The 55,874-nt window shown below is 71.6% G+C and carries 54 protein-coding genes and 2 pseudogenes (1 of these 56 cut by a window edge); 31 read left to right on the top strand and 25 right to left on the bottom strand.

Annotated elements, in window-relative coordinates; all coding sequences use genetic code 11:
* The 5 genes in view from AB0M54_RS18190 to AB0M54_RS18170 are tightly spaced (at most 44 nt apart) and all read left to right on the top strand, a layout consistent with a single transcriptional unit that may run on beyond the window.
* Window positions 1–1,136: the 3' portion of a sugar ABC transporter ATP-binding protein gene (locus AB0M54_RS18190; protein ID WP_364472541.1), read on the top strand. It extends 388 nt beyond the left edge of the window; only the last 1,136 of its 1,524 coding nucleotides appear in the window; its start codon lies off the left edge, out of view; it ends in the stop codon at window positions 1,134–1,136.
* Window positions 1,133–2,125 carry an ABC transporter permease gene (locus AB0M54_RS18185; protein ID WP_364324517.1) on the top strand — a complete coding sequence of 331 codons (993 nt, stop codon included), beginning with the start codon at window positions 1,133–1,135 and terminating at the stop codon, window positions 2,123–2,125. The genes AB0M54_RS18190 and AB0M54_RS18185 overlap by 4 nt, the downstream gene beginning before the upstream one ends.
* The gene (locus AB0M54_RS18180; RefSeq protein WP_364324514.1) at window positions 2,122–3,141 is read left to right on the top strand and encodes an ABC transporter permease; all 1,020 of its coding nucleotides are present in this window, start codon (window positions 2,122–2,124) and stop codon (window positions 3,139–3,141) included. Before AB0M54_RS18185 ends, AB0M54_RS18180 begins: the two co-directional genes overlap by 4 nt.
* Entirely contained in the window at window positions 3,141–4,763 is a 1,623-nt protein-coding gene (locus AB0M54_RS18175) for a long-chain fatty acid--CoA ligase (protein ID WP_364472539.1), read from the top strand. The genes AB0M54_RS18180 and AB0M54_RS18175 overlap by 1 nt, the downstream gene beginning before the upstream one ends.
* Window positions 4,764–4,807: 44 nt before the next feature.
* The gene (locus AB0M54_RS18170) at window positions 4,808–5,347 is read left to right on the top strand and encodes a cupin domain-containing protein (protein ID WP_364472537.1); all 540 of its coding nucleotides are present in this window, start codon (window positions 4,808–4,810) and stop codon (window positions 5,345–5,347) included.
* Between the two features lie 29 nt (window positions 5,348–5,376).
* Here the strand turns inward: AB0M54_RS18170 and AB0M54_RS18165 are convergent, their stop codons facing one another.
* Complete coding sequence (locus AB0M54_RS18165) at window positions 5,377–5,529, bottom strand: hypothetical protein (protein ID WP_364472535.1); 153 nt, start codon at window positions 5,527–5,529, stop codon at window positions 5,377–5,379.
* Between the two features lie 20 nt (window positions 5,530–5,549).
* Between AB0M54_RS18165 and AB0M54_RS18160 the strand changes: the two genes are divergently transcribed.
* On the top strand, window positions 5,550–5,720 hold the full coding sequence (locus AB0M54_RS18160; RefSeq protein WP_364472533.1) for a hypothetical protein: 171 nt from the start codon (window positions 5,550–5,552) through the stop codon (window positions 5,718–5,720).
* A 30-nt stretch (window positions 5,721–5,750) separates the two neighbouring features.
* On the opposite strand, the gene AB0M54_RS18155 is transcribed toward AB0M54_RS18160, so the two are convergent.
* Window positions 5,751–6,611 carry an EAL domain-containing protein gene (locus AB0M54_RS18155; RefSeq protein WP_364472531.1) on the bottom strand — a complete coding sequence of 287 codons (861 nt, stop codon included), beginning with the start codon at window positions 6,609–6,611 and terminating at the stop codon, window positions 5,751–5,753.
* Between the two features lie 441 nt (window positions 6,612–7,052).
* Between AB0M54_RS18155 and AB0M54_RS18150 the strand changes: the two genes are divergently transcribed.
* The 5 genes from AB0M54_RS18150 (at window position 7,053) to AB0M54_RS18130 (ending at window position 10,398) form a co-directional block, all read left to right on the top strand.
* Window positions 7,053–7,754: a hypothetical protein gene (locus AB0M54_RS18150; protein WP_364472529.1), complete on the top strand. Its 702-nt coding sequence runs from the start codon at window positions 7,053–7,055 to the stop codon at window positions 7,752–7,754.
* Window positions 7,755–7,868: 114 nt separating this feature from the next.
* On the top strand, window positions 7,869–8,063 hold the full coding sequence (locus AB0M54_RS18145; protein WP_364472527.1) for a PRC-barrel domain-containing protein: 195 nt from the start codon (window positions 7,869–7,871) through the stop codon (window positions 8,061–8,063).
* The gene (locus tag AB0M54_RS18140; protein ID WP_364472525.1) at window positions 8,032–8,664 is read left to right on the top strand and encodes a YsnF/AvaK domain-containing protein; all 633 of its coding nucleotides are present in this window, start codon (window positions 8,032–8,034) and stop codon (window positions 8,662–8,664) included. The genes AB0M54_RS18145 and AB0M54_RS18140 overlap by 32 nt, the downstream gene beginning before the upstream one ends.
* 37 nt (window positions 8,665–8,701) lie before the next feature.
* On the top strand, window positions 8,702–9,067 hold the full coding sequence (locus tag AB0M54_RS18135; protein WP_364472523.1) for a hypothetical protein: 366 nt from the start codon (window positions 8,702–8,704) through the stop codon (window positions 9,065–9,067).
* A 140-nt stretch (window positions 9,068–9,207) separates the two neighbouring features.
* Complete coding sequence (locus tag AB0M54_RS18130; protein WP_364472705.1) at window positions 9,208–10,398, top strand: MFS transporter; 1,191 nt, start codon at window positions 9,208–9,210, stop codon at window positions 10,396–10,398.
* A 231-nt stretch (window positions 10,399–10,629) separates the two neighbouring features.
* Here the strand turns inward: AB0M54_RS18130 and AB0M54_RS18125 are convergent.
* The 4 genes and pseudogenes from AB0M54_RS18125 to AB0M54_RS18110 form a co-directional block, all read right to left on the bottom strand.
* Window positions 10,630–10,956, bottom strand: a pseudogene (locus AB0M54_RS18125) (MerR family transcriptional regulator); the annotation flags it as partial.
* A 25-nt stretch (window positions 10,957–10,981) separates the two neighbouring features.
* On the bottom strand, window positions 10,982–11,317 hold the full coding sequence (locus tag AB0M54_RS18120) for a hypothetical protein (RefSeq protein WP_364472521.1): 336 nt from the start codon (window positions 11,315–11,317) through the stop codon (window positions 10,982–10,984).
* A 77-nt stretch (window positions 11,318–11,394) separates the two neighbouring features.
* Window positions 11,395–11,643, bottom strand: a complete 249-nt coding sequence (locus tag AB0M54_RS18115) for a hypothetical protein (protein ID WP_364472519.1) — start codon at window positions 11,641–11,643, stop codon at window positions 11,395–11,397.
* A gap of 52 nt (window positions 11,644–11,695) precedes the next feature.
* Complete coding sequence (locus tag AB0M54_RS18110) at window positions 11,696–12,481, bottom strand: helix-turn-helix transcriptional regulator (protein ID WP_364472517.1); 786 nt, start codon at window positions 12,479–12,481, stop codon at window positions 11,696–11,698.
* 63 nt (window positions 12,482–12,544) lie between these two features.
* On the opposite strand from AB0M54_RS18110, the gene AB0M54_RS18105 reads away from it, so the two are divergent.
* Window positions 12,545–13,354 (top strand): SDR family oxidoreductase, encoded by an 810-nt coding sequence (locus AB0M54_RS18105; protein ID WP_364472515.1) that lies wholly within the window; start codon window positions 12,545–12,547, stop codon window positions 13,352–13,354.
* Window positions 13,355–13,372: 18 nt separating this feature from the next.
* On the opposite strand, the gene AB0M54_RS18100 is transcribed toward AB0M54_RS18105, so the two are convergent.
* The 4 genes from AB0M54_RS18100 to AB0M54_RS18085 form a co-directional block, all read right to left on the bottom strand.
* Window positions 13,373–13,930 carry a hypothetical protein gene (locus tag AB0M54_RS18100; protein ID WP_364472513.1) on the bottom strand — a complete coding sequence of 186 codons (558 nt, stop codon included), beginning with the start codon at window positions 13,928–13,930 and terminating at the stop codon, window positions 13,373–13,375.
* Window positions 13,914–15,314 (bottom strand): hypothetical protein, encoded by a 1,401-nt coding sequence (locus AB0M54_RS18095; RefSeq protein ID WP_364472511.1) that lies wholly within the window; start codon window positions 15,312–15,314, stop codon window positions 13,914–13,916. Before AB0M54_RS18095 ends, AB0M54_RS18100 begins: the two co-directional genes overlap by 17 nt.
* Window positions 15,311–15,598, bottom strand: coding sequence for a hypothetical protein (locus AB0M54_RS18090; protein ID WP_364324469.1), 288 nt, complete (start codon window positions 15,596–15,598; stop codon window positions 15,311–15,313). The genes AB0M54_RS18095 and AB0M54_RS18090 overlap by 4 nt, the downstream gene beginning before the upstream one ends.
* 185 nt (window positions 15,599–15,783) lie before the next feature.
* Window positions 15,784–16,551 carry an HD domain-containing protein gene (locus AB0M54_RS18085; RefSeq protein WP_364472509.1) on the bottom strand — a complete coding sequence of 256 codons (768 nt, stop codon included), beginning with the start codon at window positions 16,549–16,551 and terminating at the stop codon, window positions 15,784–15,786.
* 273 nt (window positions 16,552–16,824) lie between these two features.
* On the opposite strand from AB0M54_RS18085, the gene AB0M54_RS18080 reads away from it, so the two are divergent.
* From AB0M54_RS18080 to AB0M54_RS18060, 5 genes are read left to right on the top strand one after another with little or no spacing between them, the layout of a single operon-like run.
* A complete protein-coding gene (locus AB0M54_RS18080) occupies window positions 16,825–17,139 on the top strand; it encodes a hypothetical protein (protein ID WP_364472507.1) in 315 nt (104 codons plus the stop codon).
* Window positions 17,140–17,167: 28 nt separating this feature from the next.
* Window positions 17,168–18,274, top strand: coding sequence for a phosphotransferase (locus AB0M54_RS18075; protein WP_364472505.1), 1,107 nt, complete (start codon window positions 17,168–17,170; stop codon window positions 18,272–18,274).
* Complete coding sequence (locus AB0M54_RS18070) at window positions 18,271–20,556, top strand: lanthionine synthetase LanC family protein (protein ID WP_364472503.1); 2,286 nt, start codon at window positions 18,271–18,273, stop codon at window positions 20,554–20,556. The genes AB0M54_RS18075 and AB0M54_RS18070 overlap by 4 nt, the downstream gene beginning before the upstream one ends.
* Complete coding sequence (locus AB0M54_RS18065) at window positions 20,553–20,870, top strand: hypothetical protein (RefSeq protein WP_364324455.1); 318 nt, start codon at window positions 20,553–20,555, stop codon at window positions 20,868–20,870. The genes AB0M54_RS18070 and AB0M54_RS18065 overlap by 4 nt, the downstream gene beginning before the upstream one ends.
* Entirely contained in the window at window positions 20,863–21,906 is a 1,044-nt protein-coding gene (locus tag AB0M54_RS18060; RefSeq protein ID WP_364472501.1) for a methyltransferase, read from the top strand. The genes AB0M54_RS18065 and AB0M54_RS18060 overlap by 8 nt, the downstream gene beginning before the upstream one ends.
* Before the next feature lie 72 nt (window positions 21,907–21,978).
* On the opposite strand, the gene AB0M54_RS18055 is transcribed toward AB0M54_RS18060, so the two are convergent.
* Both AB0M54_RS18055 and AB0M54_RS18050 read right to left on the bottom strand, forming a co-directional pair.
* Window positions 21,979–22,662 (bottom strand): response regulator transcription factor, encoded by a 684-nt coding sequence (locus tag AB0M54_RS18055; protein ID WP_364324449.1) that lies wholly within the window; start codon window positions 22,660–22,662, stop codon window positions 21,979–21,981.
* A 1-nt stretch (window position 22,663) separates the two neighbouring features.
* A complete protein-coding gene (locus AB0M54_RS18050) occupies window positions 22,664–23,848 on the bottom strand; it encodes a histidine kinase (protein ID WP_364472499.1) in 1,185 nt (394 codons plus the stop codon).
* Window positions 23,849–24,039: 191 nt separating this feature from the next.
* On the opposite strand from AB0M54_RS18050, the gene AB0M54_RS18045 reads away from it, so the two are divergent.
* A complete protein-coding gene (locus AB0M54_RS18045) occupies window positions 24,040–26,265 on the top strand; it encodes an MMPL family transporter (protein ID WP_364472497.1) in 2,226 nt (741 codons plus the stop codon).
* A gap of 72 nt (window positions 26,266–26,337) precedes the next feature.
* Here the strand turns inward: AB0M54_RS18045 and AB0M54_RS18040 are convergent, their stop codons facing one another.
* Window positions 26,338–27,321, bottom strand: coding sequence for a phosphotransferase (locus AB0M54_RS18040; protein WP_364472495.1), 984 nt, complete (start codon window positions 27,319–27,321; stop codon window positions 26,338–26,340).
* Window positions 27,322–27,434: 113 nt separating this feature from the next.
* Between AB0M54_RS18040 and AB0M54_RS18035 the strand changes: the two genes are divergently transcribed.
* From AB0M54_RS18035 to AB0M54_RS18025, 3 genes are read left to right on the top strand one after another with little or no spacing between them, the layout of a single operon-like run.
* Window positions 27,435–27,857 carry a MarR family transcriptional regulator gene (locus AB0M54_RS18035; protein WP_364472493.1) on the top strand — a complete coding sequence of 141 codons (423 nt, stop codon included), beginning with the start codon at window positions 27,435–27,437 and terminating at the stop codon, window positions 27,855–27,857.
* A gap of 54 nt (window positions 27,858–27,911) precedes the next feature.
* On the top strand, window positions 27,912–28,895 hold the full coding sequence (locus tag AB0M54_RS18030; RefSeq protein WP_364472490.1) for a zinc-binding dehydrogenase: 984 nt from the start codon (window positions 27,912–27,914) through the stop codon (window positions 28,893–28,895).
* A gap of 31 nt (window positions 28,896–28,926) precedes the next feature.
* Complete coding sequence (locus AB0M54_RS18025; protein WP_364472487.1) at window positions 28,927–29,664, top strand: alpha/beta hydrolase; 738 nt, start codon at window positions 28,927–28,929, stop codon at window positions 29,662–29,664.
* Between the two features lie 13 nt (window positions 29,665–29,677).
* Here the strand turns inward: AB0M54_RS18025 and AB0M54_RS18020 are convergent, their stop codons facing one another.
* Complete coding sequence (locus AB0M54_RS18020) at window positions 29,678–30,697, bottom strand: aldo/keto reductase (RefSeq protein ID WP_364472484.1); 1,020 nt, start codon at window positions 30,695–30,697, stop codon at window positions 29,678–29,680.
* A 163-nt stretch (window positions 30,698–30,860) separates the two neighbouring features.
* Between AB0M54_RS18020 and AB0M54_RS18015 the strand changes: the two genes are divergently transcribed.
* Window positions 30,861–31,376, top strand: a complete 516-nt coding sequence (locus AB0M54_RS18015) for a TetR/AcrR family transcriptional regulator (protein ID WP_364472703.1) — start codon at window positions 30,861–30,863, stop codon at window positions 31,374–31,376.
* Between the two features lie 227 nt (window positions 31,377–31,603).
* On the opposite strand, the pseudogene AB0M54_RS18010 reads toward AB0M54_RS18015, so the two are convergent.
* A pseudogene (locus AB0M54_RS18010) lies at window positions 31,604–31,801 on the bottom strand (malonic semialdehyde reductase); the annotation flags it as partial.
* Between the two features lie 689 nt (window positions 31,802–32,490).
* On the opposite strand from AB0M54_RS18010, the gene AB0M54_RS18005 reads away from it, so the two are divergent.
* On the top strand, window positions 32,491–34,053 hold the full coding sequence (locus AB0M54_RS18005; RefSeq protein WP_364472481.1) for a methyl-accepting chemotaxis protein: 1,563 nt from the start codon (window positions 32,491–32,493) through the stop codon (window positions 34,051–34,053).
* A 113-nt stretch (window positions 34,054–34,166) separates the two neighbouring features.
* Here AB0M54_RS18005 and AB0M54_RS18000 read toward each other — a convergent pair whose 3' ends face one another.
* A complete protein-coding gene (locus AB0M54_RS18000) occupies window positions 34,167–34,751 on the bottom strand; it encodes a transposase (RefSeq protein WP_364472702.1) in 585 nt (194 codons plus the stop codon).
* 68 nt (window positions 34,752–34,819) lie between these two features.
* Here AB0M54_RS18000 and AB0M54_RS17995 point away from each other — a divergent pair, with 68 nt between their 5' ends.
* The 3 genes from AB0M54_RS17995 to AB0M54_RS17985 all read left to right on the top strand — a co-directional run bounded on the left by AB0M54_RS17995 (window position 34,820) and on the right by AB0M54_RS17985 (window position 41,370).
* Entirely contained in the window at window positions 34,820–37,783 is a 2,964-nt protein-coding gene (locus AB0M54_RS17995) for an AAA family ATPase (RefSeq protein ID WP_364472478.1), read from the top strand.
* Window positions 37,784–37,852: 69 nt separating this feature from the next.
* The gene (locus AB0M54_RS17990) at window positions 37,853–40,372 is read left to right on the top strand and encodes a PEP/pyruvate-binding domain-containing protein (RefSeq protein ID WP_364324414.1); all 2,520 of its coding nucleotides are present in this window, start codon (window positions 37,853–37,855) and stop codon (window positions 40,370–40,372) included.
* Window positions 40,369–41,370 carry a class I SAM-dependent methyltransferase gene (locus tag AB0M54_RS17985; RefSeq protein WP_364472475.1) on the top strand — a complete coding sequence of 334 codons (1,002 nt, stop codon included), beginning with the start codon at window positions 40,369–40,371 and terminating at the stop codon, window positions 41,368–41,370. The genes AB0M54_RS17990 and AB0M54_RS17985 overlap by 4 nt, the downstream gene beginning before the upstream one ends.
* Before the next feature lie 18 nt (window positions 41,371–41,388).
* Here the strand turns inward: AB0M54_RS17985 and AB0M54_RS17980 are convergent, their stop codons facing one another.
* Together AB0M54_RS17980 and AB0M54_RS17975 are read right to left on the bottom strand one after the other, a co-directional pair.
* Window positions 41,389–42,606 (bottom strand): HAMP domain-containing sensor histidine kinase, encoded by a 1,218-nt coding sequence (locus AB0M54_RS17980; protein WP_364472472.1) that lies wholly within the window; start codon window positions 42,604–42,606, stop codon window positions 41,389–41,391.
* Window positions 42,603–43,247, bottom strand: a complete 645-nt coding sequence (locus tag AB0M54_RS17975; RefSeq protein WP_364472469.1) for a response regulator transcription factor — start codon at window positions 43,245–43,247, stop codon at window positions 42,603–42,605. The genes AB0M54_RS17980 and AB0M54_RS17975 overlap by 4 nt, the downstream gene beginning before the upstream one ends.
* A 118-nt stretch (window positions 43,248–43,365) precedes the next feature.
* Here AB0M54_RS17975 and AB0M54_RS17970 point away from each other — a divergent pair, with 118 nt between their 5' ends.
* From AB0M54_RS17970 to AB0M54_RS17950, 5 genes are all read left to right on the top strand, one after another.
* The gene (locus tag AB0M54_RS17970; RefSeq protein WP_364472466.1) at window positions 43,366–43,998 is read left to right on the top strand and encodes a hypothetical protein; all 633 of its coding nucleotides are present in this window, start codon (window positions 43,366–43,368) and stop codon (window positions 43,996–43,998) included.
* Entirely contained in the window at window positions 43,991–45,064 is a 1,074-nt protein-coding gene (locus AB0M54_RS17965) for a peptidoglycan-binding domain-containing protein (protein ID WP_364472463.1), read from the top strand. The genes AB0M54_RS17970 and AB0M54_RS17965 overlap by 8 nt, the downstream gene beginning before the upstream one ends.
* Window positions 45,061–45,750 (top strand): ABC transporter ATP-binding protein, encoded by a 690-nt coding sequence (locus tag AB0M54_RS17960; protein WP_364472460.1) that lies wholly within the window; start codon window positions 45,061–45,063, stop codon window positions 45,748–45,750. The genes AB0M54_RS17965 and AB0M54_RS17960 overlap by 4 nt, the downstream gene beginning before the upstream one ends.
* The gene (locus tag AB0M54_RS17955) at window positions 45,747–46,931 is read left to right on the top strand and encodes an FtsX-like permease family protein (protein WP_364472457.1); all 1,185 of its coding nucleotides are present in this window, start codon (window positions 45,747–45,749) and stop codon (window positions 46,929–46,931) included. The genes AB0M54_RS17960 and AB0M54_RS17955 overlap by 4 nt, the downstream gene beginning before the upstream one ends.
* 83 nt (window positions 46,932–47,014) lie before the next feature.
* Window positions 47,015–48,613, top strand: a complete 1,599-nt coding sequence (locus AB0M54_RS17950) for an MFS transporter (protein WP_364472454.1) — start codon at window positions 47,015–47,017, stop codon at window positions 48,611–48,613.
* Window positions 48,614–48,638: 25 nt separating this feature from the next.
* On the opposite strand, the gene AB0M54_RS17945 is transcribed toward AB0M54_RS17950, so the two are convergent.
* The 7 genes from AB0M54_RS17945 to katG form a co-directional block, all read right to left on the bottom strand.
* Window positions 48,639–49,037, bottom strand: coding sequence for a ChaB family protein (locus AB0M54_RS17945; protein ID WP_364472451.1), 399 nt, complete (start codon window positions 49,035–49,037; stop codon window positions 48,639–48,641).
* 72 nt (window positions 49,038–49,109) lie between these two features.
* Window positions 49,110–49,577 carry a LysR family transcriptional regulator gene (locus tag AB0M54_RS17940; RefSeq protein WP_364472700.1) on the bottom strand — a complete coding sequence of 156 codons (468 nt, stop codon included), beginning with the start codon at window positions 49,575–49,577 and terminating at the stop codon, window positions 49,110–49,112.
* 30 nt (window positions 49,578–49,607) lie between these two features.
* Window positions 49,608–50,501 carry a CPBP family intramembrane glutamic endopeptidase gene (locus AB0M54_RS17935; RefSeq protein ID WP_364472448.1) on the bottom strand — a complete coding sequence of 298 codons (894 nt, stop codon included), beginning with the start codon at window positions 50,499–50,501 and terminating at the stop codon, window positions 49,608–49,610.
* Window positions 50,502–50,627: 126 nt separating this feature from the next.
* Window positions 50,628–51,311 carry a response regulator transcription factor gene (locus AB0M54_RS17930; RefSeq protein ID WP_364324381.1) on the bottom strand — a complete coding sequence of 228 codons (684 nt, stop codon included), beginning with the start codon at window positions 51,309–51,311 and terminating at the stop codon, window positions 50,628–50,630.
* Window positions 51,308–52,480, bottom strand: coding sequence for a histidine kinase (locus AB0M54_RS17925; protein ID WP_364472445.1), 1,173 nt, complete (start codon window positions 52,478–52,480; stop codon window positions 51,308–51,310). The genes AB0M54_RS17930 and AB0M54_RS17925 overlap by 4 nt, the downstream gene beginning before the upstream one ends.
* 10 nt (window positions 52,481–52,490) lie before the next feature.
* Window positions 52,491–53,330: a CPBP family intramembrane glutamic endopeptidase gene (locus tag AB0M54_RS17920; protein ID WP_364324374.1), complete on the bottom strand. Its 840-nt coding sequence runs from the start codon at window positions 53,328–53,330 to the stop codon at window positions 52,491–52,493.
* Between the two features lie 77 nt (window positions 53,331–53,407).
* Entirely contained in the window at window positions 53,408–55,690 is a 2,283-nt protein-coding gene (gene katG, locus AB0M54_RS17915) for a catalase/peroxidase HPI (RefSeq protein WP_364472443.1), read from the bottom strand.
* Window positions 55,691–55,874: the final 184 nt, after the last annotated feature.

Here is a 55,874-nt window from a genome sequence, read left to right as displayed (position 1 = left end):
TCGGCCTCGCCCACGTCGGCCTCGATCAGCCGCTCGGTGACCTGGGCATCGGGGAGCGGCAGCTGGTCGAGATCGCGCGCGCCCTGGGCCAGGACGCGCGGCTGGTCATCCTCGACGAGCCGACGGCCACGCTCAGCGACGTCGAGAGCGCCTACGTGTACGAGGCCGTCCGCAACGTCGCGGCCGCCGGTTGCGCCGTCCTCTTCGTCTCGCACCGGCTCGGTGAGGTCCTCGGCCTCTGCGACAAGGTGACCGTGATGCGCGACGGAGCGGTGGTGGCGACCACCCCGGTGGCGGAGCTGACGCTCGACTCGCTCATCGTCCAGATGCTCGGCGAGGCGCCACAACGGCTGGGCCGGCGCACCACCGGCGACGTCGAAGGCGTCGAGGTGCTCACCGTCTCCGGCTTGTCCGTGCCCGGCCGTGTCCGCGACTTCAGCCTCACCCTCCGAGCCGGCCGGGTGTACGCCCTGGCCGGCCAGCTCGGGTCGGGCGCCTCCGACGTGCTGCGCGCGATCGCGGGTCTGATGCCCGCGGCCACCGCGGAGCTGACCGTCGACGGTACGGCGGTCGGCCTCGGCCACCCGGCCGGCGCGATCAGGGCCGGCATCGCGTTCGTCTCGAACGACCGCAAGGCCGACGGGCTGTTCCTGCGCCGGCCGGTCAGCTGGAACCTGCTCGCCACGCGGCTGTCCCAGGTGACCCGGCTCGGGGTTCTCGACCCGCGCCGCTGGTCGAAGGCGCTGGCCGTACTCCTCGACCTGTGTGGTCTCGACCCCGCGCGGGCCGGCCACGCGGTCGGCTCGCTCAGCGGCGGCAACCAGCAGAAGGTCTTCGTCGGGCGCTGCCTCGGCCGGGACGACGTCCGCGTGCTGCTGCTCGACGATCCGACGCGTGGCGTCGACGTCGGCGGGCGGGCGGCGATCCACGCGCTCCTCCGGGACGCCACCGACCGTGGCATCGCGGTGCTGTTCAGCTCGACCGAGCTCGAGGAACTGCGCGACCTGGCCGATGTCGTGGTCACCATGCACCAGGGCGAGGCGGTACGGCGCCACGACGGCGACCCGGCCGACACGGTCCTGCTGCGGGAGATGACCCACGGCGCGGGCCCGGCTCTGGTGGAGGAACGGCCATGAACAACCTGCTGTCCGCGCCGGCGCGCCCCGAGGCCCCGGCCACCGAGCGAGCGGGCCGGCGCTCGCGTACCGAGATCATCATCGTCGTGGTCGTGGTCCTCGCCGTGCTGGCGGCCATCGTCGCCGGCCTGTCGACCCCTCGCTTCGCGACGGTGGCCAACGCCAAGGCGATCATCACGTCGGCGAGCCTCGTCGGCATCGCGGCGCTCGGCCTGACGTTGATCACGATCGGCGGGTCGGCGGTCTCGCTCGCGATCTCGCCGAGCGTCGCGGCGGTCGGCATGATCTTCCTGTCGGCCCAGTCGCTCGGCCTGGCGCCGGCGCTGGTCCTCGCCATCGCTGGCGGGACCCTCATCACCGGCCTGCAGGGCGCCGTCATCGGCTATGCCGCGGCCAACCCGGTGCTCCTCACCATCGCCACCAGCTTCGCCATCGCGGGGCTGGCCACCGGGATCAGCGGAGGTGAGACGGTCTCCCCCACCGGGACCGGGTACGACCGCCTGAACGCGACACCGGGTGGCGTGGCGCTCAGCGTGTACGCGCTGGTCGGCCTGACGCTGATCCTGGAGTGGCTGCTGCGGCGGACGGCCTTCGGACGGACCCTCTACCTGATCGGCGAGAACCGTCGCGCCGCCTGGACCGCGGGCCTGCCGGTCGGCCGGACGACCACGGTGGCCTGGCTCGCGGCGGGCGCCCTGTTCGCCGTGACGGCGGCGTTCACCGCGGCCTTCAACACGTCGGCCAACGTCAACCTCGGCGGCACGCTCACCTTCGACGCCATCGCCGCCGTCCTGGCCGGCGGCACCCCGATCTCCGGCGGTCGCGGTTCCGCGCTGCGCACCCTGGCCGGCGCCGTCCTGATCGCCGCCGTGTCCGACATCCTGCTGCTGCGCGGCTACTCCACCGGGGTCCAGATCATGGTGAAGGGACTCATCGTCCTGATCGTCGTCATTCTCGTGCACCTGCACGCGAAGGGGAGGAACGCATGAGGTCCCGCTCGCTCCGCCGGCCCGAGACGCTGGTGCCGCTGGCGTCGGTCACCATCATGATCGTCGCGTTCGCGATGATCCCGGCGTACACGGATGCGGCGATCGCGCCCTTCGACGTCTACAACACCTTCCAGATCTTCGCCCGCCTCGGTCTTCTCGCGCTCGCGCTGGGCCTGACGATGATCGCGGGAGAATTCGACCTGTCGGTGGTGGGAACGTACGCGCTCGGCGGGATGCTGGCCGTTCAGGCCGGCCAGGAGCACTGGGTCTACGGCCTGCTCGCCGCGGTGGCCGCCGGCGGGGTCATCGGCCTGGTGCAGGGCGGCGTCATCGCCGGCCTCAAGCTCCCGTCGATGCCGGTCACCCTGGCGACGTACATCACGCTCCTGGGCCTCACCAGCGCGCTGTCCGGCGGTCTCACCAAGACGTACTCGAACCCGTCCGTGACCCTGTGGGTCGATCAGACGGTGCTGACGTTCTTCTCCCCGCGCAGCCTGCTCACGCTGGGGCTCTTCCTCCTCGCGGCGGTCGTGCTGGCCGTCACCCGATGGGGCCGTGAGCTGCGTGCCATCGGCGGCGACCGGCGCGCGAGCCAGGTGGCCGGCGTCCGGGTCGGCCGCCTCATCGTCGGCACGTTCATGCTCTCCGGCATGCTGTCCGCCCTGGGCGGCTCCCTCCTGAGCTTCAGTCTGGGATCGGCCAACCCCGACCCCGGGGTCCAGCCGCTGATCGTGGCCGCGGCGGCCGCGCTGCTCGGCGGGCTCTCCCTCGCCGGTGGCCGCGGCAACGCGCTCGGGCTGCTCGGCGGCATCATGGCGGTCGCGCTGCTCGCCGAGATCGTCACGGTCGCCGCCCTGCCGGGTTACGTCACGCAGCTCTTCTTCGCGGGTCTCCTCGGCGTGATCGTCGTGATCGACGCCCCCGACCTGCACCGGGCGCTCCTGCGGCAACGGACGCGCCTGCGCCCGGAGCGAAACCCCGCCTCGATGCCGATCACCACAAGGGAGCTGTCTTGATGCGCGGCTTGATGCAGGACCGCCAGCTGACCATTCCGCCCCTGCTGTCGCGAGCCGAGACCAACTTCGGTCACAAGCGCATCGTCACCGGCGGCGCCACCGAGACCGTGAGCACGTGGCGCGAGGTGGCACCCCGGGTCCGCAAACTGGCCCGGGCCCTGGAGAGCCTGGGCGTGCCCGCGGGCGCGTGCGTCGGCACGTTCGCCTGGAACAGCCAGCGCCACGTCGAGCTCTACCTCGCGATTCCCAGCTCCGGGCGGATCCTGCACACCATCAACCACCGGCTCCACCACGAGCAGATCAGCTTCATCGTCAACGACGCCGCCGACGACGTCCTGTTCATCGACCGGACGATCCTGCCCGTCATCTGGCCGTTGGTGTCGTCGTTCGGCACGGTCCGGCACGTCGTCGTGATGGAGGACGGCGGCGACATGCCGCTGCCGGACGACCCCCGCGTTCTCGACTACGAGGAGCTCCTGAGCCGGCAGGCCGACCGGCCCTTCGAGACGGTGGTCGAGGACGAGAACACGGCCGCCGCCCTCTGCTACACGTCCGGAACCACCGGCAACCCCAAGGGCGTCCTCTACAGCCACCGGTCGGTGATCCTGCACAGCCTCCTCCTGCTCGGCGCGGACGTCTTCGCGTTGAGCGAGCGGGACGTGGTGGCGCCGATCGTGCCCATGTTCCACGTCAACGCGTGGGGGCTCCCGTACGCCGTCATGCAGTGTGGTTCCGATCTGGTCCTCCCCGGATCCATTCGCGACCCGGAGCAGATCGTCTCCCTGCTGTCCCGGCACCGGGTCACCTTCAGCGCCGCCGTGGCAACGGTCTGGCGCGACCTCATCCCCGCCCTGGCGAGTCACGATCTCAGCAGCCTGCGCCACATCGCCTGCGGCGGTGGCGCGGTCGACGACGCGCTGTCCCGGGCGTACGAGCAGATCGTCGGGATCCCGCTGACCAACGCGTGGGGCATGACCGAGACCAGTCCGGTCGTCACCACCTCCCGGCTGGCGACGCACCACGACAACCTCCGCGGCGAGGCGCGACGACTCCTGATCGGCACCCCGGGGCCGGCCGTGCCGCTGACCGAGATACGGGTCGTCGGCGACGACGGCACGGTGCAGCCGCACGATGGAAAGACCCCCGGCGAACTCCAGGTCGCCGGAGCCACGATCGCCCGCGCCTACTTCGGCACGGACATCGGCCGGGACGGCTTCACCTCCGACGGCTGGCTCCGCACCGGCGATGTGGCCACGATCGACGAATGGGGTTATCTGCGCATTGTCGACCGTACGAAAGACCTGGTGAAATCCGGAGGCGAATGGATTTCGTCGGTGCTCCTCGAGAACGCGGTGATGGCCGACCCGCGGGTCCGGGAAGCGGCCGTGATCGGCATCAGCGACCCGCGCTGGGGAGAACGCCCGATGGCCTGCGTGGTCCCTGCCGCGGGAGTTAACCTCACGGCGGAAGAAGTCCGTGCGCACCTCCGCGGCCGAGTCGCCTCGTGGTGGATTCCGGAACGGATCGAAATCATGGGCGAGATCCCGAAGACCGCGACCGGGAAATGGTCGAAACAAGCATTGCGTCGACGATTCGCCGACCCGGCGACCGGGTCACCGTGAACCGACCGGGTCACAGTAAACCGCCAGCGAACGAAGGAGCCGCCATGCCCATCGAACCACGCCTGATCGTCACCGGCCACAGCCCTCAGGGCGACGCGGTCTTCGTCGAGGATCGCCGGCCCGAATCGGTGACCGTCCAGGCTCTGCCCGGCGCCGACTTCTACCTGTTGTGGGGCACCGCCGACGGCGAGCCCCGGGTCGGCGAGAAGGACGCGGAACCGGTACTGCGGCCCTACTTCCCCGGCGTCGGGGGCAGCCGGGCCCTCTTCCTGCGCTGGGCCGCCCACTCCTCGGAGCCCGAGCCGGTCGTCGACCCGGCCGACATCGCGAGCGAGGTCGCGGCGAAACTCCCCGGGCTGCTGGACCCGTTCGAGGACGACGGCGACGGCATGCACACGACGGACACCATCGACTACGCGATCTGCCTGGAAGGCGAGCTGTGTCTCACGCTCGACAACGGCGCGGAGAAGACGCTGACCCCCGGCACCTGCGTGATCCAGCTGGGCACCAGACACGCGTGGCACAACAAGAGCGACCAACCGGCGCTGATGTGTTATGTCCAGATCGGAGCGGTGCGCGTCTGAACATCCACCTCCGCTGTGGCCGCGCCGGCTCACTCCGCCGGTGTGGTCAGGGCGCGTCCGTAGTCTTCGACCGCCAGGTACGGGTTGAGCCCCGGGTGGCGGCTCGCGACCGACACGTCCAGCCAGAAGCGACGCAGCGCGTTGGCCGGCCGGAAACCGCTCGCGCCGTGTAGGTCGAGCATGCGTTGTCGGCAAGCCCCCGATGACGTACCTGATCGACTGGCGTCTCGACCACGGTGCGCGGTTGCTGCGCGAGACGAGAGCGCCGCTGGCGACGATCGCCCGCCAGGTGGGCTACTCCAGCGAGTACGCCTTCGCCAACGCGTCCCGCGCAAGTTCGGCGTCGCACCGGGCCGGTTCCGTGCTCGGATGACCTCGTAGCGACCCTCGGCCCATGGGGAGGTCAGGCGTAGCTGACCGCGTAGTTGTCGCGCAGCTTGTCGCGGCTGACCGCCGGGTCGAAGTGCCAGCCCTGCCCCAGGTCGACTCCCACGGCCCGCAGGGCGGCGGCGTCCGCGCCGGTCTCCACCCCCTCGGCGACGACCTTCGCACCGATGACCCGGGCGACATCGACCAGTGAACGCGTCAGCACCTGCAGCACAGGGTCGTCGCCGAGACCGGTGACAATGCTGCGGTCCAGCTTGATGACGTCAGGAGCGGTGACGACGATGTGGCGCAGCGACGAGAATCCCGCGCCGACGTCGTCGATGGCCAGCCTCATGCCGGCGGCCCGCAGCGGTGCGAGAACCGCGCGCAGCTGATCGTAGTCGTCCACCGGGTCGTGTTCGGAGAGCTCGAGTACGACCCGGTCGGTGGGGAGACGCGAGAGCAGATCGGTGCACTCCGGGATCAGCAGCGTCGACGGAGACACGTTCATGGCCACGTACCCGCGGACGTGAGCGAGGTGTTCGGCCGCCCGGCGCAAGGCGAGGAGCTCCAGGCGGTGTCCTTCACCGATCATGTGGGCGTCGGCGAAACACCGGTCCGGTGGGAGGCCCCACTGCCGCGGGAAACGACTGAGCGCCTCGGCGCCGATCCGATCACCGCTGTCGAGGTCGACGATCGGCTGGAGCAGCACCACCGGCCCACCCGCGGCAACGATCGGCGCGATCCGCGCGGCGATCTCCGCGTGCTGAACACGTCGGCGCATGTCGGGCTCGATGAGCAACGACGCGGCCCGCGACAACACCTCCATCAGCGCCTTGTCGCGCTTGCCGAGGTTCTTGTCGGCCGTGAATCCCGCGGCGCGGAGTAGCTCAGCCACATTCTGAGCAGTTTCCGTGCGTTCCTGGCGCACTACGTTCCCCTCCGCGGCCCGCAACCGGCGACGGAACGCCCGCCACACCATTCCACCCATCGGCTGCCGTGGCCATGACCTGAGCGAAGCCTCGGCCCGGTGGGGCCCACTGGTGAGGAAGGGGCTGGAGACAGTCCAGCCCGCCGCCTCCGTCCTCTTCTGCCGCGTACGGGGTCAACACCTCGTGCGGTCGATGAACTCATGCCGGACGACATCGACCGGTGCGGATGGTGATCGGCTCGGCCGCTGGTGTGCCGGCAAGCACCATGGGACATCGACCGAAGTCGCAGCTCACGCGTTTATGGACGGAACGCTCGGGCATGCGGTCAGTGGCGCCACGTCAACCGGGACGAGCCGAAGATCCAGTCTCGCCCACCCCTCATCGCCGATGTTCATCGGAGCAGAATCATGAGTTCGTCCACCGATTCCACCAACTCCGGGTCGCACGCCTTCACACCCGGCAACGACGACCGCGAGCACGAGACGCCGTCGCACACCAAGGATTCGTCCGGCGACCGCAGGCACGGCTCCACCCCCGCCCGCACCGACCGGGACTCGGTCATCGCGCGGGAGAAGAACCGATACGGCGGCATCAAGTGGGGCTCCGCCTTCTTCGGCTGGCTCACCGCCACCGGCACCGCGGTCATCCTCACCGCCCTGCTCGTGGCCACCGGCGCCGCGGTCGGCGTCTCGACCGGCACCGACACCTCCGAGGCGCAGGCACAGGCGTCGGACCAGGCCGGCACGATCGGTGTCGCCGGCGGTCTCCTGCTGCTGCTGGTGCTGTTGATCGCCTACTTCTGCGGGGGCTACGTCGCCGGGCGGATGGCCCGTTTCAACGGCGCCAAGCAGGGCATCGCCGTGTGGGTGTGGGCGATCGTCATCGCCGCGCTCGTCGCCGTCGCCGGCGCCGTCGCCGGCAGCAAGTTCGACATCCTCGACAAGGTCGGCGGGTTCCCCCGGCTGCCGGTCGGCGGCGACGAGGTCACCACCGGCGCGATCATCGCCCTGGTGATCGCCGTCATCGCCGCCCTCGCCGGCGCGATCCTCGGCGGGCTCGCCGGCATGCGGTTCCACCGCAAGGTCGACCGGGCCGGCCTCGGCCACTGACTCAAGGCAACACCCAAAACCGATCTCAGGCGGGCGTACGTTCTCGTGCGCCCTTACCTCACCCTGCCCTGCTCACGAACATGCCGGGCATTCCCCCGGAAGGAAGGGATCGTCGTGATCACCCGCAACGACATTCAACGACTCATCGGTACCGACGTCTACGCCGACGACGGCGACAAGATCGGCTCCGCCGGCCAGGTCTACCTCGACAACAAAACCGGCAACCCGGGAATGGGTATCGGTCAAGACCGGCCTCTTCGGCACCAAGGAGTCCTTCGTGCCGCTCGACGGGGCCAGACTGTCCGGTGACCGCCTTGAGGTGCCGTACGCCAAGTCCCAGGTCAGAAAGGCGCCTCACGTCGACGTCGACGACGACCTGAGCCCCGGCCAGGAGGAAGAGCTGTACCGCTACTACGGCCGGGCCGCCGGCAACGACCGCCCAGCCGGCGACACCGACCGGAACACCGATACGACCAGCGACACCGTGACCGACGCCGGCCGCGACGACACCCGGGACCGCTCGGGCGACAACGCGATGACCCGTTCCGAGGAGCGCCTGGTCGCCGACACCCGCACCGAGCGGGCCGGCACGGCGCGGCTGCGTAAGTATGTCGTCACCGAGGAGCAACAGGTCACCGTGCCAGTCACCCGCGAAGAGGTGACGCTGGACCGCGAGCCGATCACCGACGCCAACGCCGGCAACGCGCTGGACGGCCCGGCCATCACCGAGTCCGAGCACGAGGTGACCCTGCACGCGGAACGCCCCGTCGTGGACACCGAGGCCGTCCCGGTCGAGCGCGTGCGACTCGGCAAGCAGACCGTCACCGACGAGGAGACCGTCAGCGGCGAGGTCCGCAAGGAGCAGATCGACCTCGATGGTCCCGAGGACCGCAACCGGTCGAACCGCTGAACTCCAGATCGAGGCGGGGCGGTGTGAGCGCCCTCTCTTGGGGTACACGCCGCACGCCGGGGTAGCCGCACGATGGGGTGGCGAAGAGCTACTCACCGGCTTCGCGGAGGCCCTCGCCGCGCGGTCCACCATTCGACCTGCCCTGGGGATCATCACGGGCCACACCGGCACCCCGGCCAAGGACGCCTACATCGATCTGCGGCTGCGGCTGCGGCTGCGGCGAAGTCTTCCGCGCGGTGACGGCCGTCCAGCCGATGGATCCGGAGATGCCGGCGGCCTCGAGCTCGGCGTCGATGCGCGCGACCACGGTGGTGCGTCGTCCGTCGTGCGTCGGTTCAGCAGCAGGCCGAACTCGTCGCCGCCGATCCGCGCCACGATGCCGGTGTCGCGCAGGCCGCGCTGAACGCCGGTTTGTTTGACCCCGTGACAAGAGTCGTGTGAGGTCATGAGGTGCCAGGTAGCGATACAACGTCAGGGCCGGCCGGCCGCGTGGATTCCGGTGATCGGTTGTCGGCTGGGCCGGGGTGGTCGCCGTGGCGGGTGGTGATCGGCTTCGGTGTGGTGAGCCTGGCCGCGGACATGGTCTATGAGGGTGCCCGGTCGGTGTACGGGCCGCTGCTGGCCTCCCTCGGCGCGTCCGCGCTGGCGGTTGGTCTGATCACCGGCGCCGGCGAGGCGGCCGCGCTGGTGCTGCGGCTGGTGTCGGGGCCGCTGGCCGACCGGACCCGCCGGTACTGGACGTTGACGATCGCCGGGTATGCGCTGACGGCGGTGTGCGTGCCGCTGCTGGCGGTGACTCCGGCGTTGGGTGCGGCGGGGCTGGCGGTGGCCGTAGTGCTGATCGTGGTTGAGCGGCTGGGCAAGGCGGTGCGCTCACCGGCGAAGTCGGCGCTGCTGGCCGACGCTGCCGGCGCGGTCGGGATGGGCCGCGGAATGGGCGTGCACCAGGCCCTCGATCAGGTCGGGGCGTTCGCCGGGCCGCTGCTGCTGGCGGGGCTCATCGTCGCGGCAGGTGGGCGGCTGTGGCCGGGTCTGGCCGTCTTGGCCGTGCCGGGGTTGCTGGCGATGGTCGTGCTCGTTGTCGTCCGGCGCCGTGCCGTAGCCGTCCATCCGCGCCCCCGCGCCGGCGCCGCTGCGGTCGGCGAACCGGCCGAGGAGGCGCGTACCAGGCTGCCCCGGCTCTTCTGGTGGTTCGCGGTGGCGTGCGCGGTGTGCACCGGCGGACTGATGACGTTCGGGCTGATCGGGTTCCATCTCGCGCGAGCCGGCGTGGTGCCGACCGCCGGGGTGCCGCTGCTGTACGCCGCCGCGATGGCCGCGGCCGCGGTCGCGGCGCTCGCCACCGGCGCCCTCTACGACCGTGTCGGTCCACGCGTGCTGCTGGTTCTGCCGGTGCTGGTCGCGGTGGTCCCGGCGCTGGCCTTCTCCACCAGCCTGGCCGTGGCGGCCGGCGGGGTTCTGGTGTGGGGTACCGCGACGGGGGTGCAGGACTCCACCGTCAAGGCATTCGTCGCCGACCTGGTGTCACGGCAGCGCCGGGCCACCGCGTACGGGATCTTCGCCGCCGTGCAGGGAGCCGGCGCGCTGATCGGCGGCGCCACGGCGGGCACCCTCTACGAGGCATCCCTGACCTGGCTTCTCGTCGTGGTCGCGGCCACGCAGGCCGCCGCAATGCTCATCCTGCTGACCGTTCTGGCCCGCAGGCGAACGCCGGATCCCAGTTCGCCCGCGTAACCCGGCCGCCCACGAGAGGCACCTGGTCGGCGCACCCCGAGGTGACACCGTCAAGACAACCGCAGGCCCCGCGGGCCGGGGTGTTCCTGCTGTCGGTGGTACTGCGAGGGGGTCCTGACAAGGTCTGTCAGGCGGGCGAACCGGCGTGATGGTCAGGAACGGGATGGGGCAGTCTTCGCAGGTGCAGTTGGTGAGGCTGTCGCAGCGGGCGTCGACGACGTCGGTCAGGGCGGCTCGGATGACGGTGAGATCGGCGATCCGGGCGTCGATCTCGGCGATCTTGTCGGTGGCCCGCTGCCGCAGGTCAGGAGCGGGATGCCGGCCTCGTCCGGCGGCGATCAGGTCGGCGACCTCGTCCAGGGTGAAGCCGAGGCGCTGGGCGGCCTTGATGACGCCGAGCAGGGCGACCGTGTCGGGCGGGTAGAGGCGGTGCCCGCCGTTCGACCGGACCGGCTCGGCGAGCAGGCCACGGCGTTCGTAGTAACGCAGCGTCTGGACGTTGACGCCGGCGCGTTCGGCGACCTCGCCGGTACGCAGCCCGTTCGCGGCGCCGCTCATGACGGCCGGCCGTGCGTCGCGCCAGTCATGACGCCCGGCCGTTCGTCGCGGTGCGGGCGCGGTCCGCGAGGGACGCGAGGACGTCCGCGTACCGGGAGGGCACCTCGATGTCGAGGACCACCTCGTCCGGTACGGGAGTGACGGTGAACCTGAAGAACGAGCAGCACTGCGACTCGCGCGTGGTCAGGTCGCGGACCGTGGCGGCCAGGTCGGCCGGGCCGGTCAGGCGCATCCGGGCGTGCGTCGCGGTGAGGTGCTCGACGGTCCGGACGGCGGTGCTGAACAGGGTGTCGAACTCGGCCAGCCGCACGGGCTGCTCGGCCGTCGGCAACGTGCAGGCATCGGGTACGGCGTACGACATGCCGGTCTCCTGGTGTGAGGTCTTCGGACGCCCCTCGACGGTAAGGCTGTACCCGGGTACCGAATGCAAGCCCCCGGCTACGGCAGGAACGTCGCTTGGACGAGATAGAGGCCGGCCAGGGCGGTGGCGAGGCCGCCGAGCAGGATCCGCAGGGCTCGTTCGGGTATCTGCGGCTGAAGGTGGGCGCCGAGGTAGCCGCCGATCGCGCCGACGGCGGCCCCGAGGGCCAGGACGGCGCGCCGGGGCAGGGGCGGCCGGTCAGCGGTTCTGCCTCGTACGGCGCGGGCGAGGAGCCAGAGTCCGAGCGGGAGCAGCACGAGGGCCACGACCAGCCGGAAGATCTGCGAACCGGCCCGGCGGCAAGCTGCGGACCCCCGGCTAGAGCAGGCGGGCCAGGGCATCCTCGGAAGGGGTGCCGGGGTCGGCCTGGTAAACGATGATCGTCTGATCCGGCGCGGCCGCGATCGTCAGGGCCTGCCGCCGCAGCGTCAGAGGCCCGACGACCGGGTGGACGAACCGCTTGATCTCATCGCGTACGGGCTGCACGTCGTAGGTCTTCCACATGCCGCGGAACTCGTCATTCGTCAGCATGGACTCGATCAACTCGGTCGTGCGGGGATCGCGGACGTCGCCCTCCGCGCGCAACGCGGCAGCGGTCTGCGCGGCGACCTGCGTCCAATCCGGGAAGAGCGCGCGTACGGCGGGATCGCGGAAAATACCGCGGACCAGGTTCTGTCCGGGCGTGTAGAGGCCGGACAGCGCCATGGCCGTCTTGTTCGCCGCCAGCACGTCGAAGCGACGATCGCGTACGTAGGCCGGGACGTGCTCCCACGTGTTGAGCAACCGCTGCACCGCGTCGGAGGCGTTCTCCTCGCCGGCCGGTCGTGGTCGCGGGGCGGCCAGCGCGTACAGATGCGCGGCCTCGTCGGCATCGAGTCTCAGCGCGCTGGACAGGGCGCTCAGCACCTGCGCCGAGGGATTGTGGTCCTCCCCCTGTTCCAGCCGGGTCAGGTAGCGTGGGCTCATCCCGGCGAGGCGCGCGAGCTCTTCCCGGCGCAGACCGGGGACGCGACGGCGGCCCGACGTGGTCAGGCCCACGTCCTCCGGCCGGACCCGCCCGCGCCGCGCCTTGAGGAAGGCGCCGAGCTCGTTGTCCTCGCGCATCGCTCCGAGGGTACCCCTGGCAGGGGTCTGGTTACCGTCCGGCGGCCGACGGACGGTGGAGCGATGAAGACATGGTTCATCACCGGCGCGTCCCGCGGCTTCGGCCACGTCTGGGCGGACGCCGCTCTCGAACGCGGGGACCGGGTGGTCGCGACCGCACGCGATCCTCGCCGGCTCAACGATCTGGTCGATACGTACGGGGACCGCGTCCTCCCCTTGGCGCTGGACGTGACCGACCGGTCAGCGGTCTTCGCCGCGGTATCCCGCGCGGTTGAGGTGACCGGCCGGTTGGACGTCGTGGTCAACAACGCCGGATACGGACTGTTCGGCATGGTCGAGGAGACGACGGAGGAACAAGCCCGCGCGCAGATGGAGACGAACTTTTTCGGCGCGCTCTGGGTGACGCAGGCGGTCCTGCCGGTCCTGCGTACGCAGGGCAGCGGCCACCTCCTGCAGGTGTCCAGCATCGGCGGCGTCGGCGCGTTCCCGACGCTCGGCCTCTACAACGCCTCGAAATGGGCTCTCGAGGGGCTCAGCGAGGCGCTCGCCGCGGAGCTCGCACCGCTTGGCCCCAAGCTGACGATCGTCGAGCCCGGACCGTACGGAACCGACTGGTCGGGGGCATCGGCGGTGCACACCGAGCCCATCGACGCCTACGAGCCGGTACGGCAGGCGCGCCGCGCCGGAGCATCCGCCCGCACCCCCGCCGATCCCGCGGTGACCGCCGCGGCCATCCTGCGGCTTGTCGACGCCGAGCATCCGCCGCTGCGTCTGTTTCTCGGCCCATTCCCGTACACCGTCGTCGATAAGCTCTACAAGGAGCGGCTGGCCACGTGGAACGACTGGCGCTGGCTCGCCGAGCAAGCGACATAAGCGTCCACCGGGCCGCCGTCAGTCCGGGTCGGGCGTACAGATGGTCAGAAAGGTTTTCTGGTTCTCGCGTTGGACGTCCGACGCGGTCATCCAACCCTGCCGGCCGAACAGGTAGCTGTCGGCCGGGTGCTGGGCCGATTCGCGCAGCACCTGGGCGACGTCGGCCCGGGCGCCGTTCGCCTTCGGGCCGTCGACGGAGAAGACGATCGAACTGGCCTTGGTCCAGTCGTAGCCCGCGGGCAGCGGCGTCCTGACCTGTAGGGGCCCACCGGAGTCCGGCGGGGAGCCCTCGCCGCTACGCAGCAGGTCCATGCGCTCGACCTGCACTCCCGGCTTGGGCGCGGTCCACTCCTGCTGCGTGCTCTGCTTGGTGCCGGAGTCGAAGATCAGCCTCATGCCGATGACACCCTGGCAGGGGGTGCCCGTCCACAGTTTCAGGACGCCGTCGTCGACGCGGAACCCGGCCGCCGGCGGCAGGGACGGCGCGAACTGCGCCTCGGTGTCACACGCCGCGGCCGCCGCCACCACGAGCAGGGCAGCGCACGCGGCGCGCAGCCGCTCAGTGATATCCGCCATCGGACAGTCCCGCGTCTTCCTCGGTCTCGTTGCCGCCGGTGACCTGCTCCCACACGTACGAGGCGAGGAAGCCGGTGTAGCCTTCGCGCGCCCACTGCTGGGAGTGGCGCTCCTCGTGGTGCAGCAGCCGGTCCATGTCGAGTTGACCAGGTTCTGGGCCCGCCTCGCCTTCGTACCATGCCTGGCCCGACTTCGCCGCCTCCCGCAGCTGTTGCGCCGGATCGTCCGGGTCGTCGATGTTCATCATGAACGTGTCGCCCCACGTCGTTCCGCCGCGTTGGCTGAACTGGTCCTGGACGAGGTTCCCGCCCAGGCCCATCATCATGCCGTTCGGGGTGGTCACCAACCGCCCGCCGTTGGCGTGCACGAATCCCACATCGTCGTCGTAGCTGAAGGAGTTCTCCTTCTGCCGGTCGGTGATCCGGCGCAGTTCCTCGGAGCTGTACGGGGTCGGTGTGAAGTCGGTCGTCTCGCCTTCGGTGCCGTAGTCGGTGCCCGCGTTCAGGACGTAGGTCATCCGCACCGCGGCGGCCGCGTCGTCCCCGCTGATGTCGGTCGGCATCAGGAAGTACGACTTGTAGATCCCGTCGCCGTCCTCGTCCTCGCGGATCTCCTCCATCCCGTCGAGGACCTTGAAGGACTCCGGCGTGATGTGGTGGTCGGCGGCGATCTGCTTGATCGTGTCGATCGAAACGCCGCGGCGTACGGCGTTCTCCAGCCAGTGCCGGTACTGGCCGTCCACGGGTGGCCCGGTCAGCAGCCCGGCGTCGCGCAGCGACTGCTCCATCTCGGCCACCCGGGCGTCGAGGTCGCCGCCCTTGCCCGCGTCGGACAGGGTGGTCGCCTCGTGGTCGCTGATCCTGCGGTCCTGGACGAGTTGCATCACCCGGGCCAGCGCGGCGTCGATGGCGGTCGCCGTGGTGAGGATCGCCGCGGTCTCGCGCACCAGCTGCTGCTGGATGGTGGCGCGGTACCGCTGGGCCCCGGCGCGGTCCTCGGCCTCGAACCGCGACCGCGGCGGAGGGTCGGCCGGTCTGACGTCCACGATCGCGCCGTCGGGGTTGATGCGGAACTGGTAGGTGTCGGCGAGAGCGTCGTTGTTGGCGATCCGGCTCCTCAACGCGGTCACATCGTCCGACGCGTTCTGCAGGGCTCGTACGACGGCGGACAGCTCCGCGACCAGGATCTCGGCGTTGTTCCGGGTCTTTCCCAGCGAGCTGCGGGCGCCCTCCCCCGCGGGGCCGTGCCAGTCGGGCAGTCTCTTGGCGTCGTCGAGCTCGTCCTGCAGCCCGACGAGCGTGTTCTGCCGGCCACGCAGCTCGGTGGCCGACGTCTCGAGCCCGTCAGCGTCCCAGTTCCGGACGTCGTCGTAGCTGACCGTCATCCCCCGAAAGCTCGTTTCGCCGACTCGTCACTCGCGGCGTATTCCTTCGCGGCCGACGTGACCGACCTGCTCCACCGATCGATCTCGCCCGCCCACCCCTTCGCGCGTTCATTGAGCGCCGACGCCAGAGCGGGCGCGCCGGCCGCCGCGGCCCCACCGGGCAACGCTGTCGCGATCGCGTCCAGGCCGGTACCCGGACTCACCGCCCTGGCCTGGTCCGCGGCGGATCCGGCCGCCTTGGCCGCGCTCCGCAGCTGGCCGATCTGAAGCTCGAAACCGCTCACAGTCCGTGGTCACCACCCTCTGCATCGGCCTCCACCCGGCACCATACTAAAATTTGCGGGCGTGGATCGCCGCCCCTCGATTCCGCGGCATCTACCGCTGGGCCCGGGGAGGCGCTGGAGGCGCCGGTCGAGGGGCCGTTGAACGCCTCGACCTGAACCAAAGCCAGGGCTGCGGGCTGCTTCTCCTACTCGGCGAACGGAGCGTTCATCAAAATGTCGTCCGGGGCGGGAATCGGGAAGTTCGGGATGCGGCGCCGTCCCACCTCGGAAAAGGGATGCAGGACATAAGCCGCCGGTTTCTCGTTGAGGTGCCGCAACAGATCACCGAGCGCCATCTGTTTGAAGCCCGACCGCGGGAAATGAGAAAGCACGTCACGCATCGTGCTGGGCGGTATGAGCTCGTAATTGAAGCCGGCGAAGTCCAGTCCGGACCCGGCCGAGACGAGGGCGATCTCCGGCCGCTTCCGCCGGGCGACTCCGCCGTTCGTATGCAGGGCGATCGCGTCCCAGACGACGTCGATCCGACTCGCCGAGACGCCCTTGCCGCTCAGGAAGCGCTGGGCGGCGTCAGCACCGTCCACCTCGAAAGGTTGCGCCGGGGTGGCGTATTTCTGCAGCATGCCGAGGTCGTGCAGGGCCGAAGCGACGAACGCGAGCTCACGGTCGTACCGGACGCCTTGGCGATCGGCCAGCAGGCAGCCGAAGACGTACGTACGCATGCAATGGTTGAAGAAGACCTCGGGAAATGCCTCCCGGGCGAATGCCGCGGAATCGCGGGCGAGCTTGGTCTGGGGTATCGGGATTCCCGCTACCACCGGCGGCAGCCCCGCCGGTCGTTTCCCTGTCTCGCCGGCCACGGGTAACGCTGGGACGGCGGCGGCGGCCATGCTTCCGCGCAGCAATGTTCGCCGATCCACGGCTTGACGATCTGGTTCGATGTTGAAGCTCGGCACAGTTCCTCCAGGGGCGACGGTGAGTTTGACGGTAGGCATCGAACCTCCGGCGCGATATGCGCAAAATAGCCAATCTCCAACGCGATCCCGCCACCTGGCCGGCGTGACAGCGGCCGTGAAGCATCTTTGAAGCTCGGCCTCGATAGACCTTCGGGCGAAGCGGCACACCGCAGCGGTTGTCGCCGATCGGTCACGAGACCCAGTGGGGAGACTGGCGCCCGATCCACCACCTCGATCCGTACCCGTACTAGTTGCCTGCGAAAGGTTCGGAAAATGGCCACCGTCACCATGCCCGAGTCCGAGAAGACCTACGACAGCGCGATGGATGCGATCGCCGCCTCGTTCCGCACCCTGGAGGACGCGGATTCCTTCGACGTCGCCTCGCAGTCGTACCTGCGAGGGGACCTCGACATCGACGCCACACTCGACGAGATGGAGAGCTTCTTCCACGGGGCGATGATCGACGGGCGCGTCGAGCGCTACCGCATCGTCGAGCTCACCAAGCGGATGGAGACGATGTGCGGCACGCCGTCGATCCTGCTGACGATCACGTCCTGCACTCTCGTGCTCAGCTGCGGGACCTGCTGAGTCCCACCGCGAACTGAATCGAGCAGCTGTGCGACTTTCCCGCGATCACGACGACGAACGGGCGGCCGGACCGCCGAGAGCGCTGATCAACTTCGCACCGGAGGGCGCACAGCTGCTTGACGCGAGGGGAACGATCGACCACCTGATCGCGGCCGGGCTGATGTCGACGGAGCGCCTGGTCCGCGAGGGGGTGACCGTGACCGACAAGTCCAGCCGGTGCCGGACGTTCGTCGTCCGTTCGGGAACATCCGGATACGTGGTCAAGCAGGGCACCAACAGCGAGACAGTGCAATCGGTGCACAACGAGGCCGAGGCCTACTCCCGGCTGGACGGGCTCCGGGAATCCGTGCCCATCCCGCGCCTGTACTCGTTCCACGACGGCTGTCTGGTGACCGAGTGCGTGCCCGGCACCACGCTGGCCGACAGCATCAACCGTGACCCCGGCGTGCATGCCGGGCGCGCGGCGGACGTGGCGGGCGTGCTGGCCCGACTGCACCGCAGCGCCGGTGACCTGCCGACCATCCCACCGGCCCGCCCCTCGCCGGTCTTCCTGCTGGTCAGCCCGCCACTGACCGCCTTTCAGTTCCACAGCCACGGCACGCACCAGCTGACCCGGCTGGTCCAGGCCGACAAAGCGCTCGTGGCGGGGCTGCTGCTGCTGTACTCGCGGTGGCGGGCCGGCCACCAGATCCACAACGACCTGCGACCTGAGAACATCATCGTGACCCCCGACGGGGACCTCGTCGTCATCGACTGGGAACTGGCCGGCCGCGGTGACCCGTTGTGGGACCTCGGTGCACTCGTGGCCGAGCACGTGATCGCGTTCCTCGAGGACGCGGACACCTGGACCCGGCCACCGGACCAGCGAACCGCGGCCTCAGCGGACCGGCTCGGCAAACTGCACACCGTCGTGCGGCACGTCTTCGACGCCTACCAGGACGGCACCAAGACCCTTTTGCAGCCCGCCGAACTCGTGCAATGGGTGGCGGGACGGATGATCCTGACCACGATGGAACGCTGTTCGACGGCCCCCGCGGTCTCGGCCGCCTGCCGGCATCTGCTGCAGGTCGCGGCGAACATCTTCCGGCGTCCCGAGGCGGGCGCCCACATCTTCCTCGGGGTGAGGCAGCCGTGACACCACTTCACCGGTCGGCCACAATCGAGCCGGACGCGGTCCGGCTGGATGCGCTCCGACCGGACGCGGACGGGATTGACGACCTGGCCGCCCGCGTACGCATCCACCCCGACACCGGCATCTCCTGGTTCGGCGAGACCGCCGTGCCCCCGCTGCAGGTCGCCGACGAACTGGTGCCGGACGCGCTCCGATCGCACCTGGCCGACATCATCTATTCCGCGCACTACGTCTTCGGCGCCCCTCGGCCGATCTCCGCCGTCGAGAACCTCTCACCTGCTCTCAGCAGCAACGCCGGCATGGTCCGCGAGCTGCTGTCGGCCTACCGCGGCGGGCGGTCCTGGCAGCCCACCTTCGAGCAGGAGACGGAGACCGATATCACCCTCTGGGGAGTCCGCTTCCTGCGCCCGGAACTCACCTCCGACGACCACAGTCGACGGCTGCCCACCGCGTTGCCGATGCGCTCACCGGGCTTCGTGTACTTCGTCGGCGACCAGGGGCCGCATGACATCGCCTCGACCGGCGAGTGCACAACCCGCCTCTACTGGAACGTCTCCCGGCGGGGAGCGCCGGAGTTGGTCGCCGGCCTCTCCGCGGCCCTGAACGACCGGTCGGAGCCGTTCCAGTTCAAGATCGCGCACAGCGGCCCGACCTGGCCGGAACGTGCCGACGTCGCGGTGCTGTACCTGCCGGCCAGCCGACTGGTGGCGCGCTGGAAGACGATCCTCGCCGTGTACGACGAGGTCCGCGCCGACCTGCGTCCGTGGACCCCGGCGTACACGCGCACGATCGCACCCGGTCTCGCCCTCGCCGACGACCCGGCGGGCGGACTGAGCTTCGGCCAGACCATCTCCCGCATTCTCGCCGCCGGCATCGTCGACGACCACATCCGCCACGGTTCGCGGTCCACGCCCGCGACGAGGGCCGTCAGCATCCGCCTGGCCTTGGCCGGAAGCGGTCGCCCGGCCGGCTCCACCCATCTCAACCCGGGCAACCGAGAACTGGACCTGCAACTGCCCGCCGAGCCCGGACCGCTTGCCGCCAGGCCGAGCCGGCCCGCCACCCTCGCGGCACGCCGCAGCACCCTCGCGGCCGCGCACCAGGCTGAGCAGCTCGCCGACCTGGTCGCCGGCCTCGCCGTCACCGCCGGTCACGGCTGCACCTGGTTCACCCGGGGTGCCGACCCGGATGACGCGACGGACCTGCGGACGGTCGAAGCCGAACTCTACGATGGCCTGTCCGGGATCGCGATGTTCCTGGCCCACGCGCACGCTGTCCTCGGCAAGCCCCGCTACGCGGAGCTGGCGGAGATGGCCGCGGCCAGCGCCCTGGACCGCCTTCACGCCGTCCAGCACCATCACGGCCTCTACGGCGGCCGGGTCGGCGCAGCGGCTACGGTGGCGGAGGTCGGGCGGACGCTCACCCACCGGGGCCTGCGCGACGACGCGATCGCATACCTGCTCGCCGCCGACGCCGTTGATGATCCCGACGCGGCCGAACCGGCCGAGGACGTGCGCCATCACGACCTGATCTACGGCATCTCCGGGACCGTCCTGGCCTACTGCTGGGCGGCACAGTCGGCTGGACCGGGCCGGGCCCGGCAACAGCTGCTGGACCGGGCAAGTGCGTTCGGTCAGCAACTGGCCGCACATACCCACGCCGAACTCGGCGCGGCGCCAGACGCAGGACCGGTCCCCGGCCTGGCGCACGGGCCCTCCTCCACCGTGCTCGCCCTGACCGAGCTGAGCCGCCTGGCCGGCGGGGTGGCGGACCTGGACCGGGCAGCGGCACTGGCCGTCGAGCACGAGCGCCGCCACTTCGACCACACGACACAGAACTGGCCCGGCGGCCCTTCGGGCGCCGAGGAGTCCCGGTTCAACTGGTGCTACGGCGCGCCGGGGATCGCGCTGGCACGGCTGGTCTTGGCCGAGGGTGCGGTGGCGACCGAGGACCTGACGCTCGCGGCGCGCGCCGTGGACGCGGCCGGCGCCCGCTTCCTCGGCCGGTCCGCCGACTCCTGCGCATGCCACGGCAAACTCGCGGTCGCGGGCGCCGCCGAGCTGATCACCCACCTCACCGATCTGCCGATGAACGCCGGGCGGCAGGCCCAGCTGCTCACCGAAGCATTCGAGCACTACCACACCGGCAGCGTGACGCGAACGGCTCCGGGCCTGATGACCGGGGCCGCCGGTGCGGGTCTGACCGCTCTGCGCGCATGCGCTCCACGAGACGTCCCGTCTCCCCTGTATCCCCTGTTGCCACGCCGACGAGAGGACAAATCATGAACGCGGCGGACGGACATCGGTTCGAAGCGACAATGCTCGCCCGCTTGAAGGAGGAGACGGCGAGCATCCCCGGAATCGACCGGTTCGCCAGCTCGGCCCGCGGTTTCGTCAACGGCGAGGTCTCCCTCGACGACGCGAGCCGGCAGATGATGGAGTTCTTCGACGGTGACCTGATCGGCGGCTCGGACGAGCGTCAGCGCCTGGTGGAGCTGGCCAAACAGCTCAACCCCCGCTACGGAACGGTGTCCGTCATGATCCTCACGTTCATGACGTGCAGCCCGGTCCTGTCCTGCGCCGGATCGTGCAATGAGTGATGGCGAACCCGCCGAGCTCGACGTGGTCCGCCGACTGCACGCCTTGACCGACCTGGTCACACCGATGGCGCTGCGGACCTTCGTCTCGCTCGGGCTACCGGACCACCTGCGAGACCGGCCGGGCACGGCCGCCGAGCTGGCCCAGCTGACGTCATGCAACGCCCGCATCCTCACCGGCATCCTCGAGCACCTCGCCTCGCGAGAGGTCGTCCGCGCCGGACCGGGCGGCCGCTACACCCTGACCGCACTCGGACGGGCCGCCTGCAGCACGCCCGCCCCTTCACCACAATCGTGGCTGGTCGACTCGCTACGCCTGGGCACGCTGACCGGCGATGTCAACCACAGCGTCGTCGCGTTGCTCGACGTGGTGCGCTCCGGGCGGACCGGCCTGGAGGAACACCACGGCGAGCCGGTCTGGTCCCGGGTGGCCCGCATGGACCTCGATCAGACGCGGACCCTGTTCGGGCACCGGACCCCCGTCGTCGAGTTCGGCCCGATCGAGAAGCTGGTCCGGGCCTACGCGCCGCGCACGGTGTGCGACCTGGGCGCCGGCACCGGGAGACTCGCCCGGGAACTGCTGACCCGGCGGCTCTGCTCCCACTGCCACGTGGTCGATCTGGAGCCGATGATCTCGCTGGCCGACGAGATGCTCGACGACATCGACCACCGGAGCTACAGCCTCCATGAGGCCGACTTCATGACCGACCCGCTGCCGGCGGCCGACCTCTACGTCCTCTGTGACATCCTCGCCGACTGGCCCGACGACGATGCGATCCACCTGCTGGGCGTCGTCCGGAAGGCGGCCGGCGTACGGCCCGCCGTGCTCGTCACCCAGTTGATCCTCCCCGGCGGCGCCGGAGACCTGTTCGACCCGACGGCCGGCCGCGTCCGCCTCGACATCGAGATGGCCCGGCCCGCCCGTACCGTCGAGGAGATCTGCGCCCTCGGGGCCGCCGCCGGGCTGCGGGTGGTCTCGACCGAGGCCGCCCAGCACCGCAGCGCCGTGCTCCTCGAGTCGGAATCGGCAACTCCGTGAGACCGGGCCGTTCCCGCCACACGGGGCCGGCAACCTGGGCCACCGTGCCAATGGTGCCGAGGAAGGCGGTCGTCACGGGCCGTCGGGCAGCGGGTCGCCCGGCTTGACCAGGTGATGCTGGTAGGCGAAGACCACCAGTTGGGCCCGGTCGCGGGCGTTCAGCTTGATCATCGTACGGTTGATGTGGGTCTTGACCGTCAGTGGCGACAGGTACAGCCGCTCGGCGATGTCGTCGTTCGACAGCCCGTGTGCGACCAGCAACAGGATCTGCCTCTCCCGATCGGTGACCAGCGCCAGCTGCGGCACATCCGTGACGGGCGGCCGGATGTGGGGGATCAACCGGCTCACCAGACCACTGGTGGCCCGCGGTGACAGCAGCGCCTCGCCGTCGGCGACCACCCGGATGGCGTTGACGAGATCGCCGGGCGCCACGTTCTTGCCCAGGAAGCCGCTGGCCCCGGCCTGCAAGGCGTAGATCACGTTGTCGTCGTCGTCGAACGTGGTGAGCACCAGCACCCGCACGCCGGCGAGGCGCTCGTCGGCGCCGATGCGGCGGGTCGCCTCGATGCCGTCCACGTGCGGCATGCGGATGTCCATCAGGACGACATCGACCCGGCCGCTGTGGCACAGCTCGACGGCCTCGGCGCCATCGGCGGCCTCACCGACGACCTCCAGACCGGGGTCGGCATCGATGATCATTTTGAAGCCGGCGCGGATGAGAGCCTGGTCGTCGGCGAGGAGAACCCGGATGCTCACGTCACGCCCTCTCGGCCGGGGTGGATGCGTTGAGGCGGTTGATCGCCCGATCGTCGGTGGGTAACTCGGCCTGAACCCGGAAGAGGCCGCCCGCGACCGGCCCGGCCTCGATCGTGCCGCGCGCGGCCGCGGCTCGCTCTCGCATGCCGAGCAGCCCGAACCCGGATCCGGGCCGGCCGTGGCCGTACCCGGCCATGCGGTTGGTGATGCCGATCTTGACGGTGTCGACGGTGTACTCGATCTCGAGGGTGGCGCCGCCGTCGCCGTAACGGTGGGCGTTGGTCAGTGCCTCCTGCGCGATGCGGTACGCCGCCAGGTTCACCACCGCCGGCAACGGCCGGGGCTCGCCGCGCTGCTGATGGCGTACGGCGAAGCCCACGGCGCTCAGCACGGTCAGCAGCTCATGCAGGCGTTCCACGCCGGGCGCCGGTTCGGTGCTCCGGATCTCGTCCGGGTCACGCAGCACGCTGACCACCGACTTGATCTCGTCCAGGACGGTGTCCGCGGCGGTGCGGATGTGCCCGAGCACCGGCCACACCTTCTCCGGCTCGTCGCGCAGCGCGTATCCGGCGGCGCCGGCGTGGACGCTGATCACCGCGATGTGGTGGGCCACGACGTCGTGCAGTTCCCGGGCGATGCGCAGACGCTCGTCCATCACCCGGCGGCGGGCCTCCTCGTCCCGGCTCATCTCCGCCTGCCTGGCCCGCTCGGTCACCTCGGCGACGTACGCCCGGCGCATCCGGGTCGAGTCCCCCGCCGCGGCGCCGCCGAAGACGAGCGCGAAGGTGGTGAACTGGTCGGCGGTCCACCAGTCGGCGACGTATACGACCGAGCCGGCGACCATGAGCGAACCCCACATGAGCGCGGCGTAGAACCAGGGCCGCCGACGCGGGCTCGACGCGGCGGCGGAGTAGGTCAGCACGCCGGCGAGGATGAACATCCCGTCCGGGGGCCGGGTCAGTGCGGTGGTGAGCATGAAGACGCCGGCGCCGGCCAGCAGAACCGGCACGGGATACCGGCGGCGGATCAGGATCAGCGCGGCGGACGCCACCGCCAGCAGCGCCGTGCCACCGTGCACCGGCGTCGGGCCCAGGTACAGCAGCAGTGCCACGCCGCTCACCGCCAGCAGCACATCGCCGAGCGGGCCACGGTAACGGTCGAGGTTCGGGAGCCTCCATTGACTCATCGCCGCGTACATCATCACGACGGTAGTGCGGCGAGCCGTTCCCATCGACCTCTTCCCGCGGTACCGAGCGCCACGAAGGTACCGCGTTCGCGGTAGCCGGACGCCTGCGCCGGCCGGACGACACACCCCGGCGCCGGCCGCGATCGTGAGACGGCCCCGGAACTCGGGCCTGACGACAAGAGGAGACGATCGTGGCAACCCTTCTGTACCGACTGGGACGGTTCTCGTTCCGGCGCCGGCGGCTGACGCTCGTCGTGTGGGTGACGCTCCTGGGCCTGTTCGGCGTGGGGGCGGCCCAACTGTCCGGGCCGACCAGTGACGAGCTGGCCATTCCCGGCACCGAGTCGCTGCGGGCGCTGGAGGTGGTGACGGACAAGTTCCACGCGGGCACGGACACCGCCTCGGCGAGGGTGGTGTTCACCGTGTCCGGCGGTGCCACGCTGGCCGGCCCGGATCAGCAGGCCGCCGTACGGGCCACGATCCGTGCCCTGCGCAAGGCGCCCCAGGTGACGGCGGTCGCCGACCCTTACGAGGCCAAGACGATCGCGCCGGGCGGGAAGACGGCCTACGCCAGTGTCGACTACGCGGTGGTGGCGACCGACGTGAACGCCGCAGCGCGCGAGGCGCTGGTCGCCGCCGGCGACACCGCGCGACAGGCCGGCATCGGTGTCGAGTACTCCGGAGAGGTCACCGAGCAGGAGGAAGCCGGCAGCGGCACCGAGGCTCTCGGCCTCGTCGTGGCCGCCATCGTCCTGCTGATCACCTTCGGCTCGCTCGTCGCCGCGGGCCTGCCGGTGCTGACCGCGCTCATCGGTGTCGGGATCGGCCTGCTCGGCATCCAGATCACCACCGGCTTCCTCGACCTGACCTCGAACACCGCCGACCTGGCCGTCATGCTGGGCCTGGCCGTGGGGATCGACTACGCGCTGTTCATCCTGTCGCGCTATCGACACGAACTCGCGCTCGGCCGTAGTGGTGAGGAAGCCGCCGGCCGGGCCGCGGGTTCCGCCGGTTCGGCCGTCGTCTTCGCCGGCCTGACCGTCATCATCGCCCTGGCCGCGCTCGCCGTGGTCGGCATCCCGTTCCTGGCCGCCATGGGCGCCGCCGCGGCCGGCACCGTCGCCGTGGCCGTGGTGATCAGCCTGTCCCTGGTGCCCGCGCTGCTGGGCTTCGCCGGTCGCAAGGTCCTCCCCCGGGCCCAGCGCCGCGGCACCGACCGGCCCGCCCGGACTCCGCTGGGCGAGCGCTGGGCCCGCGGCGTGGTCAGGCATCGCGTACCCGCACTGATCCTGTCGGTGGTCGTGGTCGGCGTGGTCGCGATCCCCGGACTCGGCCTGAACCTCGCGTTGCCCGACGACAGCACCGCGGCCGCCGGGTCCACCCAGCGCAAGGCGTACGACCAGCTGGCCGGAGGCTTCGGAGCCGGTATCAACGGTCCCCTGCTCGTGGTGGTCGAGGCCGCCGCCGGCCGGTCAGCGGCCGCGGGCGAACAGGCGCAGAAGCTCATCTCCGGTCTCGGGGGCGTGGTGGTCGCCACCCCGCCGGAACCGAACCGGGCCGGAGACACCGCCACCCTCAACGTCATTCCGCGGAGCGGTCCCCTCAGCGAGGAGACCAAGAAGCTCGTGCACGACATCCGCGCCCAGCAGGTGAACTTCACCGCGGCCACCGGCGGCGCGACCCTGGCCGTCACCGGCCGGACCGCGGTCGACATCGACGTGTCGGAGAAGATCAACGACGCGCTGCTGCCCTATCTGGCCGTCGTCGTCGGCCTCGCCTTCGTCCTGCTGCTGGTGGTGTTCCGCAGCATCCTGGTGCCGATCAAGGCAACCCTGGGATTTCTGCTGTCGGTGATCGCGTCGTTCGGCGCCCTGGTCTTCATCTTCCAGCAGGGCCACCTCACCGATCTGGTCGGCATCGAGTCGACCGGCCCGATCGTCAGCTTCATCCCGATCTTCCTGATCGGCATCCTGTTCGGCCTCGCCATGGACTACGAGGTCTTCCTGATCATCCGGGCCCGGGAGGAGTTCGTGCACGGGGCCGACCCGAACGACGCCGTGGTGTCCAGCATGAGGCACGGCGCGCGAGTCGTCACCGCCGCGGCGCTGATCATGATGAGCGTCTTCGCCGGCTTCGTCCTGGCCGACGACATCATCATCAAGTCGCTCGGGTTCGCCCTCGCGTTCGGCGTCGCGGTCGACGCCTTCCTGGTCCGCATGACCATCGTCCCGGCCGTGCTGTCACTGCTCGGCCGGTCGGCGTGGTGGCTGCCGAGGTGGCTCGACCGGATCCTGCCGAACGTCGACGTCGAAGGCGAGCGGCTGTCCCAGCGGCTCGCCGGCCGAAGGTCGCCGGCGGCTGATCAGCCCGGGCTCGGCTCCGCGCCCGGGGAAACCGTCGCCGCGCAGCGCCCGTAACCGGCTCAACACGGTGGGCCGCTGTCCGGCACGCGAGCAGGCGCCGGACAGCGGCCTGCGCCAAGGGTGCGGTCACAGCACTCGATCAAGTGACCGTTGCAGGGAGACCATCACCTCGTCCAGGTCGGCCGCGAACGCCGGATTGACCTGGGCCATCCCGGCGAACCACAGGCCGAAGGCCACGTCCCGGGTGGCGATGAAGTCGTCCAGATGAGTGAGATCGGGCAGCTCGCGGCGTTCACCGTAGCCATCGAGAAGCGCCGCACGGATCGCGGCGTAGTCGGCCCGGCCATGGTATTCCCACAGTGGAACCGCGATGTCGTAGAGCCAGTAACCGAATCCGCAGTCGTCGAAGTCGATCAGCCGCACCACATCACCGTCGAACAGAGCGTTCTCCAGGTGGAGGTCGGCATGGATCAGCCCGAAGACGTCCGGCTCGGATCCCAGACCCTCCATGACCGTACGCATCCGGCGCGCGACTTCATCGAATCGCGTACGCACCGGCGCCGGCACCAGGTCCCAGCACCCGGCGGCGGAAACACCGCCGTACTCCATGGTGTTGCCGAAGAACGTCTCCCAATCCCACCGCATGCGTACGAACCCGGATGGCGGAGCCCACACCGAAGCGTGCTCGTGCAGGCGGGCGAGGACGCCACCCAACCGCCGGAAGTGCACGGATCTCGGATGGGCGGCCCGCATCCGTCCGTTCTGCCAGCCGAGGACCGAGCACACCCGTCCGTCGGCGACGGTGGTCGGCTGTCCACTGTGGGCCCGGATCGGCGTGGGCACGCTCAGGTCGGTGTCTGCCTGCAATGCGGCCAGCCAGGTCAGCTCCGATCCGACCGCGACCCGCGAGTCGACTCCACGGCCGTGCCGGTTCGGCCGGTGTACGCGCATCAGGAATCGCGCATCGCGGGAGTCGACCCGGAACGTGGTGTTCTCGCCGTGCGCGATGAACGACAGGCGTGGCTCGTCGATCGGATAGTCCGCGAGCGCCCGCACGGCCGTGCGGCGGAGGCGTGCGACCTGTGCACGCTTCGACACCAGTGGCGGCATCCGCGCAACGTACCGCCCACGCCTCGGTGGCCGCCAGCACTTTGTCGGCGCCCGAGCGGACGTGCGACAACTCATGGAGATACTCCAGGAGTATGCCGGGCTAAGCTCGGCCCATGGCGGTGAACGAGGTGGCGGCGTCGTTGCTCTATCAGGTGATGGCCGTTGCCGGTCAGGTCATCGGCCGGATGCAGGAGGGCCTGGAGCGGCTTGACCTGACCGGCCCGACGGCGAACCTGCTCTGGATCCTGAACCCCGACGCCGAACCGCCGCCGTTGCGCAAGCTGGCCGCCCTTCTGCACTGCGATCCTTCCAACGTCACCCTTCTCAGCGCCAAGCTGGAGGAACGCGGGCTCGCCGAGCGACGCCCTCACCCCAGGGACGGACGCGTCCGGACGCTGGTGCTGACCCCCGAGGGCCGGAAGACGCGCGAGCAACTGCTCGGCATCGTCGCCAAGCGTTCCCCGTTCGCCGATCTCGACGCCGAGGAGCAGCGGCACCTGCAGTCCCTGCTGGGCAAGGCGCTCGCCGGCCGGTGAGTGGAGCGGAACACACGTACCCAATTCCTTGAGAAACTCATGTATGTTTTCAACATGGCTGTTGAAGCAGGTGCGCGCCGGATCCGGCTGACCTCCACCGGAGGCCCCGAGGTGCTTCGCGTGGAACCCATGTCGATACCAGCGCCCGGACCAGGGCATGTCCTCATCGCCACGGAGGCCGCGGGGGTGGCCTTCCACGACGTCACCACGCGGCAGGGCCTCACCCCCGGCGCCCTTCCCGAGGTGCTCGGCTTCGACGTCGTGGGCCACGTCGCCGGGGTGGGCGCCGACGTCACGGAATTCGCCGTCGGCCAGCGGGTCGGCGCCCTGATCGGCGCCGGCGGGTACGCGACCCATGTGCTGGCGCCGGCCAAGCGGGTCGCCCCGTTGCCCGAGGGTCATCCCGCCGAGGAACTCGACGCCCTGGTGCTCAACTACCTCACGGCCTGGCAGATGTTCCACCGGGTGGCCAGGCCCTCGCCCGGCCAGGCGGTGCTGGTGCTCGGCGCGGCCGGCGGTGTCGGGTCGGCGTTGAGCCAGATCGCCCAGGCGGCCGGCGTCAAGGTCTACGGCACCTCCGGTCCGGCCCGGCGGGCCCGGGTCGAGGCCGGCGGGGCCATCTGGGTGCGGGACGCGGCCGCGGCGCCCGCCCCGGTCGCGGCCACCTTCGACCCGGTGGGCGGCCCGTCGCTGGCACGCTCCCGCCGTGCCACGCAACCGTCCGGGGTGGTCGTGTCCTACGGATTCAGCTTCGCCACCGGCGCCGGTTACTCCAAGGCCGGGGCGATGACCCGCACCGTCGGCGCCCTGCTGCGGGCCAAACTCACGCCGGGCGCCCGGGTGGCCGTGCACACCGTGGCGCGGGCGGTCGACCGGGACCCGGCCGGCTTCCGGGCCGACATGGCCGCGCTGGTCGATCAGCTGACCACCGGAGCGCTCAAGCCCGAGGTCAGCACCGTGCCGCTCGACCAGGCCGCCGAGGCGCACCGCCGGCTCGAGAACCGCCAGGTCGAGGGCAAAGTCGTCCTGATCCCGTGAGCGCACCCCTCCGACCGACAAGGAAGTCGTCATGACCGTGGTCTTCATTCATGGAGTGCCCGAGACACCCGCCATGTGGGACGTCATCCGCCAGCGCCTCGATGCCGGGAGCGAGGTCGTGCGCCTGCCCGGATTCGGCATCCCCCGCCCCGCCGAACTGGGCGACAACGAGGCCTACGCCTCCTGGCTGGCCGAGCGGCTGCGCGAGATTCCGGGACCGCTGGATCTCGTCGCCCACGACTGGGGAGCCCACCTCTTGATCCGCGCGTTGTCGGCCTACGACGTCGACTGCCGGTCCTGGGTGGCCGACGCGGCCGAAGCCTGGCACCCCGACTTCGTCTGGGCCGAGGGCGCCCAGGTGATCCAATCGCCACAGGGCCCGGAGTTCCTGGCCGGCCTGACCGGACCCGGCGGCACGTTCGCCGAGTTCCTGCGCCCACGCGGCATGAACGAGGCGTCGCTGGCGGACGTCGACCGGACCTCGGACCAGGTGCTGGCCGACACGATGCTCATGTTCTACCGCGATGCCGTCCCGAACTTCTACCACTACCGCTCGTGGGGCCCGCGGATGGAGGCGGTACGTGCACCGGGCTTGATCGTGCACGGGAACGAGGACCCGTACGGCGACGTCGAGCTGAGCCGGCAGACGGCCGAGCGGCTCCGCACCGAGTTCATCGACCTGCCCGGCAAGTCGCACTACTGGATGCACCAGGACCCGGACGGCGCCGTCGAGCTGCTCCGCGACTTCTGGGGACGGGCCGCCGGGTAAGGCGCCTCGCCCCTCAGGCGGCGGAGCGCTCGCCGAGCGGACGCCGGCGCAGCTCGGTGCGCGCGATGGCCGGCGGCACGTACGCCTGGTCGAGCGGACCGGCGTCGGTGCCGGGCGGGACGATCTCGTCGATCCGGTCGAGCACCGCGTCGGACAGGGCGAGGTCAACCCCGGCGAGCAGGTTGTCGAGCTGCTCCATGGAACGGGCGCCGAGCAGCGCGGTCGTGACCCCGGGGTGTGCGATCGCGAACGCCATCGCGAGGTGCGGCATGGTGAGCCCCGCCTCCGCGGCGAGCGGGATCAGTTTCTCGACCGCGTCGACGCGGCGCTCATCGCTGAACGACCTCATCATCGTCGAGCGGCGGACGTCGCTGTCCTGCCCGCGGCGGACCCGGCCGGTGAGCATGCCCTGACCCAGCGGACCCCAGACCAGGGTGCCCACGCCGTACTGCTGCGCGATCGGAAGCACCTCACGTTCGATGCCGCGGTTGAGGATCGAGTAGGGCGGCTGCTCGGTGCGTGGGCGCTCGAGCCCGCGCCGTTCGGCCGTCCACTGCGCCTCGACCATGGTGGAGGCCGGCAGCCCGGACGTCCCGAACGCACGGATCTTGCCGCTGCGGACGAGGTCGGTCAGCACGGACAACGTCTCTTCGATGTCAGTGCCCGGATCGGGCCGGTGGATCTGGTAGACGTCGATGTGATCGGTCTGCAGCCGGCGCAGCGAGTTCTCCACGGCGGTGGTGATCCAGCGCCGGGAGGCCCCCTGATGGTTGGGGTCCGCGTCGACCGGACGGCCCACCTTGGTGGCCAGCACCACGTCGTCACGGCGGCCCTTGAGCGCCCGCCCGACGATCTCCTCCGAGTCCTGGTAGGCGTCCGCGGTGTCCACCAGGTTGATGCCGGCGTCGAGCGCCTTGTGGACGATGCGGATCGATTCGGCCGGCTCGTTGCCCATCGAGGTGGCGAACATCAACGCGCCCAGCCCGTAGGGACTGACCTTGATGCCGGTTCGGCCGAGGGTTCGGTACTGCATGGCGGTCTCCTGTTGTACTCTGCGATAACCGGAAAGCCCTTCCGGAACTGTAGCGGAAAAGCTTTCCGGTTAGCAACAGGAGGGAATCATGCCCGCGAGCGGCAGACGCGACGGTGACGCGCCCAGGCGTCAACGGGCCGACGCCACGCGTAACGTCACCGCCTTGCTGCAGGCCGCCAAGTCGGTGTTCATGAGCAGCGGCGTGGACGCGCCGGCCAAGGAGATCACCGACCTGGCGGGACTGGGCGTGGGAACTCTCTACCGGCATTTCCCCCGCCGGTCCGACCTCATCGTCGCGGTGCTGCAACATGAGGTGGACGAGTGCGTGGAAGCCGCCGGGCAGCTCAGGACCACCGTCGCTCCCTGGCCGGCGTTCACGACCTGGATCGAGCAGTACACCGAGTTCGTCGGCACCAAGGGCGGGCTGGCCACCGCGCTGCACTCGGGCGACCCGGCCTACAACGACCTCCCGCTGCATCTCCTCGACCGGCTCGAACCGGCGCTCGAGGTGCTCCTCGCCGACGCGGTGGCCGCCGGGCAGGCGCGTGGTGACGTCACCGCCCGTGACGTGCTCACGACCGTCGCTCTGATCTGCCAGCCGGTTCCCGGCGCCCCGGCGGACTTCAACCGGCGGATGGCCCGGGTATTCGTGGACGGACTGACGGCACAAGCGCCGTAACCCTCACGCCCAGCGCAACACGTCCCCGCCGGCGTTGAACCGGCCCAGCTCAGCACGCTCGCCGTCGGCCGCGGCCAGGTGGTCGCCGAGCTGCGGCATGTACGGCGCCACCCGGCCGGCGAACTCGTGGAGTCACGATCCAGGGCCAGCACGGCGGTCACCGGCGCGCCACGCGACTGCGCCCGGTTACGTTCGTTGAGGTGCGGTAAGAGCCGGTCAAAACCTTCCGGGGTACGCACGAACAGCACGCGCAACGGCTGGATGTTGAACATCGTCGGTGGCCATTTCGCGAGGTCCCAGATCTCGGCCGGCAGATCGTCGCCGACCGGTGCGGGCGCGAACCGTTTGACGGTGTGCGCGTCGCCGAACAGCAACCCGCGGCCGGCCGCCTCGAGCCCGCCCGCCTCGACGGAGGCCGGTGTCACCAGGTGCTCCTAAACGCGTCGCCCCATTCGGGGTCGTACTCGCGCAGATCCTGCGGAGGATCGACCGGCGGGCCGCCGGTGCCGGCCGGCGCCATCCGGCTCAGGGCGTCGACCTCCGCGCCTCGTCGTGTTTCTGCACCGCCATCGTGTCCGGCGCTCGCCGCGCGCCGTCATGGTGGCGCTCAGATAAGCGTCGCTTGCCGCGACGATCCGCAGATCCGGGTCCAGCGCCAGATAGAGCCCGGGAGCTGACTCGAAACTGCTGGCCACCCGGGCCACTGGAACCATCCGGGTCTCGGTGGTGGCGGCCTCGGGAGATGACGGAAGTTCGATCCAGACCCGCAGGCATAGGACACGGTGTGCCAGGGGACCGCTCTGGAAGCGGCCCGCCGGATCATCATCCTCGAAGATCAACCCCAAGAAGCCCTTTTACCACAACGAACACCATCAGCGGCGAGCAGGCGCCGCTTGAGCCGAGCATCGCGTCCTTCGCCACCAGGAGACAGCCTTCCGTCGTCGGCCGTGATCGGTTCTGCCAAAACCGGGAGAAAGCTCAGAACTGCGCTGGGGATGCCGATTGGTGCTTCGGTAGAGCATCCACGTCCACGGGGGTCGTCGTGAGTTCGGTGTCGGATAGCGGTCGGCCGGTGGGCACGTCCGGTCTTCTAGGGTTGATCAAGGACCGGTCGGTGATCACGAAGATCCTGACAGCGGTGCTGCTGGTCGCGACGATCGGTTCCGGGGTCGCGGTGTTCTCACTGGTCAAGATGTCGGCGGTCAACGACAGCACCGGCGCGGTGTACGACGGCGGCCTACAGCTGCAGAAGGTCGCCGAGATGCGCAACGCGTTCAACCGTGTCCGCACCGACGTCCTCGAACATCTGGTGGCTGCCGACGGTGCCGGTAAAGATGCGGCCGAGCAGTCTCTCGCCAAGAACGAGAAGGGTGTCGCCGAGTCGGAGAACGCCTACAAGCAGTTCCCCCTCGGCCCCATCCGTGTCGAAGCGCTGGCAAAGTTCGACGACGCCTGGCAAGAGTTTCTGAGCATCGTGAAGGGTCGGTTGCTGCCGCTGAGCCGCGCCGGGAAGCGGGCCGAGATCGCCAAGCTCCGCAAGACCGAGACGTTGCCGTTGATCGCGGAGATGCGGGAGGCGATGGACACCCTGGCCGCGCAGACCGTGGTCAAGGCGAAGGAAGAAAAGACTACCGCGCAGAGTGACTACACCACCTCCCGGACCCTGGTCGTGGTGCTGATCATCGTGGGTGCCGCACTCGGTGTGGCCGCGTCGATCGGGATCGCCCGGCTGATCACCCGGCCGCTGGCGCGCTGCGTGCAAGTTCTGGACCGGGTGCGCGGCGGTGACCTGACCGGACGCACCGGACTGACCGGCCGGGACGAGGTCGCCCAACTGGCCCAGGCGCTGGACGCTTCCACCGCCGCGATCGCAGGTATGGTAAAGCAAGTCGGCGCCAGCTCGCAGCACGTCGCGGCCGCCTCCGAACAGCTGTCCAGTGTCTCGGTCGAGATGTCCTCAGCCGCCGAACAGACCTCCGCGCAGGCCAGCAACGTGGCCACCCAGGCGGGGGAGGTCTCACGCAACGTGCAGACTGTGGCCGCGGGCGCCGAGCAGATGGGCGCTTCGATCCGGGAGATCGCCGGCAACGCCAGCGAGGCGGCCAACGTCTCCGCCTCAGCCACCCAGACCGCCAACCGCACCAACACCATCGTCGCGAAACTCGGCCAGTCGTCCACCGAGATCAGCAGCGTGGTCCAGCTGATCACCGCAATCGCGGAACAGACCAACCTACTCGCGCTCAACGCCACCATCGAGGCCGCCCGCGCCGGCGAACTCGGCAAAGGCTTCGCCGTCGTCGCCTCCGAGGTCAAGGACCTGGCCCAGGAAACCGCCCGGGCCACCGAGGACATCTCCCGCCGCATCGCGACGATCCAGGACGAGACCGGCCAGGCCGTCACCGCGATCGCTGAGATCACCTCGGTCACCTCACGGATCAACGACTACACCTCGACCATCGCCGCGGCCGTGGAAGAACAGACCGCCACCACGAGCGAGATGGCCCGCAGCGTCAACGACGCCGCCACCAGCGCCACCGACATCGCCTCCACCATCGACGGCGTCGCCCAGGCCGCCGACTCCACCGCCACCGGCGCCACCCAAACCCAGGCCACCGCCCAGGACCTGGCCAGAATGGCCGCCGAACTCCAGTCGACCGTCGCCGCCTACCAGGTCTGACCACCCCGACTCGATCTCCACGAACGGCCCATTGTGAGAGAAGATCCACTATGGCACCCCGCTCCGAGGTGCCACATCGGTAGGCCTCATCCGGCCCGAGGATGATCGGCGCGTCAGCCCCGGGCGGAGCCATCCGCAACTTCGCCCGACGAAACTCTCAGTCCGACGGCGCGGCGGAGCGCGGTCGGGCCAGTTATCGGCTTCGATGTCCTGACGGTGGGCGGCCAGGACAGCCGCGCCGGCGGCGCTTCCGCGAGGCCGGCGGTGGCGATGCTGTGGTCGCACCTGTGCCGTTGGGATGAGCTGGCAGTCGCCTGCCTGCGCGGTGGGCAGGCTGTGTTGGCGGTCGGCCGGGTGATCCCGCGCCGGGCCAGGGTCGTAGCCTTTTTCGCCGTGCAGCTTCGCGGGCCGTTTCCGCGGCGGTGGGTGCTGGCCGACGAGATCGGGAACGACTCCGGCAGCTCGTTCCAGGCGCAGCCGGAGTCGAGCACGTACAGGATCGCCGCGAGCGCTACGCGGTCGTCGATACGCCGCCGGCCGCCGCCCTGATGCCTTACTCGGGTGCTCGGGCAGCAGCGGCCGCGCGAGGTGCCACCACCCTTCCGGCCTTCCGGCCTTCCGGCCTTCCGGCCTTCCGGCCTTCCGGAAGATCTTGGACAGCGCCTGGCTGTCCCCCGGCTGACGGGGACAAGACCGATTTATCGCGCTCCCGGCCGGTCCGCGCGATACTGTGACGGTTCGATCCGGTCGGCAATGGACGGTCGCCATGTCTGCGGTTGGAGCGGTGCCGCCGCTGGTCGGGCGGTCGACGGAGCTCGCCCGGGTGACCGTGCGGCTGGAGCGCGCGGCCGGCGGGCAGGGCGGGATGCTGATGGTCGCCGGTCCCTCGGGCATCGGCAAGACCCGGTTGACGTCGGAGATCCTGGCGCTCGCCCGCGACGCGGGCTGGACGGTGCTCACCGGCGGGGCCCGGGTTCTGGGCAGCCGGCAGGGATACGCGCTGTGGCTGGACGTGCTGGCGCCGTACCTCGCGGGGTTGCCGCAGCCCGAGCGAACGCGGCTGGTCGACGGGCTGCCGGATCTGGGGCGGCTGCTCGCCGGTCTGCACCTGGCGCCCCCGGTGCCGCTGCTCGACGCGGCGCTGGAGCGTACCCGGCTGTTCGAGGCAGTGGCCCGGCTTCTGGTCCGGATCGCCGATCGCGGGCCGGTGACGGTCGCGCTGGACGATCTGCACTGGAGCGACCCCGGGTCGATGGAGCTGCTGCACTACGCCGCTCGAGGACTGGCCGACCGGCCGGTCCTGGTGATCGGCACCTACCGCACGGATGAGGCCGAGGCCACGCCGGAACTGTTCACGATGCTGCGGGACCTGAGCCGGGACGACCTGGTGGACGAGATCCGCCTGAGCGGCCTGGACGTGGAGGCGACCCGCGCGCTGGCCGCTTCGATGCTGGGCGGCGATCCCCCGGAGGAGCTGGTCACGAGCCTGGTGGCGCGCACCGTCGGCAGTCCGTTCATGGTGACGGCGCTGGTCGAGGAGCTGCGCTCGACCGGTGAGCTGTTCCGCAGCGGCGGTGCGTGGGTGGTCGGCCCGGGTGCGCTGCGGACCGTACCCGCGGTCGTCGGAGATCTGGCCCGGGCGCGACTGCGCCGCCTGGACCCGGCGCAGCGGACCGTCGTGGAGCTGGTCGCGGTCGCGGGCGCCGCCGCCACCGTGCCGGTGCTGGCGGACGCGTACGGCGCCGAGATCCCCGGCGCCGGTGCGGCGTCCGTCCTGGCCGCGGCCCGGGACCTCGCGGAGGTGGGCCTGCTGGCCGAGGAGATTGTGGACGGCACGGTCCGATACCGCACCACCCATCCGGTGTACGCCGAGGTCGCGTACGCCGGGCAGCCGGAGTCCATGCGCCGGCACCGGCACGCCGTGGTCGCGGCCGCGCTCGAGCGGCGGTACGCGGACGACGTACGGCTGCTCGCACCGCACTACCTGGGCGCTCATGACCAGGTCGATCCGGAGCGGGCCCTGGCGGTGCTCCACGCGGCCGGGAACCGCGCGCTGGCCGCCCACGCCGGCGCCGAGGCGGTCGATCTGCTGGCCGCGGCCCGGGGTGTCGCCCGCGCCCGGGGCGACGCGGCGCTCGGGATCACCCTGGCCGAGCGGCTGGGCGACGCCTGGTACAGCGTCCGGCGCACCGACGCGGCGGTCGAGGCCTGGTCCGAGGCGTTGGACGGCCACCGGCGGGCCGGCGACACCGAGGCGGTGGCGCGGGTCGCTCGCCACCTCGCCGACGCGCTGTGGGACAGCGGCGAGTTCGACCGCACAAGGCAGCTGGTCGCGGACGTCCTGGCCGCCGACCAGCCGGCCGGACCGGCTTCGGAGCTGCTCCGGCTGCGGGAGACGGCGCTCTGGCTGGCTCTGCGGACCGGCGACATGGCGGAAGGCGAGGCCCACGCCGCCGAACTGCGAGCGCAGGGCCGACGGTTCGGCTCGAACCGGGCCACCCTGCTGGCCGATCTCTTCGAGGCGGCGGCTCAACGCGATCGCGGTGAATACGAGGCCGCGCGGCGCGTGCTGCTCGATCGGTACGACGCCATCGTGGCGCTCGACGATCCCCTGCTGCTCAACATGGCCCTGCGTCCGCTCATCCTGATCGAGCTGGCGCTGGCGGGCCCCCCGGCGGCGTTGCGGCGCGGCGCCGAGGCGATGTCCCGGGCCCGCGCGTCGGCCGTCCTCGCCCTGGAGGTCAGGCCTCGTACGTTGATCGGGATCGCGCATTTCTTCGCCGGCGACTGGGAGGCCTCGTTGCGCGCGGCGACCGAGTTGCTCGCGGTCGGCCACCGGATCGCCAGCCCGCGGGCGGTGGCGGCGGGGCTGTCCGGCCGGGCCCTGGTGCTCTGCCACCGAGGTGAACTGGCCGCCGCCGCCCAGTGCCTGGCCGAGGCGCGGTCGGCCTTCGGCGGTGGGCGGCCGGCGGACCGCCACATCTTCAGCCACATCGAGACGCTGGACATGATGGTCGCTCTGCATCGCGATCCCGGCGGCGTTCCGGCCGATGCGCCGACCGCGCCCGGGCTGTTCCTCGCCGAGCTCACCCTGGCGGTCCATGGTCACGCCCAACTGGCCGCGGGCGACGTCGTGGCGGCGGCGACGACCCGCGATCGCCTGACGGCGGTCGGGCCCGGCGCGCCGTTCTCGCTGGCCCTGGCCGACCGGCTCACCGCATCGATCCACCGGGCGCGCGGTGATGTGGTCGCGGCGCGGGAGGCGGCGGCGCGTGCCGCCGCCACGTTCACCGGCCTGCACATGCCGTTCGAGGCCGCGCGGTGCTGGTTGGAGTGGGCCGGGGACGGTGATCCTCCCGGTGCGGTGGACACCGTCCAGAAGGCCCTGCGTGTCTTCGTCCGGCTGGGCGCCCGGCACCTCGCCGACCAGGCCCGGCACCGGCTACGAGCGCTGGGCGCCGTACCGGCGCCGGCCGATCGGTCGCCCCGGCCGGCCGGCGACCCGCTGAGCCCACGCGAACGGGAGGTCGTCCTGCTCGTCGCGGCCGGGCTGGGCAACGCGGAGATCGCACGCCGGCTCGTGATCAGCCCGCGCACCGTCACCACCCACCTGCAGCACGTCTACGCCCGCCTCGGCATCGGTTCGCGGGCCGCGCTGGTCCGCTACGCCCTCGATCACGCGGTGGTGGCCCCGGCGCGGATACGTAGCCCGCGACAGCCCGGTACGTAGCCCGACGGATAGCCGCGCCGGGGCAAGGGCCGGGAAGGTTGGTGGTGTCCCCGAACAGAGGAGCCGTCGATGTCGGCATCCACCTCCCGCGACGTCCTGATGCTGGCCGGCCTGAAGGCACCGGACGCCGGGGCGGCCGGCCGCAAGGCGACCACCCTGGCGGTGCTGCGCCGGGCCGGGTTCGACGTACCGGATGGATTCGTGGTCACCACCGACGCTTTGGATCGGGTGGTCCGTGCCGCGGGGCCGGACACCGGCCTGACCGCGGCCGGCGCGGCCGAGCTGGACCTCGACGAGGAACTGGCCGCTCGGATCCTCGCCGCCGCCGAGCGGTTGGACGGCGGCCCGTACGCCGTCCGCTCCTCGGGCGTGGACGAGGACGGCACCCAGGCGTCACACGCCGGCCAGTACCGCACGCTCCTCGGCGTACCGGGCGGCGCGGCGCTGCTGCGCGCGATCCGCCACTGCTGGGCGTCGGGCTACACCGAGCACGTCGCCGCCTACCGGACCAGCCGCGGGCTGCCGGCCGCCGGACGCGTCGCCGTCCTGGTCCAGCCGATGGTGCCGGCCGACGCCGCCGGTGTGGCGTTCACCAAGAACCCGGTGAGCGGCGACGAGCGCGAGACGATCGTGAACGCGGTCGAAGGCCTCGGCGACCGGCTGGTCGACGGCGCGGTGGCCGCCGACGAATGGGTCGTGCGCGACGCGGCCGCACAGCGCCTGACCAGCGACGGGTCGGCGATCGACCGATACTCGGCGCTTCGCGTCGCGGCGCTGGCCCGCCGGGTGGCCGAGCATCAGGGCAGCCCGCAGGACATCGAATGGGCGCTGGCCGGGGACCGGTTGGTCCTGCTGCAGGCCCGGCCCATCGTCACCGCCGCAATGGACGTGCCGGTCCCCGTCCCGGTCCCGGCCGAACCGCCACCCGGGTACTGGACACGCGAGGCCAGCCATGCGCCGCTGCCGTGGACGCCGTTCACCCGGGAGCTGCTCACCGCCCGTGCGCCCGCGATCGCGGCGATGTGCGCGGACTTCGGTTTCCTCCTCGAGCGCGTGGACCTGCGCGACATCGGTGGCTGGGAATACGTACGACTGGTGCCCCTCGGCGGCCGGGACCGCCGCCCACCACCCGACCTGCTCGTCGGGCTGCTGGCACGGCTGGTTCCGGCGGTACGCCGGCGGGTGCGCGCCTGCGTCGACGCGTACCGGACGGACCTGCCGGCCCGGCACATCACCGCCTGGTACGACCAGTGGCAGCCGGCGTTGAAGAACCGGACCAGCCTGCTCCTGGCCGCCGAGCCGTCCACCGACGACCCCGATCAGCTCGCCCAGCACCTCGACGATGCCGTGGCCCTGTTCGCCGCGGGCATCATGGCGCACTTCCGGGTGCACGGGGCGATCGCGCTGATGCTCAGCGAGCTCGCCGAGGCCTGCCGAGATCTCCTCGGCTGGGACGATGGGCAGACGCTGCGGCTGTTGTCCGGCCTGTCGGCCCGATCCACCGAACCGGCGCACCGCCTCGCCGTGCTGGCCGCGCTGGCCCGGGAGCGCCCGGCCGTCCGCGCGTTCGTGGCGGGCGCCGGGCCCGGCGGGCCGGCGCCGACCGCCGCCGTCGACGAGGAGTTCGCGGCCGGATTCGCCGACTATCAAAGGACTTTCGGTCGCCGCGCGCTGCGGTACGAGGCCGCCGACCCGAACCTGGACGAGCTACCGTGGCTCACCCTCAAACTGATCCGCGACCAGCTCACCCAGGGGTACGACCCGCAGGCCGAGGCCGCCGACCTCGACGCCGTCCGGACCTCGGCCGAACAAGCTGCCCGCGATCTGCTGGCCACCCGGAGCACGGACGACCGGGAGCGGTTCGACCGGGCCCTGTCGCGCGCCCGGCGGGCCTACCCGGCGCGCGAGGACAAGGAGTTCTTCACCTACAGCGGTCCCCTCGCCGTGGTCCGGCGGGCCGCCCTGGCGGTGGGACGCCGGCTCGCCGCGGCCGGCCAGATCGCCGCGCCCGGCGACGTGTTCTTCCTCGAACCGCCGGAGGCCGGCGACGCTGTCCGTGCGGGGACCGACCAGCACCAGCGGGTCGCCCGCCGCAAAGCCGAGCGCGCCTGGGTCCTGGCGCACCCGGGACCACCCTCCTACGGCCCCGACCCCGGTCCACCGCCGTCGATGGACCGCTGGCCCCGCGAGGTCGCCGCCGCGAACACGGCCCTGCTCTGGTACCTCGACCGCATCCTGGGTGCGGCGCCGGTGCCCGGCCGTCCGGGCCTTGTCTGCGGGCTGGCGGCCGGCCCCGGCCGCTACACCGGGCCGGCCCGGGTGATCGCCGGCGAGGACGACTTCCACCTGATCCGTCCCGGGGACGTCCTGGTCTGCCCGACGACCGCGCCGGTGTGGTCGGTGCTGTTCCCCAGCATCGGCGCCCTGGTGACCGACACCGGTGGCACCCTGTCCCACCCGGCGATCATCGCCCGGGAATACCGGATTCCGGCCGTCGTCGGCACCGGCTGTGCCACCCGGACCCTGCGCGACGGCCAGTTGATCACCGTCGACGGTGACGCCGGGACGGTGGCGGTGGTGGCGTCATGAGCACAGCCATCGGACCCGAGCCGGATTCGCTGCTCGGCGAGGTCGGCGAGTCCCTCATGATCGCCGCCGTCCTCGCGGCCGCGGACCGGCTGCGGGTCCTCGACCACCTCGACCGGAGCCCGGTCGATCCGGCGGCCCTCGTGGCCGACGGTGGCCTCGACCAGCGGAGCGCGCCGCTGCTGCTGGCGGCCCTGCACGGGCTGGGACTGACCACTCAGGACGGGGACGGCAGGTACCGGGCCGGCGAACCTGGGCTCGCCGCGGCGGCCGGTGTGCTGCTCGACATGTCCCGGTCGCTGACCGAGGTGCTCTGCACCGGCCGGCGGGGCCTGTCCGTCGACCGCCGGCAGGACGCCGAGCGCTACTACCCCGCCGTGGTCGGGCCGCTCGGTCAGGCCATGACCGGCCCGGCCGGCCGGGCCGCGGCCCTTCTCGCCCAGCACCGGCCCGCGTACCGGGACGTGCTCGACCTCGGCGCGGGCGCCGCCCCGTGGAGCCTCGCCGTGGCCCGGCGTCTGCCGGCCTGCCGGGTCACCGCACTGGACCTGCCGGGCACCCTGGCGATGACGCGGGCCGCGGTCACCGCCGCCGGGCTCGCCGGCCGGTATGCCTTTCACGCCGGCGACCTGTTCGCCGACCCGCTCCCGCGGGAGACCTACGACCTCGTCTTCGCGGCGAACCTGTGCCACCTGTTCCCCGCGGCGGTCAATCGGCGTCTGCTCCGCTCGGCCGCACGGCTCACCCGGGCCGGGGGAACGGTCGCGGTGATCGACATCCTGCCCGACGCCGCCGGCCGGCACCGGCGAGCAGTCGCCCTCTACGCGCTCACGCTCTACGCCCGCACGTCGGCCGGACAGCTGCACACCTACGACGACCATCGCGAGTGGCTGACCGCGGCCGGGTTCACCGGCGTCCGGCGCACCGACGTGGCCGGCGACCTCCCGCTCACCATGATCACGGCCGTTCGCGGACCGGCGGCCGACCCCGGCGACGAGTGAATCCGACGTTGACGGCCTTCACGCGGTGCGGGCCGGGAGGCTGACCGTCACGCTCAGCCCGCCGCCGGGGCGAACGCTCGCCACGGCCTGACCGTCGTGCGCCACGGCGATCGAGGCGACGATGGCCAGGCCGAGCCCGAAGCCGCCGTCGCCGGTGCGTTCGTCCAGCCGCCGGAACGGTTCGAACAGCTCGCCGACCCGGCCGGCGGCGACCTGCGGGCCGGTGTTGTCCACCGTGAGCGACACGCGGGCGCCGTCGGTGCTCGTGCTGATCCAGACGGCGCCGCCCGGGACGTTGTAGCGGACCGCGTTGTCGAGCAGGTTGGCCGCGAGGCGTTCCAGCAGGATGGGGTCGCCTCGCGTCGGCGCCGGCTTCAACGAGGTGTGCAGCCGCGCGGTGTCCGGGGCCGATGGGGCGGCGTCGATCGCGTCCTCGATGACGGTGGCGAGGTCGACCGTCGTCCGGTCGACCTGACCGCGGTCCGTGCGGGCCAGGGTGAGCAGCGCCTCGATCAGCGCCTGGGCGTGGCACACGGCGTCGCGGACGTCGCGGCCCATGTCCAGCAGTTCGCCGCGGGTGGGTTCGGGCTTGGCCAGCACCACGTCGACGGCGGTACGCATGACGGTCAGCGGCGTCCGCAACTCGTGGCCGGCGTTGGCGATGAACCGGCGCTGGCCCTCGAACGCCGACTGGAGGCGGTCGAGCATGTCGTCGAACGTGTCGGCCAGTTCGCGTAGTTCGTCGTGCGGGCCGGTCAACGCCACTCGCGCCGTGAGGTGTTCGTCGGAGGCGTTGCGGGCCGCCTCGGTGATCCGGTGCACCGGCCGCAGCACCCGCCCGGCGACGATCCAGCCGGCGGCCGAGGCCAGGAGCGTGACCACGGCGAGCGTGCCCAGCGAATACCGCAGCAACTGTTCGAGGGTCGCCTCGCGTTGGGTCGTGGCGCCTTCGAGGACGCCCTCCTGGTAGGCCGCCTTGCACTTGTACACCAGGTCCGGATCGGCGTCCGGGTTGCCGGACGCCTTCGCGCAGGTCGCGGCGAAGTCGGCCGGGGCGGTCTGCTTCGCCTCGGCGCTGTCCTTCCCGGGCGACGGAGCGGGCAGGTTCGCCGCGAGCAGGCCATAGGTGATCACCACCAGGATCACCCCGCAGAGCGCGAACAGCCCGCTGTACAGCAGAGTCAGCCGGACCCGGACGGTCAGCCGGGGACGGATCGCGAACCGGCCGCGGTTCACAGCCGGTAGCCCCGGCCGACCACGGTCTCGATCAGTGGCGGCGGGCCGAGCTTGCGCCGCAACCGGGTCAGCGTCACCGACACGACGTTGCTGAACGGGTCGGCGTTGACGTCCCACACGTGCTCCAGCAGCTCCTCGGCGCTGACCACAGTGCCGTCCGCGGCGGCCAGCATCTCGAGCACCCCGAACTCCTTGCGGATCAGCGACAGGGCCCGCCCGGCGCGGGTGGCCCGGTGGCGGGCGCGATCGACGGTCAGGTCGCCCCGCCGGACCAGCGGCGGCGCCGAGGGGGCACGGCGGGCCAGGGCGCGGACCCGGGCGACCAGCTCCGGGAAGGCGAACGGCTTGCCCAGGTAGTCGTCGGCGCCCAGCTCGAGGCCGTCGACCCGGTCGTCCACCGAGGCCGCGGCGGTCAGCAGCAGGATCCGCGCGGCGACACCGGCCAGGGATCGGCAGACCTGATCCCCGTGTACGAGCGGCAGGTCCCGGTCGAGAACGATCACGTCGTACGCGGTATCCGACGCACCGGCCAGCGCCGCGGCGCCGTCATGGACGACGTCGACCGCCATGCCGGCGTCCGTCAGCCCCTCGCCGATCCGGGCGGCCAACGTGATGTGGTCCTCGGCCACCAGCACGCGCATGCCGACATTGTGCCCCGCCGGACATGACATCCGTCCAACACGGCACGTAGCGCTGATGTCATCGCCTTCCCGATAGACCTGTCGGCGTCCAGTGCGAAATCGCCATCGGGGGTTCGTGATGAAACGTTTCCTGGCCGCCACGGCGGCCGCTGCCGCCCTGATCGTCCTCGGCGGGTGCTCCGACGTTCCGCCCGCGCCGACGGTGCCGCAGCTGGCCGGCCGCAGCGGCGGCACCGGCGAGGGCAGCGGCGGCGGCGGAAATCCCAACGCCGTCGGCGGGGACGGCAGCGCCGAGCGCCGGGCCCGGCTGCACGCCGCCGGGGACTGCGTCCGGAAGCACGGGGCGCCGCGCTACCAGGACCCGCTGCTGACCGCCGACGGTTTCGTCTACACCGACGACGTCGCCCTGCGCGACCTGGACGGGCCGGAGCTGGACGCCATCCAGACGGCCTGCCGCGACCTCATCCGGGCGGCGGCGTTCTCGATGCGCGACCAGGGCCCACCGCCGCCGAACCTGATCCGGGCCGGGGTGAAGTCGGCCCAGTGCCTGCGCGCCAACGGTCTGCCCGGCGTCAAGGACCCCACCGCCGACCGGCACTTCTCGCCGGGCAAGGGGTTCGGGCTCGATCCGGACTCGATTCCGGCCGGCGGGAAGCAGAACCCGGTCGTGATGCGGGCGCTGACCGCGTGCCGGGCGGTCCTGGACGAGGAGGCACAGGTGTCCAGCCTGGGGAACCTCGGCCATGCGTAGGCGGGTGGCCCTCGGGGCGGTCGTCCTCGCGGCGGCCGGGGCCTCCGGCGCCGGCTGGTGGCTGCGGGACACGCCGGCTCGATCGGCGGGCGGGGTGCCGACGGGCTCCGCGACCGTGACCCGCACCGACCTGACGACCACGACCGCGGTGCCCGGCACGCTGGGATACATCGGTACGTACTCGGTGCACCGGCCGGGCGGCGGCACCGTCACCTGGCTGCCACGGCCGGGTCAGGTGATCGTCCGGGGCCGGCCGGTCCTCGCCGTCGACAACCGGCCGGTCCGGCTGCTCTACGGCGACCGGCCCGCGTGGCGATCACTGGCCCTGGGCGTCACCACCGGACCGGACGTCCACGCGCTGGAGCGGAACCTGGTCGCGCTCGGGCACGCCACCCGGGCCGGCCTGACAGTCGACGGCCGGTTCACCCGGGCGACCGCCGCGGCCCTGCGCCGCTGGCAGCGGGCGACCCACCAGCCGGTCACCGGGCGGCTCGAGCTGGGCGCCGTCACGTTCCAGCCTGGCCCGTTGCGCGTCACCACCCTGGGCGCGACGGTGGGTGGGCCGGCGATCGGCGACGCCGGCGGCCCGTTGCTGTCCGGCACCTCGCCGGTCGTCGGGGTGGCGCTCGCCGTGCCGGTCACCGAGAGCCACCTCGTCCATCTGCATGACGCCGTCACGGTCACCCTGCCGGGCGGCGACACCCTGCCGGGACGGGTCACCGAGCTGTCGACGGTGGCATCGGCCCCCAATGACAACGAGCCCGGCCGGGGCGATCAGCTCCCGTCCGTCGCGGCCACGGTCACCCTCGGCCGGCAGGCGGCCGGCGCCGCCCTCGACCAGGCGCCGGTCGAGGTCCACGTGACCACCGGCTCGGCCGACGGGGTCCTGGCCGTGCCGATCACCGCGCTGGTCGCGCTGGCCGGCGGCGGGTACGGCGTGTACCTGCTCGACGCGCCCGCGCGGCGGCTGATCGGCGTCACCCCCGGCCTGTTCTCCGACACGCTCGTCGAGGTCACCGGGGACGGCCTGGCCGAGGGCATGACGGTGGAGGTGCCGGTGTCATGACCACGCCGGCTCTGGAACTGTCCGCCGTGCGCAAGGTGTATCCGGGTCCGACCCCGGTCACCGCGCTCGACGGCATCGACCTGGTCATCCGGACCGGCGAGGCGGTCGCCATCACCGGCGCGTCCGGCGCCGGCAAGTCCACCCTGCTCGGGATCCTGGGCACACTCGAGCGGCCCACCAGAGGCGCGGTGCGGATCGCCGGGACCGATGTGGCGGCTCTCCCGGACGCGAAGCTGTCCGCCGTCCGGGCCGGCCGCCTCGGCTTCGTCTTCCAGCAGTTCTTCCTCCTCGATCACCTCAGCGTGCTCGACAACGTGGCGACCGGCCTGCTCTACCGGGGCCTGCCGGCCCGGGTCCGCCGCGAACACGCCGCCGAGGCGCTGCGCGGAGTCGGACTCGCCGGTCGGATCGGGCACCGGGCCGGGCAGCTCTCGGGCGGCGAACGGCAGCGGGTCGCCGTGGCCCGGGCGACCGTCGGCCGGCCGGCGGTGCTGCTGGCCGACGAGCCGACCGGCAGCCTGGACTCGGCCACCGGCGCCGGCATCGTCGAGCTGCTCGCCACGCTGGCCGGCCAGGACACCACGGTCGTCCTGATCACCCACGATGCCGGCGTCGCCGCGGCCATGCGGCGGCAGGTGCGGCTGCGTGACGGCCGGATCGTCAGCGACACCGGGACACCGGCGTGACCTCGCGGCTGCGTCTGCCCGACGCGATCACCCTGGCCACCAGCGGTCTCCGGGCCCGCCGCATCCGCACGGCGCTGTCCGCGCTGGGCGTCGCCATCGCCGTCGCGGCCGTGGTCGCCGTGCTCGGCATTGCCGAGTCGGCCAAGGCCGACCTCGTCAGCCGGCTCGGCGAGGAGGGCAATCTGCTGACCGTCGCGTCCGCACAGTCGATCAACGGTCGTGAGGTGCCGCTACCGATCACCGCCGAACCCATGATCAGGCGGATCCCGCCGGTGCAGACGGTCACGGCCGTGGCCACTCTCGCCGATGTCGGCGTACGCCGCAGCACTGCCGTCCCGGCCGTGCAGACCGGCGGCATGAACGTGCTCGCCGCGCAGGTCTCGCTGCCGGAGACGGTGTCGGCGCGGATGCTGCTCGGCCACTACCTCGACGCGACCGCGGACGACTACCCGGTGACCGTTCTCGGCTACGAAGCCGCGAGGATTCTCGGCATCGGCTCCCTCGACGCCTCGACACAGGTCCTGGTCGGCGACCGCTACTTCACTGTCGCCGGAGTGCTCGCGCCGGTCACCGTGGCGCCGGAGATCGACGTCGCCGCGCTGATCAGCTTCCCGCAGGCGGAACAGCTCTTCGGGCGGACCGGCGGACCGAGCCGGATCTACCTGCGCGCCGACCCGGACCAGGTGGCCGCGGTCGCCTCCGTGCTCACCGCCACGACGGTGCCGCAGGGGCAGGAGGACGTCCAGGTACGCCGGCCGTCCGACCTGCTGGTGGCCCGGATCGCGGCCAAGAACACGTTCGTCGGGCTGTTCCTCGGGCTGGGCGCGATCGCGTTGCTGATCGCCGGGGTCGGCATCGCCAACATCATGGTGATCTCGGTCCTGGAACGGCGCGCAGAGATCGGGCTCCGCCGTGCGCTCGGCGCCCGCCGCCGGCACGTCGCCGCCCAGTTCCTGCTCGAGTCGACGTTGCTGGCGGCGATCGGCGGACTGCTCGGCACGGGACTCGGGGTGGCGGCGACCGCCGTCGCCGCCCGGCTCGGCGGCAATCCGGTCGTCGTACCGGCGCAGGGGCTGGCCGCCGGCCTCATCGCGGCGCTGCTGATCGGCGCGCTCGCCGGCCTCTACCCGGCCGCCCGGGCCGCACGCCTGTCACCCGTGGAGGCGCTCCGGGCGCTGTGATCCAGCCCGAGGGCGTCACGGTCGCCGGCGAGCCTGAGCGCCCGCCGACGCTGGATCCGCTCCAGGTGGGGTAGACCGATACGGTGAGCGCCGAGCATTCCACCGCCCTGACCGCCACGCCGTCGGCCTGGGCGCCGTTGCGCGTCGTGGCCTTCCGCAGCCTGTGGCTGGCGCTGCTGGCCAGCAACATCGGCACCTGGATGCAGACCGTCGGCGCTCAGTGGCTGCTGGTCGAGCAGTCCGGGAGCGACACGCTGGTGGCCGTGGTGCAGACCGCCAGCACGCTGCCGATCGTGCTGTTCGCCCTGGCCTCCGGGGCACTGGCCGACACCCTCGACCGGCGGCGGCTGCTGATCGCCGTACAGAGTTTCCTGTTCGGTGTCGGGGTGCTGCTCACCGTCCTGACGCTCGCCGGGCAGATGCCGGCGACGCTGCTGCTGACGCTGACCTTCGCGCTGGGCGCGGGCCAGGCGCTGACCGCTCCGGCCTGGCAGGCGATCATTCCCGAGCTGGTGCCGCGCTCCCAGCTCGCCTCCGCGTCCGCGCTCGGCGCGATCAGCATGAACCTGGCCCGGGCCGTCGGTCCGGCGGTGGCCGGGGTGCTGATCGCGAGGACCGGAGCCGGTGTCGTGTTCGGGCTCAACGCGCTGACGTTCGCGGCCTTCACTCTCGTGCTGTGGCGCTGGCGGCCGCCCGTCGCCGGCACCGCCCAGGCGCCCGAACGCTTCGCCGCCGCGGTCCGGGCCGGCGGCCGGTACGTGCGGCACTCCCCGGTGGTGCGGCGCATCCTGCTGCGCGCGGCGTTCTTCCTGGTGCCGGGGAGCGCGCTGTGGGCCCTGCTGCCGCTGGTGGCCAGCCGCCGGCTCGGTCTGGGTTCGGGCGGGTACGGCGTCCTGCTCGGCGCCGTCGGCGTCGGCGCCGTGGCCGGGGCGCTGCTGCTGCCCCGCCTTCGTGCCCGCTGGTCGGTGAACCGGCTGCTGCTGGTCGCCGGCGTCGTGTTCGCCGTGGTTCTCGCCGTGCTCGCCCTGGCCCGTTCGGAGGTCGCCGTCGTGGCGGCGCTGCTGCCGGCCGGGGTGGGCTGGGTCATGGTGCTGTCCAGCGTGAACGCCGCCATGCAGCTCTTCCTGCCGAACTGGGTACGCGCCCGCGGCCTGGCCGTCTACCAGATGATCTTCGCCGGGGCGCAGGCCGCCGGAGCGCTCGTCTGGGGCGCCCTCTCCGACGCGTACGGGCTGGTCGCGGCCCATCTGGCCGCCGCCGTGGTGATGGCGGCCGGGGTGCTGACGCTGCGCTGGTGGCCGCTGCGGGACACCACCGGGCTCAACCGCGAGCCGGCCAGCTACTGGCCCGAGCCCCATCTCGAGCTGGACCCCGACGATCACGACGGCCCGGTGCTGGTCACCGCCTCGTACGCGGTCGGCCCGGCCCGCGAGGAGGAGTTCGTGGAGGCGATGGAAGCGGTGCGCCGCAGCCGGCTCCGGACCGGCGCGGTGCGCTGGGGGCTGTTCCGCGACGGCGAGGAACCGAGCCGTTTCGTCGAGGTGTACCTCGTGCCGAGCTGGGACGAGCACCGGCGGCAGCACGCCGGCCGGCTGACCGGCGCCGATCAGGAGGCCGAGGAACGGGCCCGGGCGCTCGCCGACGGCCCACCGGACGTCAGCCACCTGCTCTCCGCCCGCTGACAAACGCGCGTTCTCGCGCCGGCCGTCACTTGCCGCGGGCTTTGCGGGTGCTTCTCGCGTTGGCCTTCTGGATCGCCTCGACCAGCTCGTCCTTGGTCATCCGGCTGCGGCCGGTGATGTCGAGCTTCTTCGCCTGCTCCAGCAGGTGCTTCTTGCTGGCGTTCGCGTCCACCCCACCGGCGGTCTTCGCCTTCGTGTCGCGGCCGCCGGCGGCCTTGGCGTCGCTCGGGCCCTTCTGCTCCTTGGGCTCCCAGTGGTCCCCGGTCTTCTCGAACGAGTGCTTCAGAGAGGCGAACGCGGTGCGGTGCGCCCGTTCGCCCTCGCCGTACTCCTCGACCGCGTGATCATGGGTCTTGGCGTACGTCTCCTGCGCCTTCTTCGGCGACCGCTTCAGCGTGCTCGGCATGTCGTCCTTCGCCGGCATGATGACCTCCTCGACGTCGGGATCCCACGACGCGTGCCCCGGTCGGACCCACCTCAAACCGCGGGTACCGGCTCAGCCGGGCCGAGGTCGTCCGTCACCGGCGGCGGTCATTTCTCGTGCGACGGCGCTTTCCGCGGTGAGCTGTTCGTGCGGCGGCGATTCCCGCGACGACGAGCGCGGCCGGCAGCCGGTGGCCGTGGCCGGGTCGAAGGTCTGACCCTTGAGCAGGTTCTCCAGGTGCGGCAGGAGCAGCGAGAGCTCGTTCTGCACCTCTCGGGCGGGTAAGGTCAGTTCGTAGTCACTCCCGGCGCGCACCAGGAGTTCGTCGCCGAACAACACCCGCAGCCGCTGCAGCGTCCGGCTCATCGACGACTGACTCAGATGAAACCTCTCGGCCGCCCGCACCGACGGTCGCCGCCGTCCGCCGGCGTGGGCGCCCTCGATCAGGGTGTCGAGCAGTTCCGCACGCCTCGGGCCGGGCGTAGCCGTGCCGCGGCGCCGAGGCGAGCGACGTGAGGATCCAGAAGGTGGGCTCCGCATATGGTTCACAGCGGCAATATCTAGATGATCTTAGTATGAGGCAAGACCCGGTTCGTCCGCACGGGACGGGCGTGGCCAGAGCCCGCCGGTGCGGCCGGCCCGGCGCAGGACGACGACCATGGCCGTCAGGCAGAGCAGCAGGGCGATCAGGCTGGCTTCGGGGCCGAAGGCGCCGCCGGTCAGCAGCTCCGGGCCGGCCAGGGTGGTGTGCAGCAGTCCGCTCTCGGCGCCCTGGACGCTGCTGGAGGTCGGCAGGCCGAAGATGCCGATGTGGGTGAAGTCCCAGGCGAAGTGGAGGCCGATCGGGAGCCACAGCGATCGCGAGAGGACGTAGCAGGCGCCGGTCAGCAGCCCGCCCTCGAGACCGAGCGCGAGAGTTCCCCACAGCGTGGCGTTGCTGTTCACCAGGTGCGTGAAACCGAAGATCAGCGACGACACCGGCAAGGCGATCAGGCTGCCCGTACGCTCCTCCAGGATCCGGAAGACGACGCCGCGGAAGAGCAGTTCCTCGTTGACGGCGATGCTGGCCACGGCGCCGACCGCGGCGAGCAGCCCACCCGGTGACCCCCACGCCACATCCGCCCAGCCGCCCAGCGCCCCGATGACCAGGATCATGACGGTGAACAGGGAGAACCCGAGAACACCACCCTTGACCAGACCCGGGCACCGTCCTTGCGGCGACAGCTCGGTGATGGTCTCGCGCGCTTCGACGGCGCGGGACAACCATCGGTAGCAGGCCAGCGCCGCGACCGCGGTGCCCAGGCCGACGAGCAGGGCGACGAACACATTGCCCCCGGCGAGCACGTTGAGGCCGCGGGTCGCCGCCAGGACCACCAGCAGCGCCACCACCAGCACGGGGACCCGGAAACTCCGCAGCCGGCGCCGCGCCGGGGAGAGTCCGGCGTCGTGAACGGAATCGCGCATGGTTGAGGCCTCTCGAAATGTCAGCGTGTGAGGGATTTGACGCGCCTGACCCTAGAGCGCGACATCTCCGCTGCCATCCCTCCTCAGAGGACGAACGCGGTAGCTCCTCCGAGGGATGGGCCGGCGTCAGTGCGGATCCGGGCCCAGACCGATCCGGTACGCCAGAATGACCGCCTGGACGCGGTCACGCAGGCCGAGCTTGGAGAGGATCCGCGACACGTACGTCTTGACCGTCTCCAGCGAGATGGTCAGCTCGACGGCGATCTCGGCGTTGGAGCGGCCGGCCGCGATCTGCCGCAGCACCTCCATCTCCCGGGTGGTCAGCAACCGGTCGACGTTGTCCCGGGCCGGGCCGGCGGCGCCGGTGGGCCGGAGGCGTTCGGCGAAGTGCCCGATCAGCCGGCGGGTGACCGCGGGGGCCAGCAGGGACTCGCCACGGGCAACGGTGCGGATACCCTCGACGATCTGCACATGGGGCGCGTCCTTGAGGAGGAACCCGCTGGCGCCGGCCCGGAGCGCCTCGTACACGTAGGCGTCGACGTTGAACGTGGTCACCACCAGCACCCGCACCGGCTGGTCGACGCCGGGACCGGCCAGGCACCGGGTCGCCTCGATGCCGTCCAGGATGGGCATCCGGATGTCCATCACGGCCACGTCCGGGCGCAACAGCTGCCCCAGCCGCACCGCCTCGCGACCGTCCGCGGCCTCGCCGACGACCTCCAGGTCGGGCTGGGCGGAGAAGATCGTGGCGTAGCCGGTACGGACCAGCGCCTGATCCTCACAGATCAGCACCCGGATCGGGTCGGTCACTCGGTACTCCTCAAGGGGATCACGGCCCACACCCGGAAGCCGCCGTCGGGCCGGATCCCGGAGACGAGGTCGCCGTCGAGAAGGCGCACCCGCTCACGCATGCCGGCCAGCCCGCGCCCACCCGAGGGCAGGACCGGAGTGGTGGCCGACGGGCCGATGGTGGTCACCTCGATCTCGAGGGCGTCGTCCCGGTGCCGCACCGCGACCGTGGTCGGCCGCCCGGTGGCGTACTTGATCGCGTTGGTCAGCGCCTCCTGCACGACGCGGTAGGCGGCGAGCTCCATGTCGACCGGTAACGACCTGGGCCGGCCGGGTTCGGTCCAGGTGACCGGTTGCCCGGCCAGCCGGGCCTGCTCGACCAGATCGGCTATCCGGCCCATGGTGGGCGCCCGATCACCGGTGGTGGGCTCGCCGGTCGCCTCCAGCGCGTCCAGCATCGCCCGCAACTCGGTCAGCGCCCGGCGCCCGGTCGCACCGATGGCGGTCAGCCCGTCCGCGACGCGGTCCGGCCCGCTGGTGAGCAGGAACTGCGTCGCATCGGCCTGGACCACCATCGCGGTCACGTGGTGGGTGACCACATCGTGCAGGTCACGTGCGATCCGGGCCCGCTCGGCGGACGTGGCGACCTCGGCGGCCAGCCGCCGGTGCTCGGCCTCCTCCGTCCGCCACCGGCGCGCACCGGCGCCGGTCAGCCAGATCGCCACCAGCACCAGATAGAACGCCAGGAAGTCCAGGACGTCCTGCGGTGAGCCACGATCGTGCAGCACCACCGCCAGCACCGCGTAACCCGCCGTCACCGCCACGGCGAACCACCGCCGGCCCGTCACCAGGTGAGCGCCGGCGGCGTACACCGCCAGCAGCAGCGACACCTTCGCGAAGGTGTCGGGGCGGCCCAGCACCTGGCCCACCGCCCACACCCCGCCGGCGGCCACGAGACAGCCGGCGGGCCGGCGGCTGCGCATCAGCAGCGGCAGGCACATGCCCAGCGTCAGCGCCGCGTCGACCAGGGCGGCGGCGGCGACCGGATAGCGGGGCAGATCGCCGATCTCCGGCCCCAGGTGCGACACGGTCGGCGTGAACGCCAGCACAGCGACCAGGGCGGTCCACAATGCATCCTTTGCGGACGCCGGGAGATTGCGCCATCGGCGGGGGACCTCGGCGATCGCCATCGCGGCGAGTCTAACGACGGCGGCGTGGCCGGGGAACCAGCTTGCCGCCGCGCCGCGCGGCGATCAGCATCGGCACCGCGAGCAGCAGGCTCACGACGACCGGGATGATCGACGCCTCCAGGCCGAACTGGCCGCCGGTCAGCAGCTCGGGCCCGGTCGGCCGGGCCACCAGCAGACCGTCCGCGGCGTGGCCCGACACCGGGATGCCCAGCAGCCCCACCGCGGTGTTCCAGGCGAAGTGCAGACCCACGACCAGCCAGATGTTGCGCCGCCACAGGAACGCGGCGCCGAGCAGGACACCCGCCTCCACCGCGATGGCCACCGAACTCCACACCGTCGCGCCCGGGTTGGCCAGATGCAGGAAGCCGAACAGCAGGGCGGTGACCGCCAGCGCGACCCAGCTGCCGAACAACCGTTCCAGCGCCTGCAACGCCAGGCCCCGGAACAGCAGTTCCTCCGTCACCGCCGCGCCGAAGGACACCGCCGCCATGCTCGCCACGATCGACAGAGCGCTGCCCGGCGCCCGGCTGAACGAGAACTCGGTGACCACCGCCAGGATCGACACACCGATGAACACCACCCCGATCGCCACGCCGACGAGCAGGTGCGGCACGGCGTGCCGCCGGGCGATCTCCGGCGTCTCCCGCCGCGCGACATGGCGCATCACCACCGCGTAGACGACGACCGCGACGACCGCACCCACCAGCCCGGCCACCGGCCCGCCCAGCGACAACGCCGACGCCGCGCCGACACCGACCAGTCCCACCGACATCCAGACGATCGGGAACCGCATGATGCGGCCGGCCCGCCCGGCCCGCTCATCCAGCTGTTCCCCCGGCAACGTGCTCACCAGTCACTCTCCCTGCCCCCACGGCCGCCCGGTCCGACGGCACGTTGGCAGGCTACGGACGACACCACGCCGGCGAATCACCAAGAAGTGGACGTTCGCGGTAGCTCCTGCGAGGGATACCGATCGAGGTTCATCACCTTGACCCAGGCGGCGACGAAGTCCTCGGCGAACGTGGCGCGCGCGTCGTCGCCGGCGTACACCTCGGCCACGGCGCGCAGCTCCGAGTTCGATCCGAAGATCAGATCCACCCGGCTGCCCCGCCACCTGACCGAGCCGTCCGGGTCGCGGGCCTCGAACGTCTCCGGGTCGTCGGTGACCGGCCGCCAGGTGGTGTCCAGGTCGAGCAGGTTGACGAAGAAGTCGTTGGTCAGCACGCCCGGCGTCCTGGTGAGGACGCCCACCGGGGACTCCTGGTAGGTGGCGCCGAGCACGCGCAGGCCGCCGATCAGGACGGTCATCTCGGGCGCGGTCAGCGTCAGCAGGTTGGCCCGGTCCACGAGCAGGAACTCGGCCGGAAGACGGTGTCCCTTGCCCTGGTAGTTGCGGAATCCGTCGGCGGCCGGCTCGAGCGCGGCGAACGACTCGGCGTCCGTCTGCTCCGCGGTGGCGTCCGTACGGCCGGGGGTGAACGGCACCTCGATCGGATGTCCGCCGGCCGCCGCGGCCCGCTCGACCGCCGCCGAGCCGGCCAGCACGATCAGGTCGGCCAGCGAGATCTTCCGGCCACCGGTCTGTTCGGTGTTGAAGGTCTCCCGGAGGTCACCGAGGACAGTCAGCACCCGGTCCAGGCGTTCCGGCTCGTTGACCTCCCACGAGTTCTGCGGCGCGAGCCTGATCCGGGCGCCGTTGGCGCCGCCGCGTTTGTCGCCGCCGCGGAAGGTGGACGCCGACGCCCACGCCGTCGCGACCAGCTCCGGCACGCTCAGGCCGGCCGCCAGCACCCGCTCCTTGAGCGTCGCGACGCCGGCGGCGTCGACCAGCTCGTGGTCGACCGCCGGCACCGGGTCCTGCCAGATCAGCCGTTCCGCGGGCACCTCGGGCCCGAGGTAGCGCTGGATCGGCCCCATGTCGCGGTGGGTCAGCTTGAACCAGGCCCGGGCGAACGCGTCGGCGAAGGCGCCGGGGTCGGCCAGGAAGCGCCGCGAGATCTGTTCGTATGCGGGATCGACCCGCAGGGCCAGGTCCGTGGTCAGCATCGTCGGCACCCGACGGACCGAGGGGTCGAACGGATCGGGGATGATCCCCGGCGTGTCCCGGGCCACCCACTGGTGCGCCCCGGCCGGGCTCTTCGACAACTCCCACTCGTGGCCGAACAGGATCTCGAAGAAGCTGTTGCTCCACCGCGTCGGCGTCGTGGTCCAGGTGACCTCCAGCCCGCTGGTGATCGCGTCCGGGCCCGAGCCGGTGCCGAAGGTGCTGCGCCAGCCCAGGCCCTGCTCCTCGATCGGGGCGGCCTCGGGCTCGGCGCCGACGTGGTCGGCCGGTCCGGCGCCGTGCGTCTTGCCGAAGGTGTGCCCACCGGCGATCAGGGCCACGGTCTCCTCGTCGTTCATCGCCATCCGGCCGAACGTCTCGCGGATGTCGCGGGCCGACGCCATCGGGTCCGGGTTGCCGCCCGGGCCTTCCGGGTTGACGTAGATCAGGCCCATCTGGACCGCGGCCAGCGGCTCCTCCAGGTCACGGTCGCCGGTGTACCGCTCGTCGGCGAGCCAGGTGGTCTCCGGGCCCCAGTAGACGTCCTCGTCGGGCTCCCACACGTCGGGCCGGCCGCCGGCGTACCCGAAGGTCGTGAAGCCCATCGACTCCAGTGCGACGTTGCCGGCCAGGACCATCAGATCGGCCCACGACAGACTTCGGCCGTACGCCTTCTTGACCGGCCACAGCAGCCGGCGCGCCTTGTCCAGGTTCGCGTTGTCCGGCCAGCTGTTGAGCGGCGCGAACCGCTGCTGACCGGCGCCGGCCCCGCCGCGGCCGTCGCTGATCCGGTAGGTTCCCGCGCTGTGCCACGCCATCCGGATGAGGAACGGGCCGTAGTGCCCGTGGTCGGCCGGCCACCAGTCGCGTGACGTGGTCAGGATCGCGGCGATGTCCCGCTTGACGGCGGCCAGATCGAGGGCCTGGAACGCGGCCGCGTAGTCGAACGCCGCGCCCAGCGGATTGGCCTCCGCCGGGTTCTTGGCCAGGATTCGCAGGTTGAGCCGGTTCGGCCACCATCCGCGGTTGCCGCCGCCCTGGGTCGGATGAGCCGCACGGCCGTGCGCCACCGGGCACGTCGGAGCGGCGCCGGCCTCCGCGTCATGATCGATGGCCTGGTGCTGCTCGGACGGCACGGACGTGGTGCCGTCGTGATGGTCGGACATCATTTCCCTTCAGCGAGCGTCGAAGACCGGCGGTGAGCTGGGCCGGCGGTGAGCTGGGCCGGCGGTGAGCTGGGCCGGCGGTGAGCTAGGCCGGCGGTGAGCTAGGCCGGCGGTGAGCTAGGCCGGCGGTGAGCTAGGCCGGCGGTGAGCTAGGCCGGCGGTGAGCTAGGCCGGCGGTGAGCTA

The sequence above is a fragment of the Actinoplanes sp. NPDC051470 genome (assembly GCF_040682035.1).
GTDB lineage: Bacteria > Actinomycetota > Actinomycetes > Mycobacteriales > Micromonosporaceae > Actinoplanes.
Note: the sequence above shows the minus strand (reverse complement) of the source record. Positions and strands in the feature narration are given on the sequence as shown.

Excerpts from the sequence above, each read along its gene's own strand:
- AB0M54_RS17985 (WP_364472475.1), top strand. The coding sequence starts at position 40,369 with ATGAGCACAGCCATCGGACCCGAGCCGGATTCGCTGCTCGGCGAGGTC.
- AB0M54_RS18185 (WP_364324517.1), top strand. The coding sequence starts at position 1,133 with ATGAACAACCTGCTGTCCGCGCCGGCGCGCCCCGAGGCCCCGGCCACC.
- AB0M54_RS18065 (WP_364324455.1), top strand. The coding sequence starts at position 20,553 with ATGAACGCGGCGGACGGACATCGGTTCGAAGCGACAATGCTCGCCCGC.
- AB0M54_RS17945 (WP_364472451.1), bottom strand. The coding sequence starts at position 49,037 with ATGCCGGCGAAGGACGACATGCCGAGCACGCTGAAGCGGTCGCCGAAG.
- AB0M54_RS18100 (WP_364472513.1), bottom strand. The coding sequence starts at position 13,930 with ATGGCGGATATCACTGAGCGGCTGCGCGCCGCGTGCGCTGCCCTGCTC.
- AB0M54_RS18160 (WP_364472533.1), top strand. The coding sequence starts at position 5,550 with ATGACGTACCTGATCGACTGGCGTCTCGACCACGGTGCGCGGTTGCTG.
- AB0M54_RS18025 (WP_364472487.1), top strand. The coding sequence starts at position 28,927 with ATGACCGTGGTCTTCATTCATGGAGTGCCCGAGACACCCGCCATGTGG.
- AB0M54_RS17965 (WP_364472463.1), top strand. The coding sequence starts at position 43,991 with ATGCGTAGGCGGGTGGCCCTCGGGGCGGTCGTCCTCGCGGCGGCCGGG.
- AB0M54_RS18105 (WP_364472515.1), top strand. The coding sequence starts at position 12,545 with ATGAAGACATGGTTCATCACCGGCGCGTCCCGCGGCTTCGGCCACGTC.
- AB0M54_RS18150 (WP_364472529.1), top strand. The coding sequence starts at position 7,053 with ATGAGTTCGTCCACCGATTCCACCAACTCCGGGTCGCACGCCTTCACA.
- AB0M54_RS18050 (WP_364472499.1), bottom strand. The coding sequence starts at position 23,848 with ATGAGTCAATGGAGGCTCCCGAACCTCGACCGTTACCGTGGCCCGCTC.
- AB0M54_RS17940 (WP_364472700.1), bottom strand. The coding sequence starts at position 49,577 with ATGCGGAGCCCACCTTCTGGATCCTCACGTCGCTCGCCTCGGCGCCGC.
- AB0M54_RS18120 (WP_364472521.1), bottom strand. The coding sequence starts at position 11,317 with ATGTCGTACGCCGTACCCGATGCCTGCACGTTGCCGACGGCCGAGCAG.
- AB0M54_RS17995 (WP_364472478.1), top strand. The coding sequence starts at position 34,820 with ATGTCTGCGGTTGGAGCGGTGCCGCCGCTGGTCGGGCGGTCGACGGAG.
- AB0M54_RS18040 (WP_364472495.1), bottom strand. The coding sequence starts at position 27,321 with ATGCCGCCACTGGTGTCGAAGCGTGCACAGGTCGCACGCCTCCGCCGC.
- AB0M54_RS18175 (WP_364472539.1), top strand. The coding sequence starts at position 3,141 with ATGCGCGGCTTGATGCAGGACCGCCAGCTGACCATTCCGCCCCTGCTG.
- katG (WP_364472443.1), bottom strand. The coding sequence starts at position 55,690 with ATGTCCGACCATCACGACGGCACCACGTCCGTGCCGTCCGAGCAGCAC.
- AB0M54_RS18110 (WP_364472517.1), bottom strand. The coding sequence starts at position 12,481 with ATGCGCGAGGACAACGAGCTCGGCGCCTTCCTCAAGGCGCGGCGCGGG.
- AB0M54_RS17990 (WP_364324414.1), top strand. The coding sequence starts at position 37,853 with ATGTCGGCATCCACCTCCCGCGACGTCCTGATGCTGGCCGGCCTGAAG.
- AB0M54_RS18180 (WP_364324514.1), top strand. The coding sequence starts at position 2,122 with ATGAGGTCCCGCTCGCTCCGCCGGCCCGAGACGCTGGTGCCGCTGGCG.
- AB0M54_RS17925 (WP_364472445.1), bottom strand. The coding sequence starts at position 52,480 with ATGGCGATCGCCGAGGTCCCCCGCCGATGGCGCAATCTCCCGGCGTCC.
- AB0M54_RS18060 (WP_364472501.1), top strand. The coding sequence starts at position 20,863 with ATGAGTGATGGCGAACCCGCCGAGCTCGACGTGGTCCGCCGACTGCAC.
- AB0M54_RS17935 (WP_364472448.1), bottom strand. The coding sequence starts at position 50,501 with ATGCGCGATTCCGTTCACGACGCCGGACTCTCCCCGGCGCGGCGCCGG.
- AB0M54_RS18020 (WP_364472484.1), bottom strand. The coding sequence starts at position 30,697 with ATGCAGTACCGAACCCTCGGCCGAACCGGCATCAAGGTCAGTCCCTAC.
- AB0M54_RS18095 (WP_364472511.1), bottom strand. The coding sequence starts at position 15,314 with ATGACGGTCAGCTACGACGACGTCCGGAACTGGGACGCTGACGGGCTC.
- AB0M54_RS17960 (WP_364472460.1), top strand. The coding sequence starts at position 45,061 with ATGACCACGCCGGCTCTGGAACTGTCCGCCGTGCGCAAGGTGTATCCG.
- AB0M54_RS17975 (WP_364472469.1), bottom strand. The coding sequence starts at position 43,247 with ATGCGCGTGCTGGTGGCCGAGGACCACATCACGTTGGCCGCCCGGATC.
- AB0M54_RS18080 (WP_364472507.1), top strand. The coding sequence starts at position 16,825 with ATGGCCACCGTCACCATGCCCGAGTCCGAGAAGACCTACGACAGCGCG.
- AB0M54_RS18165 (WP_364472535.1), bottom strand. The coding sequence starts at position 5,529 with ATGCTCGACCTACACGGCGCGAGCGGTTTCCGGCCGGCCAACGCGCTG.
- AB0M54_RS18170 (WP_364472537.1), top strand. The coding sequence starts at position 4,808 with ATGCCCATCGAACCACGCCTGATCGTCACCGGCCACAGCCCTCAGGGC.
- AB0M54_RS18030 (WP_364472490.1), top strand. The coding sequence starts at position 27,912 with ATGGCTGTTGAAGCAGGTGCGCGCCGGATCCGGCTGACCTCCACCGGA.
- AB0M54_RS18035 (WP_364472493.1), top strand. The coding sequence starts at position 27,435 with ATGGCGGTGAACGAGGTGGCGGCGTCGTTGCTCTATCAGGTGATGGCC.
- AB0M54_RS17970 (WP_364472466.1), top strand. The coding sequence starts at position 43,366 with ATGAAACGTTTCCTGGCCGCCACGGCGGCCGCTGCCGCCCTGATCGTC.